At 46.3% G+C, this 57,671-nt stretch carries 54 protein-coding genes, 4 tRNA genes and 1 other RNA gene; 14 read left to right on the forward strand and 45 right to left on the reverse strand.

Features of this window, described 5'->3' with window-relative positions; genetic code table 11:
* Nucleotides 1–67: 67 nt before the first annotated feature.
* The 10 genes from KIO97_RS21030 to pncC form a co-directional block, all read right to left on the reverse strand.
* Nucleotides 68–144 (reverse strand) — tRNA-Arg (locus KIO97_RS21030).
* 85 nt (nucleotides 145–229) lie between these two features.
* Nucleotides 230–321 (reverse strand) — tRNA-Ser (locus KIO97_RS21035).
* Nucleotides 322–350: 29 nt separating this feature from the next.
* Nucleotides 351–427, reverse strand: a tRNA-Arg gene (locus KIO97_RS21040).
* A 31-nt stretch (nucleotides 428–458) separates the two neighbouring features.
* A tRNA-Ser gene (locus KIO97_RS21045) sits at nucleotides 459–550 on the reverse strand.
* A gap of 243 nt (nucleotides 551–793) precedes the next feature.
* On the reverse strand, nucleotides 794–991 hold the full coding sequence (gene csrA / locus KIO97_RS21050) for a carbon storage regulator CsrA (RefSeq protein ID WP_004415691.1): 198 nt from the start codon (nucleotides 989–991) through the stop codon (nucleotides 794–796).
* Nucleotides 992–1,083: 92 nt separating this feature from the next.
* A complete protein-coding gene (locus KIO97_RS21055) occupies nucleotides 1,084–2,271 on the reverse strand; it encodes an aspartate kinase (RefSeq protein ID WP_285383856.1) in 1,188 nt (395 codons plus the stop codon).
* Nucleotides 2,272–2,473: 202 nt separating this feature from the next.
* The gene (gene alaS, locus KIO97_RS21060) at nucleotides 2,474–5,056 is read right to left on the reverse strand and encodes an alanine--tRNA ligase (RefSeq protein ID WP_285383857.1); all 2,583 of its coding nucleotides are present in this window, start codon (nucleotides 5,054–5,056) and stop codon (nucleotides 2,474–2,476) included.
* A gap of 142 nt (nucleotides 5,057–5,198) precedes the next feature.
* The gene (gene recX / locus KIO97_RS21065) at nucleotides 5,199–5,666 is read right to left on the reverse strand and encodes a recombination regulator RecX (protein WP_005425358.1); all 468 of its coding nucleotides are present in this window, start codon (nucleotides 5,664–5,666) and stop codon (nucleotides 5,199–5,201) included.
* A 206-nt stretch (nucleotides 5,667–5,872) separates the two neighbouring features.
* Nucleotides 5,873–6,916: a recombinase RecA gene (gene recA, locus KIO97_RS21070; RefSeq protein ID WP_005425359.1), complete on the reverse strand. Its 1,044-nt coding sequence runs from the start codon at nucleotides 6,914–6,916 to the stop codon at nucleotides 5,873–5,875.
* 200 nt (nucleotides 6,917–7,116) lie between these two features.
* Nucleotides 7,117–7,599 carry a nicotinamide-nucleotide amidase gene (gene pncC, locus KIO97_RS21075; RefSeq protein WP_285383858.1) on the reverse strand — a complete coding sequence of 161 codons (483 nt, stop codon included), beginning with the start codon at nucleotides 7,597–7,599 and terminating at the stop codon, nucleotides 7,117–7,119.
* A gap of 85 nt (nucleotides 7,600–7,684) precedes the next feature.
* On the opposite strand from pncC, the gene mutS reads away from it, so the two are divergent.
* Complete coding sequence (gene mutS / locus KIO97_RS21080) at nucleotides 7,685–10,246, forward strand: DNA mismatch repair protein MutS (RefSeq protein ID WP_103412691.1); 2,562 nt, start codon at nucleotides 7,685–7,687, stop codon at nucleotides 10,244–10,246.
* Between the two features lie 76 nt (nucleotides 10,247–10,322).
* Here the strand turns inward: mutS and rpoS are convergent, their stop codons facing one another.
* The 13 genes from rpoS to rlmD all read right to left on the reverse strand — a co-directional run bounded on the left by rpoS (nucleotide 10,323) and on the right by rlmD (nucleotide 24,656).
* On the reverse strand, nucleotides 10,323–11,309 hold the full coding sequence (gene rpoS, locus KIO97_RS21085) for an RNA polymerase sigma factor RpoS (RefSeq protein WP_005425361.1): 987 nt from the start codon (nucleotides 11,307–11,309) through the stop codon (nucleotides 10,323–10,325).
* Between the two features lie 80 nt (nucleotides 11,310–11,389).
* Nucleotides 11,390–12,313: a peptidoglycan DD-metalloendopeptidase family protein gene (locus tag KIO97_RS21090; RefSeq protein ID WP_038891105.1), complete on the reverse strand. Its 924-nt coding sequence runs from the start codon at nucleotides 12,311–12,313 to the stop codon at nucleotides 11,390–11,392.
* Nucleotides 12,314–12,327: 14 nt separating this feature from the next.
* Nucleotides 12,328–12,954 (reverse strand): protein-L-isoaspartate(D-aspartate) O-methyltransferase, encoded by a 627-nt coding sequence (locus KIO97_RS21095; protein ID WP_134976379.1) that lies wholly within the window; start codon nucleotides 12,952–12,954, stop codon nucleotides 12,328–12,330.
* The gene (surE, locus tag KIO97_RS21100) at nucleotides 12,954–13,730 is read right to left on the reverse strand and encodes a 5'/3'-nucleotidase SurE (RefSeq protein WP_005531673.1); all 777 of its coding nucleotides are present in this window, start codon (nucleotides 13,728–13,730) and stop codon (nucleotides 12,954–12,956) included. Before surE ends, KIO97_RS21095 begins: the two co-directional genes overlap by 1 nt.
* Complete coding sequence (gene truD, locus KIO97_RS21105; protein WP_050909998.1) at nucleotides 13,730–14,773, reverse strand: tRNA pseudouridine(13) synthase TruD; 1,044 nt, start codon at nucleotides 14,771–14,773, stop codon at nucleotides 13,730–13,732. Before truD ends, surE begins: the two co-directional genes overlap by 1 nt.
* Before the next feature lie 45 nt (nucleotides 14,774–14,818).
* A complete protein-coding gene (gene ispF, locus KIO97_RS21110) occupies nucleotides 14,819–15,295 on the reverse strand; it encodes a 2-C-methyl-D-erythritol 2,4-cyclodiphosphate synthase (protein WP_005425365.1) in 477 nt (158 codons plus the stop codon).
* Between the two features lie 14 nt (nucleotides 15,296–15,309).
* Complete coding sequence (gene ispD / locus KIO97_RS21115; RefSeq protein WP_285383859.1) at nucleotides 15,310–16,020, reverse strand: 2-C-methyl-D-erythritol 4-phosphate cytidylyltransferase; 711 nt, start codon at nucleotides 16,018–16,020, stop codon at nucleotides 15,310–15,312.
* A 1-nt stretch (nucleotide 16,021) separates the two neighbouring features.
* Nucleotides 16,022–16,303: a cell division protein FtsB gene (gene ftsB, locus KIO97_RS21120; RefSeq protein ID WP_005452106.1), complete on the reverse strand. Its 282-nt coding sequence runs from the start codon at nucleotides 16,301–16,303 to the stop codon at nucleotides 16,022–16,024.
* 508 nt (nucleotides 16,304–16,811) lie between these two features.
* On the reverse strand, nucleotides 16,812–18,113 hold the full coding sequence (gene eno, locus KIO97_RS21125) for a phosphopyruvate hydratase (RefSeq protein ID WP_005425372.1): 1,302 nt from the start codon (nucleotides 18,111–18,113) through the stop codon (nucleotides 16,812–16,814).
* Nucleotides 18,114–18,191: 78 nt separating this feature from the next.
* Entirely contained in the window at nucleotides 18,192–19,832 is a 1,641-nt protein-coding gene (locus tag KIO97_RS21130; RefSeq protein ID WP_005531665.1) for a CTP synthase, read from the reverse strand.
* 151 nt (nucleotides 19,833–19,983) lie between these two features.
* Nucleotides 19,984–20,781 carry a nucleoside triphosphate pyrophosphohydrolase gene (gene mazG, locus KIO97_RS21135; RefSeq protein ID WP_038891109.1) on the reverse strand — a complete coding sequence of 266 codons (798 nt, stop codon included), beginning with the start codon at nucleotides 20,779–20,781 and terminating at the stop codon, nucleotides 19,984–19,986.
* Nucleotides 20,782–20,989: 208 nt separating this feature from the next.
* Nucleotides 20,990–23,209: a GTP diphosphokinase gene (gene relA, locus KIO97_RS21140; RefSeq protein ID WP_005426513.1), complete on the reverse strand. Its 2,220-nt coding sequence runs from the start codon at nucleotides 23,207–23,209 to the stop codon at nucleotides 20,990–20,992.
* Nucleotides 23,210–23,336: 127 nt separating this feature from the next.
* Nucleotides 23,337–24,656: a 23S rRNA (uracil(1939)-C(5))-methyltransferase RlmD gene (gene rlmD, locus KIO97_RS21145; RefSeq protein WP_233969080.1), complete on the reverse strand. Its 1,320-nt coding sequence runs from the start codon at nucleotides 24,654–24,656 to the stop codon at nucleotides 23,337–23,339.
* 192 nt (nucleotides 24,657–24,848) lie between these two features.
* Between rlmD and barA the strand changes: the two genes are divergently transcribed.
* Entirely contained in the window at nucleotides 24,849–27,647 is a 2,799-nt protein-coding gene (gene barA, locus KIO97_RS21150) for a two-component sensor histidine kinase BarA (RefSeq protein WP_233969078.1), read from the forward strand.
* Nucleotides 27,648–27,737: 90 nt separating this feature from the next.
* Here barA and acpS read toward each other — a convergent pair whose 3' ends face one another.
* From acpS to rpoE, 11 genes are all read right to left on the reverse strand, one after another.
* On the reverse strand, nucleotides 27,738–28,118 hold the full coding sequence (acpS, locus tag KIO97_RS21155) for a holo-ACP synthase (RefSeq protein WP_233969077.1): 381 nt from the start codon (nucleotides 28,116–28,118) through the stop codon (nucleotides 27,738–27,740).
* A 12-nt stretch (nucleotides 28,119–28,130) separates the two neighbouring features.
* Nucleotides 28,131–28,862 carry a pyridoxine 5'-phosphate synthase gene (gene pdxJ, locus KIO97_RS21160; RefSeq protein WP_005426507.1) on the reverse strand — a complete coding sequence of 244 codons (732 nt, stop codon included), beginning with the start codon at nucleotides 28,860–28,862 and terminating at the stop codon, nucleotides 28,131–28,133.
* Complete coding sequence (gene recO / locus KIO97_RS21165) at nucleotides 28,859–29,590, reverse strand: DNA repair protein RecO (protein ID WP_005426504.1); 732 nt, start codon at nucleotides 29,588–29,590, stop codon at nucleotides 28,859–28,861. Before recO ends, pdxJ begins: the two co-directional genes overlap by 4 nt.
* A gap of 128 nt (nucleotides 29,591–29,718) precedes the next feature.
* Nucleotides 29,719–30,681, reverse strand: coding sequence for a GTPase Era (gene era, locus KIO97_RS21170; RefSeq protein WP_005531651.1), 963 nt, complete (start codon nucleotides 30,679–30,681; stop codon nucleotides 29,719–29,721).
* Complete coding sequence (gene rnc / locus KIO97_RS21175) at nucleotides 30,674–31,351, reverse strand: ribonuclease III (protein WP_005449793.1); 678 nt, start codon at nucleotides 31,349–31,351, stop codon at nucleotides 30,674–30,676. Before rnc ends, era begins: the two co-directional genes overlap by 8 nt.
* 21 nt (nucleotides 31,352–31,372) lie before the next feature.
* On the reverse strand, nucleotides 31,373–32,272 hold the full coding sequence (lepB, locus tag KIO97_RS21180; protein WP_005426502.1) for a signal peptidase I: 900 nt from the start codon (nucleotides 32,270–32,272) through the stop codon (nucleotides 31,373–31,375).
* 104 nt (nucleotides 32,273–32,376) lie between these two features.
* A complete protein-coding gene (gene lepA / locus KIO97_RS21185) occupies nucleotides 32,377–34,170 on the reverse strand; it encodes a translation elongation factor 4 (protein WP_045395395.1) in 1,794 nt (597 codons plus the stop codon).
* 127 nt (nucleotides 34,171–34,297) lie between these two features.
* Nucleotides 34,298–34,768: a SoxR reducing system RseC family protein gene (locus KIO97_RS21190; protein ID WP_045384556.1), complete on the reverse strand. Its 471-nt coding sequence runs from the start codon at nucleotides 34,766–34,768 to the stop codon at nucleotides 34,298–34,300.
* Entirely contained in the window at nucleotides 34,765–35,730 is a 966-nt protein-coding gene (rseB, locus tag KIO97_RS21195; protein ID WP_005531641.1) for a sigma-E factor regulatory protein RseB, read from the reverse strand. The genes KIO97_RS21190 and rseB overlap by 4 nt, the downstream gene beginning before the upstream one ends.
* Nucleotides 35,727–36,353: a sigma-E factor negative regulatory protein gene (locus KIO97_RS21200; protein WP_005449785.1), complete on the reverse strand. Its 627-nt coding sequence runs from the start codon at nucleotides 36,351–36,353 to the stop codon at nucleotides 35,727–35,729. Before KIO97_RS21200 ends, rseB begins: the two co-directional genes overlap by 4 nt.
* Before the next feature lie 26 nt (nucleotides 36,354–36,379).
* On the reverse strand, nucleotides 36,380–36,958 hold the full coding sequence (rpoE, locus tag KIO97_RS21205; RefSeq protein ID WP_005449784.1) for an RNA polymerase sigma factor RpoE: 579 nt from the start codon (nucleotides 36,956–36,958) through the stop codon (nucleotides 36,380–36,382).
* Between the two features lie 558 nt (nucleotides 36,959–37,516).
* On the opposite strand from rpoE, the gene nadB reads away from it, so the two are divergent.
* The gene (gene nadB, locus KIO97_RS21210; protein ID WP_285383860.1) at nucleotides 37,517–39,124 is read left to right on the forward strand and encodes an L-aspartate oxidase; all 1,608 of its coding nucleotides are present in this window, start codon (nucleotides 37,517–37,519) and stop codon (nucleotides 39,122–39,124) included.
* A 34-nt stretch (nucleotides 39,125–39,158) separates the two neighbouring features.
* Here nadB and KIO97_RS27065 read toward each other — a convergent pair whose 3' ends face one another.
* Nucleotides 39,159–39,599: a protein YgfX gene (locus tag KIO97_RS27065; RefSeq protein ID WP_318010082.1), complete on the reverse strand. Its 441-nt coding sequence runs from the start codon at nucleotides 39,597–39,599 to the stop codon at nucleotides 39,159–39,161.
* Complete coding sequence (locus KIO97_RS21220) at nucleotides 39,547–39,807, reverse strand: succinate dehydrogenase assembly factor 2 (RefSeq protein WP_005429937.1); 261 nt, start codon at nucleotides 39,805–39,807, stop codon at nucleotides 39,547–39,549. Before KIO97_RS21220 ends, KIO97_RS27065 begins: the two co-directional genes overlap by 53 nt.
* Nucleotides 39,808–40,043: 236 nt before the next feature.
* On the opposite strand from KIO97_RS21220, the gene ygfZ reads away from it, so the two are divergent.
* The 3 genes from ygfZ (at nucleotide 40,044) to KIO97_RS21235 (ending at nucleotide 42,337) form a co-directional block, all read left to right on the forward strand.
* Nucleotides 40,044–41,012, forward strand: a complete 969-nt coding sequence (ygfZ, locus tag KIO97_RS21225) for a tRNA-modifying protein YgfZ (protein ID WP_285383861.1) — start codon at nucleotides 40,044–40,046, stop codon at nucleotides 41,010–41,012.
* On the forward strand, nucleotides 41,005–41,478 hold the full coding sequence (locus KIO97_RS21230; protein WP_045371788.1) for an aminoacyl-tRNA deacylase: 474 nt from the start codon (nucleotides 41,005–41,007) through the stop codon (nucleotides 41,476–41,478). Before ygfZ ends, KIO97_RS21230 begins: the two co-directional genes overlap by 8 nt.
* A 652-nt stretch (nucleotides 41,479–42,130) precedes the next feature.
* Nucleotides 42,131–42,337 (forward strand): DUF1107 domain-containing protein, encoded by a 207-nt coding sequence (locus KIO97_RS21235; protein WP_005531630.1) that lies wholly within the window; start codon nucleotides 42,131–42,133, stop codon nucleotides 42,335–42,337.
* A 79-nt stretch (nucleotides 42,338–42,416) separates the two neighbouring features.
* Here KIO97_RS21235 and KIO97_RS21240 read toward each other — a convergent pair whose 3' ends face one another.
* From KIO97_RS21240 to KIO97_RS21250, 3 genes are read right to left on the reverse strand one after another with little or no spacing between them, the layout of a single operon-like run.
* Nucleotides 42,417–43,625, reverse strand: coding sequence for an FAD-dependent 2-octaprenylphenol hydroxylase (locus KIO97_RS21240; RefSeq protein ID WP_012128926.1), 1,209 nt, complete (start codon nucleotides 43,623–43,625; stop codon nucleotides 42,417–42,419).
* Nucleotides 43,626–43,653: 28 nt separating this feature from the next.
* On the reverse strand, nucleotides 43,654–44,832 hold the full coding sequence (gene ubiH, locus KIO97_RS21245) for a 2-octaprenyl-6-methoxyphenyl hydroxylase (protein ID WP_285383862.1): 1,179 nt from the start codon (nucleotides 44,830–44,832) through the stop codon (nucleotides 43,654–43,656).
* A 40-nt stretch (nucleotides 44,833–44,872) separates the two neighbouring features.
* A complete protein-coding gene (locus tag KIO97_RS21250; RefSeq protein ID WP_010650321.1) occupies nucleotides 44,873–45,451 on the reverse strand; it encodes a YecA family protein in 579 nt (192 codons plus the stop codon).
* A gap of 250 nt (nucleotides 45,452–45,701) precedes the next feature.
* Here KIO97_RS21250 and KIO97_RS21255 point away from each other — a divergent pair, with 250 nt between their 5' ends.
* From KIO97_RS21255 to serA, 5 genes are all read left to right on the forward strand, one after another.
* Nucleotides 45,702–46,010 carry a cell division protein ZapA gene (locus KIO97_RS21255; protein WP_005531622.1) on the forward strand — a complete coding sequence of 103 codons (309 nt, stop codon included), beginning with the start codon at nucleotides 45,702–45,704 and terminating at the stop codon, nucleotides 46,008–46,010.
* Between the two features lie 8 nt (nucleotides 46,011–46,018).
* Nucleotides 46,019–46,203: non-coding RNA, 6S RNA (gene ssrS, locus KIO97_RS21260), on the forward strand.
* Nucleotides 46,204–46,208: 5 nt separating this feature from the next.
* A complete protein-coding gene (locus KIO97_RS21265; RefSeq protein WP_005531620.1) occupies nucleotides 46,209–46,802 on the forward strand; it encodes a 5-formyltetrahydrofolate cyclo-ligase in 594 nt (197 codons plus the stop codon).
* 58 nt (nucleotides 46,803–46,860) lie between these two features.
* Complete coding sequence (gene rpiA, locus KIO97_RS21270) at nucleotides 46,861–47,517, forward strand: ribose-5-phosphate isomerase RpiA (RefSeq protein WP_005436473.1); 657 nt, start codon at nucleotides 46,861–46,863, stop codon at nucleotides 47,515–47,517.
* Nucleotides 47,518–47,776: 259 nt separating this feature from the next.
* Nucleotides 47,777–49,006, forward strand: coding sequence for a phosphoglycerate dehydrogenase (gene serA, locus KIO97_RS21275; RefSeq protein ID WP_285383863.1), 1,230 nt, complete (start codon nucleotides 47,777–47,779; stop codon nucleotides 49,004–49,006).
* A gap of 76 nt (nucleotides 49,007–49,082) precedes the next feature.
* Here the strand turns inward: serA and KIO97_RS21280 are convergent, their stop codons facing one another.
* Together KIO97_RS21280 and KIO97_RS21285 are read right to left on the reverse strand one after the other, a co-directional pair.
* A complete protein-coding gene (locus KIO97_RS21280; protein ID WP_285383864.1) occupies nucleotides 49,083–49,778 on the reverse strand; it encodes an oxidative stress defense protein in 696 nt (231 codons plus the stop codon).
* Nucleotides 49,779–50,032: 254 nt separating this feature from the next.
* Nucleotides 50,033–50,929, reverse strand: a complete 897-nt coding sequence (locus KIO97_RS21285; RefSeq protein WP_005429925.1) for a LysR family transcriptional regulator ArgP — start codon at nucleotides 50,927–50,929, stop codon at nucleotides 50,033–50,035.
* A 166-nt stretch (nucleotides 50,930–51,095) separates the two neighbouring features.
* On the opposite strand from KIO97_RS21285, the gene KIO97_RS21290 reads away from it, so the two are divergent.
* Nucleotides 51,096–51,725, forward strand: coding sequence for a LysE/ArgO family amino acid transporter (locus KIO97_RS21290; protein WP_285383865.1), 630 nt, complete (start codon nucleotides 51,096–51,098; stop codon nucleotides 51,723–51,725).
* A gap of 24 nt (nucleotides 51,726–51,749) precedes the next feature.
* Nucleotides 51,750–52,232 carry a YbaK/EbsC family protein gene (locus KIO97_RS21295; protein WP_045421925.1) on the forward strand — a complete coding sequence of 161 codons (483 nt, stop codon included), beginning with the start codon at nucleotides 51,750–51,752 and terminating at the stop codon, nucleotides 52,230–52,232.
* 63 nt (nucleotides 52,233–52,295) lie between these two features.
* On the opposite strand, the gene mscS is transcribed toward KIO97_RS21295, so the two are convergent.
* The 4 genes from mscS to epd form a co-directional block, all read right to left on the reverse strand.
* Complete coding sequence (gene mscS, locus KIO97_RS21300) at nucleotides 52,296–53,162, reverse strand: small-conductance mechanosensitive channel MscS (RefSeq protein ID WP_005531607.1); 867 nt, start codon at nucleotides 53,160–53,162, stop codon at nucleotides 52,296–52,298.
* A gap of 458 nt (nucleotides 53,163–53,620) precedes the next feature.
* Nucleotides 53,621–54,697 (reverse strand): class II fructose-bisphosphate aldolase, encoded by a 1,077-nt coding sequence (gene fbaA, locus KIO97_RS21305; protein ID WP_005531604.1) that lies wholly within the window; start codon nucleotides 54,695–54,697, stop codon nucleotides 53,621–53,623.
* 152 nt (nucleotides 54,698–54,849) lie between these two features.
* A complete protein-coding gene (locus tag KIO97_RS21310; RefSeq protein WP_005436484.1) occupies nucleotides 54,850–56,010 on the reverse strand; it encodes a phosphoglycerate kinase in 1,161 nt (386 codons plus the stop codon).
* Between the two features lie 153 nt (nucleotides 56,011–56,163).
* Nucleotides 56,164–57,201 carry an erythrose-4-phosphate dehydrogenase gene (epd, locus tag KIO97_RS21315; protein ID WP_086368969.1) on the reverse strand — a complete coding sequence of 346 codons (1,038 nt, stop codon included), beginning with the start codon at nucleotides 57,199–57,201 and terminating at the stop codon, nucleotides 56,164–56,166.
* A 198-nt stretch (nucleotides 57,202–57,399) separates the two neighbouring features.
* Between epd and KIO97_RS21320 the strand changes: the two genes are divergently transcribed.
* The gene (locus KIO97_RS21320; RefSeq protein WP_010650303.1) at nucleotides 57,400–57,636 is read left to right on the forward strand and encodes a hypothetical protein; all 237 of its coding nucleotides are present in this window, start codon (nucleotides 57,400–57,402) and stop codon (nucleotides 57,634–57,636) included.
* Nucleotides 57,637–57,671: the final 35 nt, after the last annotated feature.

The raw sequence follows: 57,671 nt of genomic DNA on the forward strand, positions 1-57,671 counted from the left end.
GCTAAGGACGCGCAGTAATCTTTATTTTACTTTGTATAACCCGTTTATCAAACGAATTATTAAATAGTGGCGCGTCCTGGAGGATTCGAACCTCCGACCGCCTGGTTCGTAGCCAGGTACTCTATCCAGCTGAGCTAAGGACGCGCAGATCTTCTTGCTAAGAAGTTGTGAAGTAAATCACATTCATTTCTTACGAAACAAAAAAAAGGCCGTCGGGCCAGTCAATGAATGGCGGTGAAGGAGGGATTCGAACCCTCGATACGGGATAAACCGTATACTCCCTTAGCAGGGGAGCGCCTTCAGCCTCTCGGCCACCTCACCGTTTTCATTGTTATATCTCAAAAGAGATATGGCGCGTCCTGGAGGATTCGAACCTCCGACCGCCTGGTTCGTAGCCAGGTACTCTATCCAGCTGAGCTAAGGACGCACTTTTTGTTGATTTCTCAACGTTGCAAGAATGGCGGTGAAGGAGGGATTCGAACCCTCGATACGGGATAAACCGTATACTCCCTTAGCAGGGGAGCGCCTTCAGCCTCTCGGCCACCTCACCGTCTTGCGGAGGCACATATTACGTTTTACCGAAAATATGTCAAACACTTTCTTTGAAAAAAAACGCAAAAATCGCTTAACCGATGCGGATTTAATCAAAGTGACTATTAAACAAACTTTACCACCCTATTATGATGAAAAAAAGAGAGTCTTCTCTTAAAAAATGACATTAATCAGAAACTAAAAAGGCTAGCCCTTCGGCTAGCCTTTTTCATTCAAACTAAGCTCTGTAAACAGGAGCAGCTTAGTAGTTACCAGAAGCAACGTTACCATTGCCTTTTTCAGCTTGAATGCGCATGTAGATTTCTTCACGGTGAACAGAAACCTCTTTCGGAGCGTTAACGCCGATACGTACTTGGTTACCTTTAACACCTAGTACAGTTACAGTCACTTCATCACCAATCATCAGTGTTTCGCCTACGCGGCGAGTCAAAATTAGCATTCTTTGCTCCTTGAGTAATCTCTAAATATTCTTGCTACAAAGCTATTATCCAACAAAAGTTATATTTTCGTAAACTACCTTGTGACCGAAAATTAGCCCAAAAAGGCATGTTTTTGCTGAATGTTTACTGCTTCGCTAGATGTGACGTAAGCATCATGAAGAATGTTTGCTGCTGCATCCACACACTCAGGTGGTAAGACTAGCATCATAGTGAGTGCATTCGTTGAGCAGAAATTGATCGCAATATCTTGCTGTGCCAACAATTCGCAGGCGTGGTCAACCATTCCATTGGCTTCAAGCCCCACAGCGGTCAACAGGCTTACAGCTTCACTATTACGGATTTTATCGCTGAACACCAGATCCAACTTGGCACATGCATCTTGTTTTATCATGATACCTGTTCGATCTGTTTCCTCGATCACATTCCAAATGTCGATACCCAACATCTGACATTGCCTTGTAATGCTAGACAAATGTTCGTTGTCGACTTCAATCATGGCAAGGTCACGTTGAATGGCTATACCAGAGACAGCTTTTAAGCCTGCTTCTCCTTTTACCAAACTGCCTTCATTCACATCGAATGTAGAAAGCACGCGCAGCGGTACATTATTCTTCCATGCAAACTGCACAGAAGGGAGATGCAACACTTTCGCTCCGCGGCTAGCCATCGCTTCCATCGAAGGAAAATCAATAACTGCCATCTTTTGAGCGTTTTTTACTACACGTGGGTCACAAGTATAAATACCATCAACGTCGGTAAAGATTTGACACTCATCAGCGCTTAACGCGCCAGCCAGTGTCACTGCGCTCGTATCTGAGCCACCTCGACCTAATGTGGTGATATCCCCATTTTCATTCACACCTTGGAAGCCTGCTACGATGACGATTTGGTCTTGCTCAAGCAAATCCGTAACCGTAGAAGTATCAATGTGTTTAATCGTCGCGTCATTGTGTTGATTGTCCGTCACAATGTTCGCCTGTGCTCCGGTAAGTGAGCGTGCAGCATAACCCAATTTATTCAGAGTCATTGCCAGCAGTGCCATCGACACTTGCTCACCAGCAGAGAGCAAAACATCAAGTTCTCGAGCCGTAGGAACGCTATCTACTTGTTTAGCTAGGTCCATTAATCGGTTTGTTTCGCCTGACATTGCAGACACAACTACGACAACTTGATTACCATCATTTTTCGCCTTAATGATGTGTTCAGCTACCTGGTGGATTCTCTCAATTGAACCCACCGAGGTTCCGCCAAACTTTTGCACGATAAGGGGCTTTTTCACCAGTCTTCACCTTCCCAAGACCAAAGTCTCATTAGGACCACTCATATTCCACTAGTTGAAATTATATAAGCGGTAGTTACAACAAAAACCAAGCAGCGTAAATGACCTGGTTAAAATACGGTCAATTAAACCACTTGGTTATCATAAAAAAATTACGCCCAATCAAAGAACATTGATTGAGCGTAAGATGTGTTTTAAATAATTATAGGCGTTCTTCTAGCCAAGGCTGTACAGTCTGAATCGCCGCAGGTAGCGCCGCAACATCGGTACCACCTGCTTGAGCCATATCTGGACGACCACCACCTTTACCGCCAACTTGCTCAGCAACCATCTTAACTAGGTCGCCCGCTTTCACTTTGCCGATAAGGTCTTTGGTTACACCTGCAATTAGACCGATCTTGTCATCGTTCACGTTTGCAAGAAGGATAACGCCGCTACCTACTTGGTTTTTGATGTCATCAACCATAGTACGTAGGTTCTTGTTATCTGCGCCTTCTAGAGCTGCAATCAGTACTTTAGTACCGTTGATATCCTGTACTTTACCCATGATGTTCGCGCTTTCTGCCGCTGCCATCTTGTCTTTCAGTTTTTGGATTTCTTTCTCTAGAGATTTCGCTTTCTGTGCTGATTCAGCCAGTTTCTCTTCGTACTTAGCCGCTTGAGCTTCGATTGCGTCTAGCGCACCTTCACCCGTTACCGCTTCGATACGGCGGATACCTGCTGCGATACCACCTTCAGATGTGATCTTGAATAGACCGATGTCACCAGTGCTTGAAGCGTGGATACCACCACAAAGTTCAGTCGAGAAATCACCCATAGACAGCACGCGTACTTCGTCATCGTACTTCTCACCGAACAATGCCATTGCGCCTTTCTTCTTCGCAGACTCAATGTCCATCACGTTGGTTTCAATCACGTGGTTACGACGAATTTGCGCGTTGACTAGACGCTCAACTTCTTTCAATTCTGCTGCAGTTACTGCTTCTAGGTGTGAGAAGTCGAAACGTAGACCATCAGCTTTCACTAGTGAGCCTTTCTGAGTAACATGCTCACCAAGCAATTGGCGTAGCGCTGCGTGTAGCAAGTGCGTTGCTGAGTGGTTTAGAGAGATAGCTGCGCGACGCTCGGCGTCAACGATAGTTGCTACTTCCTCACCTTTTGCTAGCACGCCTTCTGCCATCACACCGTGGTGCGCGATTGCGTTACCTAGCTTCTGAGTGTCTTCAACACGGAATACACCAGACTCAGTGCGGATTTCACCAGCGTCACCACATTGACCGCCTGACTCAGCGTAGAATGGTGTTTCACCAAGTACGATGATTGCTTTATCGCCTGCAGATAGTGATTCTACTTCGTTACCTTCAACGAACATCGCTGCTACAGAGCTAGAGCCTTTAGTACCTGTGTAACCACAGAATTCTGTTTGCGTATCAACTTTGATTGCTGCGTTGTAGTCAGTGCCGAAGTTACCAGCTTCACGCGCACGTTGACGCTGCTCTTCCATCGCTTTCTCAAAACCTTCTTCGTCGATTGCGAACTCACGCTCACGTGCAACGTCGTTAGTTAAGTCAGCTGGGAAGCCGTAGGTATCGTAAAGTTTAAATACGGTTTCGCCGTCTAGTACTTTACCGTCTAGGTTATCTAATGCTTCGTTTAGAATCGCCATACCACGTTCAAGTGTACGACCGAAGTTTTCTTCTTCGATACGCAATACTTTTTCAACCACAGCTTGTTGACGCTTCAGCTCTTCGCCAGCCGTACCCATGATGTCAGCTAGTACACCAACCAATTTGTGGAAGAATGCACCTTGTGCGCCCAGCTTGTTACCGTGACGAACTGCACGACGGATGATGCGACGTAGAACGTAACCACGGCCTTCGTTTGAAGGCATCACGCCATCAACGATCAGGAATGAACATGAACGGATGTGGTCAGCAATAACGCGTAGCGATTGGTTTGATAGGTCTTCGTAACCGATCACTTCAGCAGCTGCTTTGATAAGAGCTTGGAATACATCGATTTCGTAGTTTGAGTGAACGCCCTGCATGATGGCAGAGATACGCTCGATACCCATCCCCGTATCTACCGATGGTTTTGGTAGCGGTTCCATAGTGCCGTTTGCTTGACGGTTGAACTGCATGAATACGTTGTTCCAGATCTCGATGAAACGGTCACCATCTTCTTCAGGCGTGCCAGGACGGCCACCCCAAATGTGCTCACCGTGATCGTAGAAGATTTCAGTACATGGACCACAAGGGCCAGTGTCACCCATTTGCCAGAAGTTGTCTGACTCAAATGGCTTACCACCTTTCTTGTCGCCAATACGGATAATGCGGTCTGCTGGAACGCCTACTTTCTTGTTCCAGATATCGAATGCTTCGTCATCTGTCTCGTAAACCGTTACTAGTAGACGGTCTGCTGGCAGCTTAAGAGTTTCAGTTAGAAATTCCCATGCGAAAGCAATCGCGTCTTCTTTGAAGTAATCGCCAAAGCTGAAGTTGCCTAGCATTTCAAAGAATGTGTGGTGACGAGCAGTGAAGCCAACGTTTTCCAGGTCGTTGTGTTTACCACCAGCACGTACACAACGTTGAGCCGTAGTCGCTCGAGTGTAGGCTCGCTTTTCTAAGCCTAAGAAACAATCTTTAAATTGGTTCATACCCGCGTTTGTGAACAGCAGGGTTGGGTCGTTATGTGGAACTAACGATGAACTTTCTACGATTTGGTGTCCTTTGCTCTCAAAGAACTTGAGGAACGCGTTACGAACCTCATCAGTGCTCATGTACATGCAGCTCTTCCTGAAAATAGTCGAGTTAGAATTTTGCCGTATTGTAGATCATGCAATCAGCTACGACTAGTTTTCTTACGGAAAAGAGGGGGTAGAAGAAAAAATTTGAAGCAAAACAAAAATCAGCGTGAACCATTCACCGCTAATCTTCGTCCTCAAAGCTCAGCGCATAGCTGATTTGGTCAAAACTGTAGCCACGATATTGCAGAAATCGCACCTGTTTAGCGTACTCTTTCTGGTCTTTGGCTTTTATTCCTTTGAATTTCTTCTCTGCAGCCATTCTTGCCAGTTCAAACCAGTCTTGTGGCTCTTCTGCCATCGCCATATCAATGATGGATTCTGCGACACGCTTTTGGTTCAATTCTTGACGAATGCGTCGCTCACCGTGACCTTTGTAAACATGCTGGCGCACTTGGCTTTTTGCATAACGCAGATCATCCAAATAATTATGGTCGAGACAAAAATTAATGGCCGCTTCGATGTCTGCTTCTTCATAACCTTTTAGAGCTAACTTTTGGTATAACTCGTATTGCCCATGATCTCGACGGCTTAATAATTGGATAGCCGCTTCTTTGCTGGATAAGGTCGGCGCTTGACGCTTTTGGTACATGGTGATCCTAAAACTATTTTTGCTGTACAGGCTCTATAACAATCGTAGTAAACAACCGCTCACTCTAGCTTACTAACACGCTAGTTCTGATCGCTTACCTACTCTAATTGATATTAATCTGCCCTTTGTTTTTTCGGTTTTGATTTCAGCAGATACAACAAAGCCCCGCATAGCAGGGCTTTGTTCAATATGATTCAATTAGAAGATTAAAACTCTTCTTCTTGCTCTGATTTTTCACCCGATTCTGGTGCTTCAGGTAGTGCTGGTGAAAGTAGCATTTCACGCAGTTTAGCATCGATAGTTTTACCGATTTCTGGGTTTTCGCGTAGGTAGTTACAAGCGTTTGCTTTACCTTGGCCGATCTTGTCGCCTTGGTAGCTGTACCATGCACCCGCTTTTTCAACTAGCTTGTGCTTCACGCCTAGGTCAATCAGTTCGCCTTCGCGGTTGAAACCTTGGCCGTACATGATTTGCGTGTTTGCTTCTTTAAACGGTGCAGCAATCTTGTTCTTAACAACTTTGATGCGCGTTTCGTTACCTACTACTTCGTCACCTTCTTTGATTGCGCCAGTACGACGGATATCTAGACGAACAGAAGCGTAGAACTTAAGTGCGTTACCACCAGTCGTTGTTTCTGGGTTACCGAACATCACACCAATCTTCATACGGATTTGGTTGATGAAGATACACATACAGTTAGACTGTTTTAGGTTACCCGTTAACTTACGCATTGCTTGAGAAAGCATACGAGCTTGAAGACCCATGTGGCTATCGCCCATTTCGCCTTCGATTTCTGCTTTTGGTGTTAGTGCTGCTACTGAGTCGACAACCATAACGTCGATAGCACCAGAACGTGCAAGTGCGTCACAGATCTCTAGCGCTTGCTCACCAGTGTCTGGCTGAGAAACCAATAGTGCATCGATATCAACGCCAAGTTTCTTCGCGTATACAGGGTCTAGCGCGTGCTCTGCGTCGATAAACGCACAAGTTTTGCCTTCACGTTGTGCAGCAGCAATCAGCTCAAGAGTTAGCGTTGTTTTACCTGAAGATTCTGGACCGTAGATTTCTACGATACGGCCCATTGGTAGACCACCAGCACCCAAAGCGATATCAAGAGAAAGAGAACCCGTTGAGATGGTTTCTACGTCCATTGCGCGGTTATCACCAAGGCGCATGATAGAGCCTTTACCGAATTGCTTTTCAATTTGACCTAGCGCAGCGGCGAGCGCTTTCTGTTTGTTCTCGTCCATTACTTTCTCCGATTTATTCATCTTCTTTGGGCGACGAATAGTAATTCATTTTTCTTGAGCAGAAGAACTGCTCAGCAATGAAAGTTATTATACTGTTGATTCATACAGTGTCTATACCTGTATGAAAAAAATTTGGCTGACCTAAAGCTGTGATTTGCTCTAGCCCTTATCAACGCTGGGCTAAGACAATTTCACAAATTCTAAATCAGATGTTGATGCAATTGAGTCAGTGCATGCTCGACCGCTTTTTTGCGAACTTGTGCACGGTCACCAGTGAAATGCATGGTTTCTACTTGCTGCCAACTTTGGTTATCAGCAAAAGCAAAACAGACTGTACCGACAGGTTTCTCCTCACTGCCTCCTCCCGGGCCTGCAATACCGCTGATGGACACGCCGATGGTGGCATTTGAGTTTCTAATTGCGCCCTGCACCATTTCAATCACAACTGGCTCACTCACTGCACCATGCGCATCTAATGTTGAAGCCTGTACGCCAAGCATCTCCATTTTAGCCTCGTTACTGTAAGTGACGAACGCGCGATCAAGCCACGCTGAACTACCAGCAATGTCAGTAATGACGGTTGCAACACCACCGCCTGTACATGATTCTGCCGTGGTTAAAACATGTCCGTACTTAGCCAATAATGCGCCTAAATCGGCACTCAATTTTGTTGCTCTTTCCATAGCCAAAAATGCCCTTTGTCTCTTTTTACTTGATAGGGATTCACGTATCCTAAGCCGCTACGGAAATAAACAAAAGTACTTACCTGTGAAAGCTGAACAAAAACACACTCCGATGATGCAGCAATATCTCAAGCTAAAGGCTGAGAATCCAGAAATCTTGCTGTTTTACCGCATGGGCGACTTCTACGAACTCTTCTACGACGATGCTAAACGCGCATCTCAATTGCTTGATATTTCGTTGACCAAACGTGGTGCATCGGCAGGTGAACCTATCCCGATGGCTGGTGTTCCATTCCATGCGGTAGAAGGTTATCTAGCTAAACTTGTTCAGCTTGGTGAGTCTGTCGCGATCTGTGAGCAGATTGGCGATCCAGCGACAAGTAAAGGCCCGGTTGAGCGTAAAGTAGTACGCATTGTTACGCCAGGTACTGTGACTGATGAAGCGCTATTGTCTGAGCGTATCGATAACCTGATTGCATCGATTTACCATCATAATGGTAAATTCGGTTACGCGACATTGGATGTAACTTCGGGTCGCTTCCAACTAGTCGAGCCGGAAACCGAAGAAGCGATGGCCGCTGAGCTGCAACGCACCGCACCTCGTGAGCTACTCTTCCCAGAAGATTTTGAACCCGTACATTTGATGTCGAACCGTAACGGTAACCGTCGTCGCCCGGTCTGGGAGTTCGAGTTAGATACCGCTAAGCAGCAGTTGAACCAACAATTTGGTACGCGCGATTTGGTAGGCTTTGGGGTTGAGCATGCTTCACTCGGTCTGTGTGCTGCGGGTTGTTTGATCCAATACGTAAAAGATACTCAGCGTACTGCCCTACCGCACATTCGTTCATTGACGTTTGATCGCCAAGATCACTCAGTCATTCTTGATGCCGCTACACGTCGCAACTTAGAGCTGACGCAAAACCTATCAGGCGGCACTGATAACACGCTAGCTGAAGTGCTCGATCACTGTGCGACCCCAATGGGCAGCCGTATGCTAAAACGTTGGTTGCACCAGCCAATGCGCTGTGTTGATACCCTTAATAACCGTCTTGATGCGATTGGTGAAATCAAAGATCAAAGCTTGTTCACCGACATTCAACCAATCTTCAAACAAATTGGTGATATTGAACGTATCCTCGCTCGTTTGGCACTTCGCTCGGCACGTCCGCGCGATATGGCTCGTCTGCGCCATGCGATGCAGCAACTGCCAGAGTTGGAAGCTGTCACTTCTTCTCTAGCTCACCCATACCTTAAAAAGCTGGCTCAGTTTGCTGCACCATTAGATGAGGTATGTGATTTACTCGAGCGCGCAATCAAAGAAAACCCGCCAGTGGTTATTCGTGAAGGAGGCGTGATTGCAGAGGGCTACAATGCTGAGCTTGATGAATGGCGCAAACTTGCAGACGGTGCAACCGAGTATCTAGAAAAACTCGAAGCTGACGAACGCGAACGTCATGGTATCGACACCCTAAAAGTTGGCTACAACGCTGTACACGGTTTCTTCATTCAGGTTAGTCGTGGGCAAAGCCACTTGGTTCCACCACATTATGTACGTCGCCAAACGCTGAAAAACGCAGAACGCTACATCATTCCTGAGTTGAAAGAGCACGAAGACAAGGTACTGAACTCCAAATCAAAAGCGCTAGCAGTTGAGAAAAAACTGTGGGAAGAGCTATTTGATTTGTTGATGCCAAACCTTGAGAAGATGCAAAACCTTGCTTCAGCGATTTCTCAGTTAGACGTACTACAAAACCTAGCCGAGCGTGCAGATTCACTTGATTACTGCCGCCCAACATTGGACAAAGAAGCGGGCATCAGCATTCAAGCCGGCCGTCACCCTGTCGTGGAGCAAGTAACAAGCGAACCATTTATCGCTAACCCTATTGAACTAAGCTCAAACCGTAAGATGCTGATCATCACTGGTCCAAACATGGGTGGTAAATCGACCTATATGCGCCAAACCGCGTTGATTGCTTTGATGGCTCACATTGGTTCATACGTACCTGCAGAATCGGCTCATATTGGCTCTCTAGACCGTATCTTTACTCGTATCGGTGCATCTGATGATTTGGCCTCTGGCCGCTCAACCTTCATGGTAGAAATGACTGAAACAGCCAACATTCTTCACAACGCTACTAAGAACAGCTTGGTGCTAATGGATGAGATCGGTCGCGGTACCAGTACTTATGATGGCCTGTCTTTGGCATGGGCAAGTGCAGAATGGCTTGCAACTCAAATTGGCGCAATGACCCTGTTCGCAACGCATTACTTCGAACTGACTGAGCTACCAAACCTACTGCCAAACTTAGCCAACGTTCACCTTGATGCGGTAGAACACGGAGACAGCATTGCCTTTATGCACGCAGTTCAAGAAGGCGCGGCAAGCAAATCTTACGGTCTAGCGGTTGCTGGTTTAGCGGGTGTTCCAAAGCCAGTGATTAAGAATGCGCGTAACAAGCTGTCGCAACTTGAGCAATTAGGTCAAGGCAATGATTCAGCTCGTCCTAGTACCGTCGATGTGGCAAATCAACTCAGCCTAATTCCTGAACCTAGTGATGTTGAACAAGCATTGTCGAACATCGATCCTGACGATCTAACGCCGCGTCAGGCATTGGAAGAGCTTTACCGCTTGAAGAAGATGCTCTAGTTTCTGAAGTGATCCTGTAAAAGCAAAAAGGCTATGGTCACCCATAGCCTTTTGTTTATTCTGAAGCGGTCTTTGTTTAGTCGTCTTCTACGTTGAACAGGTTTTCCATATTCAGACCTTGTTTGATCAAGATCTCGCGTAGTCGACGTAAACCTTCCACCTGGATCTGACGAACACGTTCGCGTGTTAGACCAATCTCACGTCCCACTTCTTCAAGTGTTGATGGCTCATAGCCAAGCAGACCAAAACGACGCGCTAGCACTTCTTTCTGTTTTGGATTCAGCTCTTCTAGCCAATGGATCAATGAAGATTTGATGTCATCGTCCTGAGTGGAAACTTCCGGATCCGAGTTGTTGGCATCAGGAATAATATCCAGTAGCGCTTTCTCGCCGTCACCACCAATCGGTGTATCGACAGAGCTAATGCGCTCATTAAGGCGAAGCATTTTGCTTACGTCTTCTACTGGGATATCTAGCTGTGCAGCAATCTCTTCTGCTGTTGGTTCATGGTCGAGCTTCTGAGAAAGTTCACGCGCAGTACGCAGATAAATGTTCAGCTCTTTAACCACATGAATTGGCAGACGGATTGTACGAGTTTGATTCATCAATGCACGTTCGATCGTTTGGCGAATCCACCACGTCGCGTAAGTTGAGAAACGGAAGCCTCTTTCTGGATCAAACTTCTCTACCGCACGAATCAGACCTAAATTACCTTCTTCAATGAGATCAAGAAGTGCTAGACCACGATTGCTGTATCGACGAGAGATCTTCACTACAAGACGCAAGTTACTTTCGATCATACGTTTGCGAGCAGCTTCATCGCCACGCAGCGCACGTCGAGCATAAAGTACTTCTTCTTCTGCCGTGAGTAGAGGTGAAAAACCAATTTCGCCTAAGTAAAGCTGAGTAGCGTCTAGGCTCTTGCTGCTCGCGTCGAATTCTTCGCGTGCTGCTGTTTTGGTTCGGTTGGATGTTTTTTCAAGCTCGTTGTTAGCAATGCCTTCCGTTGATGCATTGTCATATTCGAACTCTTCAACTTTGGTTACTGTGTTGCTGATACTCATAACGCCTCCCCCTGGCGAGTTAGCAAGACATGACAACTCAATATGTCGCTAAATGATGTCGCAAGTTGTTATTCAAAGTTTTAAGGTAAATAGCGCTTTGGATTCACTGACTTACCTTGGTAGCGAATTTCAAAGTGAAGTTTGACGGATTTAGAACCTGAACTACCCATGGTCGCAATTTTTTGTCCGCTCTTAACACTTTGTCCTTCTGAAACCAGCAATCTGTCATTGTGTGCGTATGCGCTTAAATAATTGTCGTTATGCTTCACTATAATTAGGTTGCCATAACCTCGTAGCGCATTACCTGAGTACACAACTGTGCCGGCTGCGGTTGAAACGATAGGCTGACCACGCTGTCCTGCGATGTCGATACCTTTATTTCCCTGTTCTCCCGCTGAGAAGTTCTTGATTACTCTCCCTTTTGTTGGCCATAACCACTTAGATACTTTGTCATTTTTCGCCGTAGTTACTGGTGGTTTTGGTTTAACATTTTGGTTACCTTTTGACCCAACATACTCCTTTGGTTTGGATTGTTCAACCTTCTTTGGCGGCTGTTTTTGTGCAACTTGAGTCGTAGTTGGCTTAGGTTGTTGAGTAGAGCTTTTACTTGAATTTGACGACTTTGACGCTGTTGATGTTTTAGTCACTGGAGCAGGTTTCGCCGCAACTACCGGAGCGACAACGGGTTCCACTTTATGGCCATATTTAGGTGCGACATATTTCGGGGCCCAAAGTTTTAGCTTCTGCCCCGGAAAAATCGTGTAAGGCGCAGACAATTCATTGTAACGAACAAGATCATTTACATTCTTATCTGTGACGTAGGCAATGAAATAAAGGGTATCACCTTTCTTTACTTCGTAATAACTCCCTCTATAGCTGCCACGTTCAACCGCTGAGTAATCTTTGTTTAAGCTAGAAACAGGTGCAGGTGAGTGAGCCGCGCAACCAACCAGTCCCGCAGCCAACAAACAGCTAATACCAAAACGATGTAATAACTTCTTCACCTAGTCTTTAACCCTTAAGCTAAATCACCTGCAACTAATGGCACAAATCTTACCATTTCTACCACGGTCGACAGGTATTGTTCACCCTGACGTTCAATTTTTAATAGTTGTTGCTCTTCTTCACCAACAGGAATGATCATCTTACCGCCCTCTCTCAGCTGGGATAAAAGTGCTTGGGGAACACTTTCCGCTGCCGCAGTGACGATAATCGCATCAAACGGGCCTTTCGCTTCCCATCCGAGCCAACCATCTCCGTGTTTAGTAGAGACGTTATAGATATCCAGTTGTTTCAGACGACGCTTAGCATCCCATTGCAGAGACTTAATGCGTTCAACTGAATAGACATGATCAACAATTTGAGCAAGGACTGCTGTTTGGTAGCCCGAGCCCGTGCCAATCTCTAAAACATTGCTGTCCGATTTCAAATCGAGCAGCTCTGTCATTTTTGCAACGATGTAAGGCTGAGAAATGGTTTGCCCCTGACCAATCGGCAACGCATTGTTGTCGTACGCTTGGTGCATCATTGCTTGTGAGACAAAGCTCTCACGCGGCAGTCGATAAATCGCATCCAACACTCGTTGATCACTGATGCCACTGGAGATAAGAAATGCTATCAACCTGTCAGCATGTGGGTTAGTCATTAATTCTCTTCCTTTAACCAACTGTCCATTGCGCGCAGCGACTCATGAGCAGTGAGATCGACTTGCAGTGGCGTGATTGAAACAAAGCCATGTTCAATCGCGTAAAAGTCCGTACCGATACCGGCATCTTGCTCTTTGCCCGGAGGACCGAGCCAATAGATATCATGTCCACGCGGATCTTTCTGCTTGATCATATTCTCTGCGTGATGACGCGCACCTAAGCGAGTCACTTCAATCTCACCAAGCTCTTCAAACGGAAGATCAGGGACGTTCACATTCAATAGACGGTTGGTTGGAATTGGGCGAATCAGATGCTGCTCAACCAACTGGCGAGCAATTTTAGCTGCCGATTCAAAATGTTGTTTACCGACTAGAGAAAAAGCGATCGCCTGCACGCCAAGGAAATGTCCTTCCATCGCAGCAGCCACCGTACCGGAGTACAACACGTCATCACCTAGGTTTGCGCCGTGATTGATGCCTGACAGTACGAGGTCTGGCAGGTCATCTTTCATCAACTCGTTCAGCGCAAAGTGCACGCAGTCTGTTGGTGTACCTTGCACAGAGAAGGTCTTCGGCGCTATCTCGGTAACACGCAGTGGTTGCTCTAATGTCAATGAGTTAGAAGCACCAGAGCGGTTTCTATCCGGCGCAACGATCGTCACTTCAGCAATGCTTCTTAGCTCATCAGCAAGCGCATGAATTCCCTGAGCATGAACACCGTCATCATTGCTGAGCAGTATTCTTAATGGCTTCGCGTTGTGTGAATCCATTTCCATTAATATTCTCTTTCTACCTTTTCTTCGATGACCAACTCACGCACGATTGAGGTCGCAAATGAACCCGCATCCAGCGAGAATGTCATCGTGATGTTATTGCCATCGACCGTCCAAGCTAGGTCTTGTGGCTTGAGTGCGATATCGCGGCGGTCGTGACGCATACGGTTACCACGAATCAGTGCCATCAAATCTGGTTCTTCATCTAAGAACGGTTGTTCTAAGGTTAGCGCATCCGCTTGAGTTGGTAGCGCGTTATCACCCGCCAGTGCAGCAGTAATCGCCACTTCGCCTTGGGCAAATTGCGCTTGTAGAGCAGCCATGTTGCTTGCGTCAACTAACTGAGTACCCGAAGCTGTCTGTGCCACATCACCATCGATGAACTTGTCAAACACACCATTCTCCAGGCGAGCGGAAACAATGCGGTTGAAGATCCATGAACGAGCTGCTGACAGGTACATACTGCGCTTGTTTTGATTACGGGTACGAACGTTCTCGCGCCCCCATCGACGTGCTTCTTCAAGGTTGTTGCCATCGTTACCAAAACGCTGACTACCAAAGTAGTTCGGCACACCCACTTGTTTCACTTTTTCAAGGCGTTGCTCAACATCCGCTACATCTGTCACTTCAGACAAAGTCACCACGAACTCGTTCCCTACTAGGTCCCCAGGACGCAGTTTTTTATTGTGACGATCCGTTGCAAGGATTTCGATGCTTGGGTGTTGCGCCAAAAATGCTGAAAAGTCTGGCGTTTCACCTTTTGGTAAATGCACACTTAGCCATTGTTCAGTCACAGCATGACGGTCTTTAAGGCCCGCCCAGCTAACGTCTTTCGACTTAACACCACAGGCTTTTGCTAGTTCGTTAGCAACAAAACTGGTGTTCTCTCCTGTTTTACGGATACGAACCATTAAGTGCTCGCCTTCACCCGTAAAGGCAAAACCTAAATCTTCGCGAACCTGAAAGTGCTCTGGTTGCGCTTTGATTTTTGCAGATGCAACTGGCTTACCTGTTAGGTAAGCCAATGAAGATAAAATGTCTGACATGATGTATTTCCGCTGATATCACAGCTTAGAGGAGCAAATTGCTAATTATTGCTTAAACAGAAGTACAACTGCTTCCGTTGCAATGCCTTCTTTGCGTCCAGTAAAACCAAGACGCTCTGTCGTCGTTGCTTTTACGTTAATGTTGCTAATGTCGGTTTCGAGGTCTTCGGCAATGGCAGCACACATTGCGTCAATGTGCGGTGCCATCTTCGGCGCTTGTGCCATGATAGTGACATCTGCATTCCCAAGACGGTAGCCTTGCTCTTTGACTCGACGGTAAACGTCTTTCAGTAGTTCACGACTATCTGCGCCTTTCCATTTGTCATCCGTATCAGGGAAGTGACGACCAATATCGCCTGCAGCAATCGCGCCAAGCAGGGCATCCGTTAACGCATGCAGCGCAACATCACCATCTGAGTGTGCAATCAAACCTTGTTCGTAAGGGATCGCTACGCCACCAATGATTACCGGACCTTCACCACCGAATTTATGTACGTCGAAACCATGACCAATTCGAATCATTTTTTATCCTTTCTTTATTCGCCGCGCTCACGGCTGAGATAAAACTCGGCTAGCGCAAGATCTTCTGGCTGAGTAATTTTTATATTATTCGCATTCCCTTGAACTAAAGCCGGCTTCTCGCCTAACCATTCCAAAGCCGAAGCTTCATCAGTAATGGTTGCACCTTGTTCTAATGCGTCAGCCAGTGCTTGAGTAAGCTGCTGAGTTTTAAACATTTGTGGAGTCAGTGCATGCCACAATGCTTCTCTATCTACCGTATGTTCGATATCTTGTGCCGCGTTTGCTCGCTTCATCGTGTCTCTCACTGGAGACGCGAGAATGCCACCCGTAGGATGAGCGCAACAAACATCAATCAAACGGTCAATGTCGGATGTTAATACACACGGTCTTGCCGCGTCGTGGACTAATACCCACTCGCTTTCCAGATGTGTACTTACATAGTTTAGCCCTGATAACACAGAGTCTGCCCTTTCTTTGCCACCAGCAACACGAATCACATCAGGATGTTGAGCAATGGACAGTTCAGGGTAGTATGGGTCGCCGTCGGTAATAGCCACGACAACCTTAGAAATCTTTGGGTGAGAAAGCAGTTTCTCTACGGTATGTTCCAGTACCGCTTTGCCGTCAATCAACAGGTATTGTTTTGGGCGATCTGCCTTCATGCGGCTGCCAACACCAGCTGCTGGCACAATGGCAATATGGGTTGGAGTGTTAGTATCCAACATATTAATGCTCTTCCTCATCGACAATTCGGTAGAAGGTTTCGCCATCTTTAACCAAACCAAGTTCATGACGCGCACGTTCTTCGATTGCATCAAGACCTTGTCGTAAGTCATCAATCTCAGCGAACATCTCGTTATTACGAGCTTGCAGCTTGCTGTTTACTTGTTGCTGCACTTCAATTTCATCTTCTACTGTGTAGTAGTCAGACACCCCGTTTTTGCCAAACCAGAGGGTATATTGAAGCCAGCCAAACAGTAACGTAAGGGCTATAACAAAGATTCGCATATCGTTGCTAACATTCTGTACCGGAAGGGATTAGATAAGGTGACATATATAGCATAAATGCGTGATTGGCTCTAGGGCATAAAAAGAGACTCACACGCTCCTTACAGGAAAAAAGCAGCAAAATGAAACAAAGAGATTCCCTACTCTCTCCTTCGTCGTTCTAGGGAATGACATATCAACGCAAGCGAAAGACATCCAAAAGCAAAGCCTGTTCTCATGTATCCAAGTGAAGTGCTCTCGAAGAGCCAAGTCCGCTCCTACCTTTCGAAGCGAAGCGTTCTCATATGTCAGATACAAAAACGCCCCGCAAGTGCGAGGCGTTTTCAAAAGCTTTAAGTTAAGCTGTTAATTCAGTTAAGAATTAAGCTTGACCTTTAACTTCTTTGAGACCGCTTCCTTGATACATGGAGGAACGCGCTCACCTAGAGCTTACGTTATATAAAAAAACACCCCGCCAAGGCAGGGTGTTTTTAAAAGCTTTAAGTTAAGCAGTTAACTCAGTTAAGAATTAAGCTTGACCTTTAACTTCTTTAAGACCGTTGAAAGGAGCGCGCTCACCTAGAGCTTCCTCGATACGGATAAGTTGGTTGTACTTAGCAACACGGTCAGAACGGCTCATAGAACCAGTCTTGATTTGACCTGCAGCTGTACCTACCGCTAGATCAGCGATAGTTGCATCTTCAGTTTCGCCAGAACGGTGAGAGATTACTGCTGTGTAACCTGCGTCTTTAGCCATCTTGATTGCAGCTAGAGTCTCAGTTAGAGAACCGATTTGGTTGAACTTGATAAGGATAGAGTTAGCTACGCCTTTCTCGATACCTTCAGCAAGGATCTTAGTGTTAGTAACGAATAGATCGTCACCTACTAGTTGAAGCTTGTCACCTAGTAGTTCAGTTTGGTGCTTGAAGCCAGCCCAATCAGACTCGTCTAGACCGTCTTCGATAGAAACGATTGGGAATTGGTTAGCTAGCTCAGCTAGGTAGTGGTTGAACTCTTCAGAAGTGAAAGTTTTACCTTCGCCTTTCATGTTGTAGATGCCAGCTTCTTTGTCGAAGAACTCAGATGCTGCACAGTCCATAGCTAGAGTAACGTCTTTACCTAGTTCGTAACCAGCAGCTGCAACAGCTTCTGCGATAACTTCTAGAGCTTCAGCGTTAGACTTAAGGTTTGGAGCGAAACCACCTTCGTCACCAACTGCAGTGCTATAGCCTTTAGACTTAAGAACTTTAGCTAGGTTGTGGAATACTTCTGCACCGATACGTAGACCTTCTTTAAGAGTCTTAGCGCCAACTGGTTGGATCATGAACTCTTGGATGTCAACGTTGTTGTCTGCGTGCTCACCACCGTTGATGATGTTCATCATTGGTAGAGGCATAGAGAACTGACCAGCTGTGCCGTTTAGCTCAGCGATGTGCTCGTATAGAGGCATGCCTTTAGCTGCTGCAGCAGCTTTAGCGTTTGCTAGAGAAACAGCTAGGATAGCGTTCGCACCGAACTTAGATTTGTTTTCAGTGCCGTCTAGTTCGATCATTACTGCGTCGATTGCAGCTTGGTCTTTAGCGTCTTTGCCAACTAGAGCTTCAGCGATTGCGCCGTTTACAGCTTCAACAGCTTTAAGAACACCTTTACCTAGGAAACGTGCTTTGTCACCGTCACGCAGCTCAAGAGCTTCGCGAGAACCAGTAGATGCGCCAGATGGAGCTGCTGCCATACCTACGAAACCGCCTTCTAGGTGTACTTCAGCTTCTACAGTTGGGTTACCACGTGAGTCGATGATTTCACGACCTAGAACTTTAACGATCTTAGACATTAATGTTTCCTCTCGTTTCAAATATAAATGTCAATTTTAAAGGGCAGCAGCACAACCTTCGCCGCTGCCCGTATCCTTTTACTTCTCGAATTCGCCGCGAGCGTTTTGGCCAGCAGCTTTAACGAAACCTGCGAATAGTGGGTGACCATCGCGAGGCGTCGAGGTGAATTCTGGGTGGAATTGAGCCGCTACAAACCATGGGTGAGCTGGGTTCTCAATCATTTCCACTAGTTTCTTATCCGCTGATAGGCCAGATACTTTCAGACCTGCTTTTTCGATTTGCGGACGAAGATTGTTGTTTACTTCGTAACGGTGACGGTGACGCTCATGAATTGTCGCGTTGCCGTATAGTTCACGAGCTTTCGTACCTTTTTCTAGGTGACATAGCTGTGAACCAAGACGCATCGTACCACCTAGGTCAGACGTTTCAGTACGTTCTTCAACTTTACCTTCGCCGTCTACCCATTCAGTGATCAAACCTACCACAGGGTACTTAGTGTCTTTGTTAAATTCTGTTGAATGTGCACCTTCCATACCCGCTACGTTACGCGCGTACTCGATAAGTGCTACTTGCATGCCTAGACAGATACCTAGGTAAGGTACTTTGTTTTCACGAGCGTATTGTGCTGCGCGAATCTTACCTTCGATACCACGGTCACCGAAGCCGCCAGGTACTAGGATTGCATCTAGACCTTCAAGTACTTCTACGCCTTTCGTCTCAACATCTTGAGAGTCTACGTATTTAATTGTGACGTTTAGACGGTTTTTCAAGCCTGCGTGTTTAAGTGCTTCGTTTACTGACTTGTAAGCATCTGGTAGTTCGATGTATTTACCGACCATACCGATAGTTACTTCACCAGTTGGGTTCGCTTCTTCGTAGATAACCTGTTCCCATTCAGACAGGTCAGCTTCTGGTGCGTTGATACCAAAGCGAGCACAAACTAGGTCATCTAGACCTTGAGACTTAACAAGTTGAGGGATCTTGTAGATAGAATCTACGTCCTTCATTGAGATAACTGCTTTTTCTTGTACGTTACAGAAAAGAGCGATTTTCTTACGCTCGTTCGCTGGGATCATACGATCAGAGCGACAAACTAGAATATCTGGTTGGATACCGATAGACAGCAGCTCTTTAACAGAGTGCTGAGTTGGCTTAGTTTTCACTTCACCTGCAGCTGCTAGGTAAGGAACTAGCGTTAGGTGCATGAACATTGCGCGTTCACGGCCTAGTTCTACAGCAAGCTGACGGATAGCTTCCATAAATGGTAGTGATTCGATATCACCTACCGTACCACCGACTTCAACGATAGCAACATCATGGCCTTCAGAACCTGCGATTACGCGGTCTTTGATAGCATTAGTGATGTGAGGGATAACCTGAATGGTTGCACCTAGGTAATCACCGCGACGTTCTTTACGTAGTACGTCTGCATAAACACGACCAGCAGTGAAGTTGTTACGCTTAGTCATCTTGGTGCGGATGAAACGCTCGTAATGACCAAGGTCAAGGTCAGTCTCTGCGCCATCTTCCGTAACGAACACTTCACCGTGTTGAGTTGGGCTCATTGTGCCTGGATCAACGTTGATGTAAGGGTCAAGCTTCATCATAGTCACTTTAAGACCACGAGCTTCTAGAATAGCGGCAAGAGATGCTGCTGCAATACCTTTACCTAGAGAGGATACAACCCCGCCAGTAACAAAAATGTAATTTGTCGTCATGTTTAACCTGAAATTGGTTGAATGAGGGAAATGGAGTGCTTCTGGACGGGACGTAAATATACCAGAAGCTCCTAACCGCCACAACGTGAAATCTATCACACCGTAATTTTTTATTTTTTGCTTCAAATCAAATTCGAGTATTCATGCAATTTCAGCTTCGCTCTTCCCGTTTCACTTCATCCCACATGGAATCGAGTTCATCTAGAGTAAAGTCTGTGAGCTGCTTACCGTGCGCTGCAACTTTAGTTTCCACGCCTTTAAAGCGTTTCGAGAACTTTAAGTTGGCTTTTGCCAGTGCTACTTCTGGGTCTTTCCCTAAGTGACGCGACAGGTTCACGGTAGCAAATAAAAGATCGCCTAATTCAAGTTCGACTTTTTCCTCATCCGGCGTAATTTGAAGCGCTTCTTCCATTACCTCTTCAATTTCTTCCTGCACTTTGCCTACAACCGGGCCAAGCGAATCCCAATCGAAGCCAAATTTTGCGCACTTTTTCTGGATCTTTGTAGCACGCGAAAGCGCAGGTAGAGAGTTTGGTATTGAGTCTAGAATACTTTCTTCAGCTTTGCCTACTTGTGCTTTCTCTTTCGCTTTTTCCGCTTCCCAGTTTGCGTTAATCGCTTCTTCAGAATCGAACTCTACTTCTGAAAAAACATGAGGATGGCGACGCGTCAGCTTCTCGTTAACGGTTTCCACCACATCAGAAAACTCGAACAATCCCTGCTCTTTCGCCATTTGGCTGTAGAAAATCACTTGGAACAATAAGTCACCCAACTCTTCTTGCAAGTTCGGCCAATCACGGTTTTGAATCGCATCCACCACTTCGTAGGTTTCTTCGATAGTGTGCGGAACAATGGTGTCGAAGGTCTGCTTTAAATCCCAAGGGCAACCGCTTTCAGGGTCACGCAGCTTCGCCATGATTTGTTCTAACTGTTCAATTGGATGACTCATTTTCTGTTCCTTTAAACCTTTCTATCTAAAGAAAAAGGTGAGCAGCCAAAACCACTCACCTTTAATTTGTTTTCTAACTGTTTTTACTAAGTAGTTGGTTCTTCTGGCAAGGCAGCAAACTTATGAGACCCATGAGCATAGCTTGTCTATGAGATTGGGCCACATAAGTGCAGCTAACGCCGCTAGAAAGCCAAATACGACGTAAAAATTAGCCTAAGCGTTTCACCGACATGACATCCTTGATCTGCTCAACACGTTTCGAGACGCGTGAGAACACTTCAAGGTTGGTCACTTCAAGATCAAAGTCCATGATCGACATTTGCGTGCGGTAATCGACACGGCTCTTCATGCTAGTGACTTTGATTTTCTCGTTCGCAAATAGCGTTGTAATGTCTTTTAGTAGACCGCCACGTTCCATCGCTTCAACACGAACCGTCAAGATGTAAGAGCCGACAAAACCGCTCCCCCAAACGGTATCAATGATACGTTCTGGAGCGTGATGGCGGAGTTCTTCCAGTTGCTCACAATCGCTGCGGTGCACCGAAATACCACGACCTTGAGTGATGTAACCTGAGATCTCATCACCTGGGATAGGCTGACAACAGCGCGCTAGGTGTGTCATTAGGTTATCAACACCTTCTACCACAACCGCATCTTTCTTCGGACGACTTTGTGCTGGCGCGCGATTTTCTGCTTCTTGCAGTTTTTCTAGCGCTTGTTGGTCTTCCTCTTCCGCGGTTGGTTTGTTTACCAACGCGTTGATGTGGTTGATGATCTGGTTGATGCGCAAGTCACCACTACCAATACCAACATACAATTCATCGGCGCTATTGACGTTAAAGCGTTTCAGCGCGTACTGGTCTGCGTCTTTCAGTGTCGCGCCAATTTTCGCCAGTTCGTGTTCTAGGATTTCACGACCCGCTTCTAAGTTCTTCTCACGACTTTGCTTGCGGAACCATGCGTTGATTTTTGCACGAGCTCGGCTCGACGTCACAAAGCCCAGCGTCGGGTTCAACCAATCACGTGAAGGGTTTGGCTCTTTCTGAGTGATGATTTCAACCTGATCGCCCATTTGCAGTTTATGAGTGAACGGGACGATACGACCCGCCACTTTGGCACCGATACAACGGTGACCCACTTCTGAGTGAATGTGGTAAGCGAAATCGAGCGGGGTTGCGCCCATTGGTAGGTCGACAACATCGCCACGTGGGGTAAAGGCATACACGCGGTCATCAAATACCTGACTACGCAGCTCGTCCAACATCTCGCCAGAGTCGGACATTTCTTCTTGCCAATCGAGTAGCTTACGTAGCCACGTGATCTTCTCATCGTAACCGCTGCGGCTGCTTGCACCTTCTTTATATTTCCAGTGCGCTGCAACACCGAGCTCAGAATCTTCGTGCATTTCTTTAGTACGAATCTGGATCTCGATGGTCTTACCTTCAGGACCAAGAATCACGGTATGAATAGACTGGTAGCCGTTTGGTTTCGGGTTTGCTACGTAATCGTCGAACTCGCTTGGTAGGTGTTTATATTTGGTGTGAACCACACCTAAAGCGGCATAACAGTCTTGAAGTTTGTCAGCGATGATACGTACCGCACGTACGTCAAACAATTCATCAAACGCCAGACTCTTCTTCTGCATTTTGCGCCAGATACTGTAGATGTGCTTTGGACGACCACTGACTTCTGCGTTGATGCCGCATACCGTCATTTCTTGTGTGAGGTCATCGACAAAGTCTTTGATGTACTGTTCACGGACAATACGACGCTCAGCCAATTGCTTCGCGATTTGCTTGTAGGTTTCTGGCTGTTGGTAGCGGAAAGCGTAATCTTCGATTTCCCATTTCAACTGACCAATGCCAAGGCGGTTTGCCAGAGGCGCGTAGATATTTGCACACTCTTTTGCCGCTGCACGACGAACTTCGTCCGGCGCTTTTTTTACTTCAATCAGGTTACAGATACGTTCCGCCAGCTTAATGACGACGCAACGGAAATCATCCACCATGGCCAACAGCATGCGACGAACGTTATCGACTTGAGACGAGGCAGCTCCACCATCCATTGTTACATTCAACTGGCCGATTGCCGCCATTTCGTCGACGCCATCAATCAGCTTAATGATTTCTTTGCTGTATTTTTCCTCAAGGAGTTCTCTATCAAAAGCACCACTTGAGACCAAAGGGAACAGCTGCGCAGCGACGAGTGTCGCTTTATCCATCGACAAGGTGATCAAGATTTCGATCATCTCTCGTCCACGCCACAACAAAAGCTCCGCCTGCTCGTTATCCGCCAACACAGATTGGCAGTCACGATACACTTCGGTTAAGCGTTTCGCTGTGTTCTTCTCTTGACCTAGGCTAGCCACCCAGTTTTCAAGTTCAAACTGTTCATCTTGGTTTAAATGCGCGCTTCTTACCGCAACCATCTCATCATCCTAATTATTATATTTGTGTGGTTTGACTAACACCATCCAGGTTAGTTCTTGTGCCAAGCTTTAAGCGTTGGCTTATTGACCACTCTCCACGAGTAAGTGATCAATAAAGTCCCAATTATCAGGACTTTTCAAACAGTGCCATCGACTCTAGATGGCTGGTATGAGGGAACATGTCCAGCATACCTAATTTGGTTAATTGGTAGCCTTGCTCCAGCAAGCTCTGACTATCCCTTGCAAGGGTAGCAGGATTACAAGAAACATAAACTATACGGCGTGCGCCAAGCACAGAAACTTGATCAATGATCCCACTCGCACCCGCACGTGCTGGATCGAGCAGCACTTTGTCGAATTGTTCAGCCGCCCAAACTTGCCCTTCAAAATCTTGCTCAAGGTTAGCGTGATAAAATCGAGCGTTATTGATTTGGTTCAAAGATGCATTGTTTGCTGCCTTTTCCACCATTTCTGCCACACCTTCTACGCCAACCACGTGTTTTGCACGTTTCGCGATAGGCAAACTGAAGTTACCTAAACCACAGAACAAATCTAACACTCGCTCGTCACTTTGTGGGTCTAACCACTCCACTGCCTGAGCAACCATTTTCTGGTTTACCGCTTGGTTCACTTGAATAAAGTTATTTGGCGTAAATGGCACGGTGACACCCGCTTCTTGATAGAAAGGCACTTCACCTTCAATCAAATCAAGCTGATCGGTTTCTGGCATCAAGTAGAGCGATGCATTGTGACGCTTCGCTAATTCCACCAACGAGTTGGTTTCTTTTTCCGTCAGTTTGCTCAGATGACGCAATGTGATGCATGGACCGTTGTCGCCTAGCACCAACTCTACGTGACCAAGTTGCTCTGGCCTCTTAAGCGCTTTTAACGTCGAGTAGATTTCTGGCAATAGCATATTCAACTCAGGGGCGAGCACAGGACAATCCGTCACCTGTGCGATTTGCTTACTCTGCTTTTTACGGAAACCAAAGTGCAACTGACGAGTCTTTTTATCTACGAACAAGCTCACACGAGCACGACGACGGTAGCCAAGAGACTCACCCAACACAGGCGCATCCAACTCGATATCACTGCCAGCAAACTTTCTCATCAGCTGACGAAGCGTTTGCTGCTTGTGCGTCAATTGTTGGTCATAGTTCAGATGCTGCAGGTCACAGCCACCGCATTCATGGTAATGCGGACAAAATGGCTCCACGCGAGCTTCACTCGGTTTAAGGATTTTAATCAACTTACCGCGAGCGAACTTGCTCTTTTCTTCCACCAATTGGGTTACCACTTCCTCACCCGGTAGCGCACCATCAATAAATAATGGTTTCTTCTTAAGGTAAGCAATGCCTGCGCCGTGGTGATCCAAACGCTCTACTTGCACCGCTTGGTGACGGGTATTCAATTGCGTTTTCTTTTTAGGTTGAAAGATACGTGCCATGCTCTGTGCCTGATTTGTGTCTAATTGCTCTACTGCTTCACTATTCTTGCTTGCAGCCGTTGTGTGATTCGAGTGACTTGATTATGCTTACCGTTTATCCGGTGACGTCACTTTTTTGCTCAAGGCTTTATCGTGCGCTTGAGAAATAATGCGTTATTTTCCCATATCCAGACTCCGATGTAATTAGATAACATGACCAGATATGGCTTAAGAGCACGTGTAATTACACTAACTCTCGCTCCCACTCTTATTATTGGTTTATTACTGAGCGGCTTTTTCTCATTCAACCGCTACCAAGACCTAGAGAAACAAGTTATCACCACAGGTAATAGCATTATCGAACCGCTTGCGATTGCCAGTGAAACTCACCTGCTTTCCGAAAGCCGCGAGGCCGTTCGTCGCCTTATCAGTTATGCCCACCGCAAAAACTCGAAACTGGTTCGTAGTATCGCGGTGTTCGATGAAAATCATGAGCTTTTCGTCACTTCTAACTTCCATCCCAATTTTGAAGCTCTGATGTTCCCGAAGGATAAACCGATCCCTCAGTTAGGAGACTCGGAAATCTTCGATAACTCGCTTATTCTTCGCGTGCCGATTCTATCTGAAGGTCACTATCTTTCGGAGCTCTCAAATGAGAATCAGGGTACAAAAGCCATCGGCTACATCGCCGTAGAAATGGACCTTTCATCACTTCGATTGCAGCAATACCAAGAAGTGTTCTCTGCGTTCTTGGTGTTGATCCTCGGTCTTGGTCTCGCGAGTGTGTTCGCCTCTCGCCTCATGCATGACGTTACTCAGCCGATCACCCACATGAAGAATGTTGTGGACCGCATTCGTCGTGGTCACCTTGATGTGCGTATCGAAGGCAAAATGCACGGTGAGTTGGACCAACTGAAAAACGGTATCAACGCCATGGCGGTCTCGCTTTCGGAATACCACGTTGAGATGCAGCACAGTATAGACCAAGCGACATCAGACTTGCGTGAGACTCTGGAACAGCTAGAGATTCAGAACGTGGAGTTGGACATCGCGAAGAAGCGTGCCCAAGAAGCAGCCCGTGTGAAGTCTGAATTCTTGGCGAACATGTCTCACGAGCTTCGTACCCCATTGAATGGCGTAATTGGCTTTACCCGCCAGATGCTGAAAACACAGCTATCGAACAGTCAAACGGATTACTTGCAGACGATTGAGAAGTCGGCGAACAACCTACTGAACATCATCAATGACATCCTCGACTTCTCGAAACTGGAAGCCGGTAAGCTAGCACTGGAAAACATTCCGTTTGAATTCCGTGAAAGCTTAGAAGAAGTAATCAACCTACAAGCCACCAGCGCGCATGAGAAAGGTTTGGAAATCACCTTGAAAGTGGATCCGAAGATCCCGCAAGGCTTGGTGGGTGACCCGCTTCGTATCCAACAAATCCTTACTAACTTGGTCGGCAACTCCATCAAATTTACTGAGCGCGGTAATATCGACATCAGCGTTGAGATGCGCTCACAATCTGGTGATTCGGTCGAACTGCAATTCATGGTGCGCGATACGGGGATTGGTATCTCCGAACGTCAGCAAGCGCAGTTGTTCCAAGCATTTAGCCAAGCGGATGCGAGTATCTCACGTCGCTATGGTGGTACAGGTCTGGGTCTGGTTATCACTCAGAAACTGGTAAGCCAGATGGGCGGCGAAATCAGTCTAACCAGTCGCCTACACCAAGGTTCTACCTTCTGGTTTACGGTTCGCTTGCACTCAACTGAAATGCCAATGAGCGATCTGATTGAAGTCGAACTACTAACTGGTAAGCAATTGCTGTTGGTTGAACCTAACATGCAAGCGGCGTCAGTGACACAGCAGATCCTGAGCCAAGAAGGCATTCTGGTGACCTACCGCTCTTCGTTGCCAGAAAACGACGAGAACTACGACTACGTATTGTTGAACTTGGCTGCCAACCAAACCTACGATGATCAATCAGTAGCAGCTTGGATTGAGCAAGCCAAACGCATGGCGCCGAGTGTGATCATGGGTACGCCGAGTACCGAACTGGCACTGGCAGATCAAGTGATGAACGACCATCAGATCCAATGTCTGACCAAGCCATTATCGCGTCGCAAGCTTCTACAAAGTCTGATCACAGATCATATCGAAACGCCTCAAGCAGTAATTGCACCAATTGAGCCAGTGGTGAACGAGCGCTTACCACTGACGGTGCTTGCGGTTGATGATAACCCTGCCAACTTGAAACTGATCTCTGCGCTACTTAAAGAGCGTGTAGAAACGGTAACGGCGTGCAGCAATGGTCAACAAGCAGTGAATCTCGCGACTGAGAAAAAATACGACCTGATCTTCATGGACATTCAAATGCCATTGATGGACGGCGTGACCGCTTGTCAGCATATTAAAGAGCTAGAGCTGAACAAAGACACCCCAGTGATTGCGGTGACCGCGCATGCCATGGCGGGCGAGCGTGACCGACTACTGGCAGCGGGTATGGATGACTACCTAACCAAACCAATTGAAGAGCATGTGCTGCAACAAGTTTTGGTTCATTGGAACCCAAATACTTGTACTGAAAGTGTCGACAAAATTGCGCCATCCTATGTCGAACCTGTTGTGGAAACTGCGCCATCAGCACCAGAAAAACCACAGCAAGATGTCATCATCGACTGGCAAGCGGCATTGAAGCAAAGTGCCAACAAGGAAGACTTGGCCAAAGACATGCTGCGCATGCTGATTGATTTTATTCCTGAAGTGGAAGAAGTGGTCGATCAAGCATTAGAACAAGAAGACTTCTCGCGTGATGACCTTATCCATGTGGTACATAAACTTCACGGCAGCAGCTCTTACTGTGGCGTACCGAGATTAAAGTCTCTGTGTGCAACTTTGGAACAAGCACTGCGTTCGGGCGCTGACATCGAAGACATCGAACCGGAAATGTTCGAACTGCAAGATGAGATGATTAAAGTCACCACGACGGCGAAACTCTATCTTGAGCAGTAGAGAATAACGTAGTAAATCATAGACATAAAAAAGCCAGAGCATCGACTCTGGCTTTTTTGTATTCGGTTGTTAATCCGTAATCAGGTTAAGTTAGGATTCAAAAATCACCGTCGCAACCGCGTAATGACGTTCATCCGAAATCGACAGATGAACATGATTAACGCCCATCGACTCGGCGATTTGCTTCGCCACACCGGATAAGGTCAATACCGGTTTACCAAACTCATCATTCGAAACTGTAAAATCATGAAAGGTCACGCCTTTTGCGATGCCAGTTCCTAACGCTTTTGAGGCCGCCTCTTTTACTGCGAAACGCTTCGCGAGGTAGCGCCCTTTTTGCTTCAGTTCGGCAAACTTTACCATTTCATCTTGCGACAAAATGCGCTTTGCGAAGGGTTCACCCGTACGACTGAGCGCTTTTTCAATGCGCTCAATCTCTGCGATGTCAGTACCTAATCCTAAAATTGCCATGCTTAAATCTGATTACTTACGAGCCGCAACCATGATGGCTTTCATTTCTGCCACAGATTTTTCTAGACCATCGAAAACCGCACGACCAATGATCGAGTGACCGATGTTTAGCTCGTAAATTTCTGGCAGAGCCGCGATAGGTGCAACGTTGTGGTAAGTCAGGCCATGACCTGCGTTTACGATGATACCTAGATCGTCAGCGTAGCTTGCGCCTGCTGCGATCTTCTTCAGCTCATCTTGCTGATCTTCTTCTGTTGTCGCGTCTGCATAGTGACCAGTGTGAAGCTCAATGTAAGGTGCGCCACAAGCTTTTGCCGCATCGATCTGTTGACGGTCTGCATCGATAAACAGAGATACTTTGATGCCCGCTTCGGTTAGCTTTTGCGTTGCCGCTTTCACTTTCTCAAGCTGACCAACAACATCCAGACCACCTTCTGTTGTCAACTCTTCACGTTTTTCAGGAACCAGACAAACGAACTCAGGCTTAGTTTGTAGCGCAATCTCAACCATCTCATCCGTTACTGCCATTTCAAGGTTCATACGAGTTTGAATGGTTTCACGTAGGATACGTACGTCACGATCTAAAATGTGGCGACGGTCTTCACGTAGGTGGATGGTAATACCGTCAGCACCGGCACGCTCTGCGATCTCAGCAGCATGAACTGGATCTGGGTATTTAGTACCACGTGCATTACGTAGAGTGGCAATATGGTCGATATTAACGCCTAAGTAGATTGAGCTCATTTTCCGTTACTCCGTGCTCGATATGTCTGAATGAATAATTCGCGACTTTTTAAAGGTTTGCCGCCAAGATACGGCTTTAATGCCATACGTGTAAAGCGTTTCGCCGCTTTTAATTGCTCTTTAGTGACGAATCGCCGCTCACTGATTGCAATCAATTCATTCCCTAGAAATGTTAGGTTGTCGCGCCTTACCGAAGCGATGAATCCCTTTTGTTCACGATAACGGTAAGTCATCTCAGGATCGACAGGCTCACCCGTTCCGGCACAATGCAAGAAATCGACGCCATAGCCCATTGAAGACAGGAGGGCTAATTCAAAGCGACGTAATCCCGGTTCAGGGTTATCACTCTGAGCCAATTCCGTTAGTGCATGCAGGTAATCATGAAACAGCGCAGGCATCGGCACTTCCGCCATTAACACGCGCCCGACTAATTCATTTACGTACATTGCGGAGTAAAGGTTTATCCCGAACAACGGCAAACCCAAACTGATTGGCTCAGCCTGACGTAAGGTTTTCATAGAACCTTTGCCAGACCATTTCAGCAACAGTGGCGTGAAGGGCTGTAATGCCCCTTTAAGATTAGAGCGTTTGCTGCGCGCGCCTTTCGCCATCAAAGTGATACGACCATACTCCTCGCTGAATACATCAAGGATCAAGCTCGATTCACTGTAAGGGCGTCGGTGCAATACAAAGCAGCGCTGGAAGCCTTCTGAAGACTGGTTGCTCATTTCAATCAGTGTGCCTAAGTCGGTAATAAAAAATAAGGAGCCAAGCGGCTCCTTATTTTAATCGATATTATATTTTAGTCGATGTTGGAACGAAGTGTCTTCGTTACCAAACTTACAAGCAACTAAACTTATAGGTCGTCGATGTAACCCAGTGAGCGCAGTGCACGTTCGTCGTCTGCCCAACCAGATTTCACTTTTACCCAAGTCTCTAGGTAAACCTTACGACCGAATAGCTCTTCCATATCTAGGCGCGCTTCACGACCAATCGTTTTGATCTTCTCGCCGCCTTTACCAATCACCATTTTCTTCTGACCATTACGTTCAACAAGAATTAGGGCGTTGATATGGAAACCGTCGGTTTCTGGGTTATAGTCGAAGCGCTCAATCTCAACTGTTACTGAGTATGGCAGCTCATCGCCCGTGAAGCGCATTAACTTCTCACGTACGATTTCTGATGCCATGAAACGCTGAGAGCGGTCCGTCACGTATTCTTCTGGGAAGTGATGCGTTGCTTTCGGTAGGTGATCGCGTACGTGCTTGCGCAGTACTTCAATGTTCTTACCGTGTTTTGCAGAGATTGGCACAACGTCAACGAAGTCCATCTTCTTCGACATGTCCATCATATGCAGCATCACTTCGTTACGATCTTGCACGTTGTCTACTTTGTTCACACAAAGCACAACTGGGAAGTTCGACTTCTGAAGCTTAGTCAAGACCATCTCGTCGTCGTTCGTCCAGTGCGTACCATCCACCAAGAAGAACACTAGGTTCACATCACTTAGAGATGAGTTTGCCGCACGGTTCATCAAACGGTTGATGGCACGTTTTTCTTCAATGTGAAGTCCCGGTGTATCTACGTAGATCGCTTGGTAATCGCCGTCTGTGTCCACACCCATGATGCGGTGACGAGTCGTTTGCGGTTTACGAGACGTGATCGAAATCTTCTGACCCAAGATTTTATTCAGAAGTGTCGACTTACCTACGTTTGGACGACCAACAATCGCAATGAAGCCACAGTGTTGGTTTTCTGGTGAACTTACTTCACCGTGTGATGCGAAAAACGCATCGATATCGAATTCGTTATCAGCCATTCGTTAATTGCTCAAGTGCCGTTTCTGCAGCCGCTTGTTCTGCCTTGCGGCGGCTGGTGCCTTTACCGATTACAGGCTTATCCACACCTGCTACGTCACACTCAACCGTGAACTCTTGGTTGTGCGCTTCACCTTTAATATTAGTCACTGTGTAGACAGGCAGCGGTTTTCTTCTGCCTTGCAGGAACTCTTGTAGGCGAGTTTTTGGATCTTTTTGTGATACGCCAGGCTTGATCGCCTCAAGACGCGAGTTGTACCAACTCAGTACAATACCGCGAACTTGTTCAATATCACTATCAAGGTAAATCGCACCAATAATGGCTTCTACCGCATCGGCTAGAATAGAGTCTCGGCGGAAACCGCCACTCTTCAATTCACCTGGACCTAATTTTAAATAATCTCCTAGATCGAATTCACGACCCAGTTCCGCCAATGTGTGCCCACGAACCAAGGTCGCGCGCATACGGCTCATGTCACCTTCGTTCACTTTCGGGAAACGATGGTACAGATCATCAGCGATGACAAAACTTAAAATTGAATCGCCCAGAAACTCAAGACGTTCATTGTGCTTACTGTTGGCGCTGCGGTGAGTCAGCGCCAAGTTGATAAGCCCAGCATCCTTAAATTGGTAGCCGAGCTTTCTCTCTAGTTTCTCAATTGGAGAATTCATACTCTCTCGATATTTGAATGGTTAGTGAATACCACCGATGCGGTTGAAACGCACACCAGTTGGAATCCATGAAGGTAGAACGCTGTCTGCGCCACGATCAAACTCGAAGCTGATCCAGATCGCAACAGCTTTACCGACTAAGTTTGCTTCTGGAACAAAGCCCCAGTAACGGCTGTCTGCACTGTTGTCACGGTTATCACCCATAACAAAGTACTGACCTTGTGGTACAACCCACTCGTTAACACCTGGACGTGGCTGGTAGTTCTGCACACGATCACGAGCGAGTGGATTCACCAGAATTTGGTGTTCAACCTCACCCAATTTTTCATTCATCTGAATCAGAGGAATGCCATTTTGGATGAATGGGCTTTCTTCAACATTGCTCAACTTAACTGGCTTACAAGTTGATTCACCTTTCGACTGAATACAAACTTGCTTATCCGCAGAGTAACGAACAGTATCACCTGGCAAACCAACCACACGCTTAATGTAGTCAATGTTTGGCTGAGGTGGGTATTTGAATACTACGATGTCGCCACGTTCTGGCTTGCCAGTTTCCACTAGCTGAGTGCGCCATACTGGATCTTTCAATCCGTACGCGTATTTCTCCACCAAAATGAAATCACCCACTAATAGGGTTGGCATCATTGAGCCTGAAGGGATTTGGAACGGTTCATAGATAAAAGAACGTAATACCAATACGAATGCAATCACTGGGAAGATAGACACACTGTTCTCTACCCACCACGGTTGGCTTTCTACTTTTTGTAGCGTCACCGCATCCAGACCATTTGCTGTTTGCGCTTGGATCTCCGCTACTTTCGCTTGACGTTTTTTCGCAAACACGAGCTTTTCTAGTAGCCAAACTACGCCAGTTACCAAAGTCACGATAACTAGAATCAGTGAGAATGTATTCGCCATTAAATTCCCTTATCTAAAAATACGAAAGTGAAAGAGCCGAAACCCTTTCACTTATTTTACTATCTAACGTCTTATGACAGACAAGAGTACGAGATAGTTCAACTCTAGTCTTTACCAACGTGAAGAATTGCTAGGAACGCTTCTTGAGGCAGCTCTACGTTACCGATCTGCTTCATACGTTTCTTACCTTCTTTCTGTTTCTTCAGAAGTTTCTTCTTACGGCTCACGTCACCACCGTAACATTTCGCGATTACGTTCTTACGTAGCTGTTTCACTGTAGAACGCGCGATGATGTGGTTACCGATAGCCGCTTGGATCGCGATGTCGAACATCTGACGAGGAATGAACTCTTTCATTTTCTCAACAAGCTGACGACCACGAGTCTGAGACTGATCTTTGTGCGTAATCAGCGCTAGCGCATCCACTTTGTCGCCGTTCAGTAGTACGTCTACACGTACCATGTTCGATGCTTCAAAGCGTTGGAAGTTGTAATCCAGAGACGCGTAGCCACGTGATGTCGACTTCAGACGGTCGAAGAAGTCCAGTACTACTTCTGCCATTGGGATGTCGTAAGTGATCGCAACTTGGTTACCGTGGTAAACCATGTCCACCTGAACGCCACGCTTCTCAACACATAGTGTGATTACGTTACCTAGGTAGTCCGCTGGTACTAGGATGTTACAGCGCGCGATAGGCTCACGGATCTCTTCAATGTCGTTAACCGCTGGCAGTTTTGCAGGGCTATCAACGTACATTGTCTCACCGTTAGTTTGCTCTACTTCGTAAACTACCGTTGGTGCCGTTGTAATTAGGTCGAGGTCGTATTCACGCTCTAGACGCTCTTGGATGATTTCCATGTGCAGCATGCCTAGGAAACCACAACGGAAACCAAAGCCCAGTGCTGCTGAGTTTTCTGGCTCGTAGAATAGCGATGCATCGTTTAGGCTAAGTTTACCTAGTGCGTCACGGAAGTTTTCATAATCATCAGAAGATACTGGGAATAGACCCGCGTATACCTGAGGTTTTACTTTCTTAAAGCCTGGAAGTGGCTTCTCGCTGCCGTTTTTCGCCAGTGTCAACGTATCACCTACTGGTGCGCCTAGGATGTCTTTGATACCACAAACTACCCAGCCTACTTCGCCAGTACGCAGAACATCAGTGTCCACTTGCTTAGGCGTGAAGATACCTAGACGGTCCACACCCCAAGTTTGACCTGTGCTCATTACTTTGATCTTGTCGTTTTTCTTCAGTGAGCCGTTTTTAATACGAACCAAAGAAACAACGCCAAGGTAGTTATCGAACCATGAGTCGATGATCAGCGCTTGAAGTGGCGCATCTGGATCACCTTCTGGTGCTGGAATTGCTGATACGATGTTTTCTAGAACATCATCTACACCGATACCTGTCTTTGCAGAACAGCGGGTAGCTTCCATTGCATCAATACCAACGATTTCTTCAATTTCTTCCGCTACACGCTCAGGATCAGCAGCTGGTAGGTCAATCTTGTTTAGGATTGGCACAACCTCAAGATCCATTTCGATCGCGGTGTAACAGTTAGCTAGCGTTTGAGCCTCTACACCCTGACCTGCGTCAACCACCAGTAGCGCACCTTCACAAGCGGCTAGAGAACGTGATACTTCGTACGCAAAGTCAACGTGTCCCGGAGTATCGATGAAGTTCAACTGGTACGTTTCGCCGTCTTTAGCGGTGTAGTTCAGCGTCACACTCTGAGATTTGATGGTGATACCGCGCTCACGTTCAAGATCCATTGAATCCAGAACCTGTGCGGCCATTTCACGATCGCTTAATCCACCACAAACTTGGATTAGACGGTCAGATAGGGTCGACTTACCATGGTCGATGTGGGCGATAATCGAAAAGTTACGAATGTGCTTCATAGATTTAGGGTGACTAACTCTTTACAAATAGGGACAGTAAGAAAGCCGTCAGTTGACGGCATTTCAATCAAGTTGGCAGATTCTACCCAATTTCGTTAACGGGCGCACCTTATTTAAAGTCTAGAACTTATTGAATAGGTTCACCGAGAACTCGAATAAGGGTGACTTGGCGCTTTGACTCATCTTCAAGCGGGCGTGACACACGTTTTGCGAGCCACATACCACCAGCCGCAAACAACACCGAGGATAGGATAGTAATACCCTCACCACCAGCCGTTAAAGGTGCAAGCAGGAAGTTGCCAATCACGGCACCGAGAATCAAACCAAACAGAGGAAGAAGGTAGACCGCCATAGCAGACTTGATCAGGCTTGATTCAGGAAAACCGATTTCCACGACTTGACCAACTTTGACGGATTTTGGAGTACGCAAATGCCACGACAGCGTTTTGTTACCAATCGCTTTAGTAACCACGCCTGTGCCGCAACTTTTTTGCGATGAACAGCTGCTGCAACTGGTTTGTTGCTCACAGCTGAGATCGACATCGTATTGCTGACCGTGACGGTGAACACCCGTCACGGTAGCCAATGCAGTCATCATTGCACTTCACTCTTTGTTACATTAAAAGTGACCGATTGTGCGATACGCTGAGCCGTTGCCGGTGGAATATCACCAACGACGGAAATTTCGTGATTGCCGCTTATAAAGCTATGCAATGTGCGACGACCTTGACGAACCAGCTGGCCTTTCAACGAGTGCTCGTCTTTGTTCGCTACGTACACAGAGAAACTAAATAGTCCATCAGAGTACAGTTGGCTTTCTACCATTTGGTCGGTCACTGCCATACGGTAGCGATTCAGTTCATTTGGATGGAAACCTTCAGGCGTCCACCCTACATTCCAGTTACTCGTTCCAATATCACCTTTTGGCATTGTCAGAACCGCCGGCAACTGAACTTCTTCTAAGCCACTCATCAACTCAGCAATTTTAGGGTTTACTGAGTAAGAGATAGTACGGTACTGCTCAAGCATTTCACCATCGCGGTCAACTAGGTCAGCACGCAGTGGCAAATGGCTCTTCTCATCAATCCACAACACATATGAATAACGCAAGCCATCTTTTGGCACAATGCGCAGTACTTGTGTTGGTACGCCAGCTTCACGCGCACGCCCCACTTTTACGTAGTCGTAGTACAAGTTTAGCTCGTCAATATTGGCATTCAGCATTGGCATGATGGGAGCGACCATTTTACCCGATTCAATGGTAAACGGTTCTGCGCCAGTTTCGATGTAGCTTACTTCAGTGCCGCGACGGATCACTTCACGTACGGGACCACTTAAGTACACAAGGTGTGCGTACTGGTCTTTGTCGTGAGTCGCATGACGATACAGCAAAGGTTCAATGCTGTTCTTTTTGATAAGGATATAAGAGAGCTCGTAGCTTAAATTCTTGCTCGCCTCGCTCATTTGATGCAATAAAGCCTCCGCTGGCTTATCACCAGCAAAGGCTTGCGAAGACATCAGACTGAACAGAGCGCAAGCGCTGATCAGAAATTTTTTCATTCAATATCCGGAGTCAGATGTGCATCTTGCTGAGACGCATCACTGTTAATTCTTAGCTGCAATTCGTAGTCACGAAGCATAGCATGCACGCGTTTGCGTTGCTCTTGCATATTTGCTTCACCAACTGAACGCTCTACGGATTCACGCGTCAAGCTTACTGGTTCAGCACTGCCCGCGAATGGCACAGTCTGAAGTACAGGAAGTTGGTCTGCTTGCGGCGACATTGGGTCGCTACCACCATACTGCTGTACGCCTAGTATCACAACAAGTGATACACACGCAGCAACGGCTACTTGACCAAATTGAGTCAACCATGCAGGCAACTGGCGTTTCGCTTTTTGTGGCTCTGGTTGCGACTCTTTTGGCGCGTCGTTAATTGAAATTACGTTAGCACTGCGCGAATCGATAGCACGATGCACAGGCTCGTCTTCTAACGCTAACGCTACGCTTTCAGCAATATTCCACTCAGGCTTTGCTGGCGCTTCGCCTCGCATCACATCACCAATTAGGTGATAGTTCTGCCAAGCATCACGGCTCTCTTGGTCTTGCTCTAATTCTTGAATTAAAGCCTTATCGACCAATTCTCCATCCATGAGAGCTGAAAGTTTTTCTTTGTCAGCCATTATTTTCACCATAGTTATCACTTGTACTAGCGCTGCAAAAGAGGTTTGATTTTCTTTTCCACCGCCTCACGAGCACGGAAGATACGCGATCGTACCGTTCCCACCGGGCAATCCATTACTTCAGCAATTTCCTCGTAGCTTAAGCCATCAAGCTCACGCAGAGTCATTGCGGTTTTTAAATCTTCAGGTAAGGCTTCGATTGCACTGAACACTACCCGTTGCAATTCTTTGGACAACGTTAAGTTCTCAGGGTTCGAAATTTCTTTAAGTGCATTACCTGTTTCGTAAAATTCAGCTTCTTCAGCATCCACGTCTGTTGCTGGCGGTCTACGACCTTGGGCAACGATGTGATTTTTCGCAGTATTCACAGCAATGCGATACAGCCACGTGTAAAACGCACTTTCCCCACGAAAACTAGGGATAGCTCGGTAAGCCTTGATAAACGCTTCTTGTGCTACATCTGGAACATCGCCAGGATTACTTACGTATCTGGAGATAAGGTTACATACCTTGTTCTGGTACTTTGTTACCAGCAGGTTGAATGCTTGCTTATCGCCATTCTGAACTCGCTCAATCAATACTTGATCGGTCAGCTGCTCGTTCATTCGAGCGGATACTCCTATTTGTTATGCCCCTACTCTTCTCAGATATGGGTACTAATTATGCAAAACGTAGTATTGACACCACTGCTTACTTGAGCACTATTGTGACTCCGACGTGAATGAGAAAGTTCCATGGTTTCTCAAATTTTTTGTCATTGTTTTTTCACAGTGTGATGTCATTAGCCAAATCCCGCTCCTCGTCCGACTTAAGTCTCGTTTTGACAAGCGAGCATACTGATGGGGAAATGGGTATAATGGATGATCTCTGTCCCAGATTGTGCTGGGTAGAGCATAGAAAAGCAATGGCATTGACAAACTATTACTTTTCATTTGCATGGCTAATGGCTATCAGAACATCGCGTTGCAAGCAAAACTCAGGAAGCATCCTCATGCCCAAAGCATGGAAAAACAAGAGTGGCTGAAGTCACCAAAGTAACGCCGATTTCGATACGTCTCCCAACTTAGCCCTTAGCGACGGATGTCGCGTTAATGGAATGCACATGGTGTGCAAAATATACACAAGGTAGCCTTGTTACCTTAGCTTGGGATTGTAAAAGTAATATGAACACAAATCGTGAACATGAATGTGATGTGTTAGTGGTAGGGAGTGGCGCCGCAGGCTTGTCGTTAGCTTTGCGTGTCTCAAACCACTGTAAGGTGATGGTTCTAAGTAAAGGACCACGCAGCGAAGGCGCGACGTTTTACGCGCAAGGTGGTATCGCTGCTGTATTTGATGAGTCGGACACCATTGAGTCTCACGTTGAAGATACGCAAATTGCCGGGGATGGTATCTGTGATGAAGAGACCGTTAAATTCATCGCGGAAAACTCAAAAGAGTGCGTGCAATGGTTGATTGATGGCGGTGTACCATTTGATCGTGAAGACGATGATTCTGACGATGAACCACGCTATCACTTAACTCGCGAAGGCGGTCATAGCCGTCGCCGTATATTGCACGCTGCCGATGCAACTGGCATGGCAATGCAAACCTCTCTACAAGACAACGCACACAGCCACCCAAACATTCATGTTCTTGAACGTCATAATGCTCTGGATTTGATCACCGAAGATAAAATCGGCGGCGACAAAAACAAGATCATTGGTGCTTATATTTGGAACCGCAACGAAGAGCAGGTAGAAACTGTTCGCGCTAAATTTGTTGTACTGGCAACGGGCGGCGCTTCCAAAGTTTACCAATACACGTCTAATCCAGACGTATCATCCGGCGATGGTATTGCAATTGCCTGGCGCGCAGGTTGTCGTGTTGCGAATATGGAATTCAACCAATTCCACCCGACCTGTCTGTTCCACCCAGAAGCGCGCAACTTCTTACTGACAGAAGCATTGCGTGGAGAAGGCGCGTATTTACGTCGTCCTGATGGCTCACGTTTTATGCCGGATTTCGACGAGCGTAAAGAGCTTGCTCCACGTGACGTCGTGGCTCGCGCGATCGACTTCGAAATGAAGCGCTTAGGTGCTGACTGCATGTACCTCGACATCAGCCATAAGCCAGCGGATTTCATTACTAAGCATTTCCCAACCATCTACTCTCGTTTGATGGATTTGGGTATCGACATGACTAAAGAACCGATCCCAATTGTACCAGCAGCGCACTACACGTGCGGTGGCGTCATGGTCGATCAAAACGGTCATACCGACCTGAAGAACCTCTACGCGATTGGTGAAGTGAGCTACACCGGCTTGCACGGTGCGAACCGTATGGCATCGAACTCACTACTTGAGTGTGTGGTTTACGCATGGTCGGCAGCCAAAGACATTCTTAAACATCACAACGAAGTAGAACTAGCACCGCAGGTTCCCTGTTGGGATGAAAGCCAAGTGACCAACAGCGATGAAGAAGTGATCATTCAACATAACTGGCATGAGCTGCGCCTGTTTATGTGGGATTACATGGGCATCGTTCGTACTGATAAGCGCCTTGAACGTGCACTGCGTCGTATCCAGATGCTGCAACAAGAAACGCACGAGTACTACAGCCACTTCCGCGTATCGAACAACTTGCTAGAGCTACGTAACCTGCTGCAAGTCGCTGAGCTGATGGTGCGTTGCGCGATGCAGCGTAAAGAAAGTCGTGGTCTGCACTACACCTTGGATTATCCAAACCAGCTAGAAAATAGTGGTCCAACAATTCTTACACCAAACAAATAGCTCTGGCACTAAACAGTAACCGTCAGATACAAGATCAAATGGGGGCTTCGGCTCCCATTTTCCATTGACGTAATATCAAACACAGTTGGCGATAAGCCACATCCTCACAACTGTCTCGCCAAATTGTCGCACTTTCCCCCGACGTTAATTCAAACGTCACTTTGAACGCCGTAGCCGAAACATCAACGCTAGATAATGTCGAGGTTTGCTTGTCATTACGTACCGTGCCATCACGATGTAAATACCAGCGACCATAAGCAGAAGGCACGACAAAGCCGCCTTGCATTTGGCTGCGGAGAATCAGTAATAACAGATAAGTTGATAAGACGAGTGGGATGTCAGAACAGATAAGCGCCCAAACGCAACCTAGGAGAAGAAGTTGGTTGGCAATTTGGGCGTATAGAGACGTGTTAACCTTGAGATTAACGAACCTTGCTGAGGTTGTGCGCGACAATTTTATCAACCATCGATGCATGACCTAGGTTTTCGCTGCGACCGTGTCCCATTACCCAGGTAAACAGATCTGGATCATCACATTCTAATAGTGAGACAAAATCACGCTGCTCTTGCTCATTCAGTGCATCAAAGCACTCTTCAAAAAACGGCATAATCACCACGTCAAGCTCAAGCATGCCACGACGACAAGCCCATTTAATACGCGCCTTTTCTTCCGCAGTGTACATTCAGTATTCCTTCATAGATGTCTTGTTCTTAGTGCGGAGTGTAACAAGGGATGTGCAACGTCACTAGTGTGCGGGTCACAATATGTAGCCAAGTCGCTGCAAATCCTGAACGCATTTAATAAACAAACGTTCAGCTGCGCTAAACACCTCAAAATCGCGTGGATATATTGAGTGCTGACAAATACCGATTCTGCATTTAACATAGCTGAAAAATATCTTCAAAAGGCATTGTAATCATGGAATGGCAAACTCGCTTTTCACCACTGAACCTATCGACACAAGACGCACTACCTGAGCTGTCTATCTCGCTATTGGATAACCTAGGCATGATCACCATGGTCGGGGATGACAAAAAGTCATACCTACACGGTCAAGTTACTTGTGATGTGGTTTCTCTTGAGAAAGACCAATCAATGTTGGGTGCCCATTGTGATGCGAAAGGTAAAGTGTGGAGCGTCTTCCGCCTATTCCACCATAACGATGGCTACGCAATGGTTCAGCCGAAATCAGCGATTGAAGTGGAACTGAAAGAAATCAAAAAGTACGCGGTGTTCTCTAAAGTGACCATCGAAGAGTCTAGCGACGTTGTGCTAGGTGTCGCTGGTGAGAATGCCGATGCGTTCATCTCAACATTAAATGCTGATTCTGGCGAAGTGCGTACTGTTGAAGGTGGCACTGCAGTCAAAGTGGCTTCAAACCGCTGGTTACTTGCGCTTACAGCTGAAGCAGCACAATCGTTATTAGAAGACAGCCAAGCAACGCTGACTACTCATGAGCTTTGGACTCGTTTCGATATTGAAGCAGCACTACCATACGTGGCAGCAGACGCGCAAAACGAGCACATTCCACAAGCACTAAACGTCCAAGCACTCGGCGGCATCAGCTTTACGAAAGGTTGCTACACAGGTCAAGAAACCGTAGCACGCGCGAAATACCGCGGCACCAACAAACGTGCAATGTACATTGTTAAAGGTGCAACCGCTGAAGCCTTAGGTGAAGGTGCGATTGAACTGGAGCGTAGCGTTGGTGAAAACTGGCGTTCAGTAGGCACATTGCTCACGCATTACCAATTCAGCGACAACCAAGCGATAGGACTCATTGTATTGCCAAACAACCTGGACGATGACACTCGTCTGCGCTTGGTTGCTCAACCAGAGTGTGAATGGGAAATCGCAGCACTGCCGTACAGCCTTGACGATGAGTAATAGCATTCATACTCCTTTGATGCAGTTTTTGGCGGACCAGAACATCGAGTTCCGTCTTCTTCCTCATCAAAGACCAGCAACAACTATTGAGGATGCCGCGCAACAACGCGGCATTCGCCCTTCTCAAATGGTCAAAGCGATTCTTTTGCGCGATATGGGGAACCAATATGCGCTTGCCTGTGCTCCAGGTGATCGTAGCGTTGATCCAAAGAAGGTACGCGCACTACTGCAATGCCGTCGCATGACCTGTGTTGATCAAGCGGACGTAGAAGCGATTACCGGATACAAGATTGGTACTGTCACGCCACTACTTTTAAAACGCTACATGCCGATCGTATTTGACCCAAGTTTGCTTGAAGAAAAAGAAATCACCATTAGCAGCGGAGATCGTATGGCTGGCTTAGCGCTATCCATCGATGATCTCATCCAATTATGCCAACCGACCATGGCTGATATCTGCCGCTAACATGTAATCAAGCGCAGGATTCTCACTCCTGCGTGATCTCACTCATATCTCGCCGATTACATCAAAGAATTTTTAATCATTTTAAAAACATAAATAGTCACACATAAAAAACTCGTATATGCTGAATTTGTTGGTTAAGTTTTCAACAACGACTTAATCAACATAAAGTGAATCAGCTGACTTGTATGACAGCGTTCATTAAGTCAGTCGTCCACTTTTGTGTAATGCATCTGTGACTATTCGCCCGCCGAAGCGGGCTTTTTTTTGCGTGGAACTTTTTCCTTTTTACTTCCTCTAACTCAATGAAAGCAATGCATTTGAGGTTTCAACCTCATCAAAACGAACAAAATGCAATCAATTGAGTAAAAACATTTCGCAAACAATTATTTTCCTTCTATTCTTAATTCTGTAACAAAGCTGTTGCTTAATGCACCAAATAAGAACAGGAGGACTCAAGGACAGGTTCCTTCGACAATGATTTTTTGAGGTAATCCTCACGCTATTTGAGATATGACTCTGTCAATTTGTCTAAGGCAGCACAAATCTCTAAAGCAAAGGAGCTCAACTGCACTTAATACTATTGCTGTCACAATAATTTTTACGTGAGAAACGTAGAATGACTGGGCTAGGTAAGAGATAAGGAAGAGTAAATATGAGACTGTTTAAGCGCTATACACCAGGTATGATTGCTAAACACATAAGTCGTCTTTTTAAGGGAAGAATCTATATTTACGGAGTCGGTAAGTTCGAGTTTGATAACGGAAAATTGATACTGCCAGAGAAAGCTGAGAAGCGTCACTTTCAGGCAGTAAAAGAGATTAACCAAGAGATTATGAAGCTCAGATGCGCATACGCTTAGCTTAAAACATCGATGTAATAAGAAAGGCTGGATTAACCAGCCTTTTTTGTGTCTTTTATTCGCCAAGCGAGAGAGGCGTTTATTGACGCGCCAGTTCCGGCAAGTTGCCTTTCAAACCTAATGCACGTTTCATGATTTCGTCTTTTGCCCCCGGCAACTGTCCTGCTAGGCTCAAACCAATACCACGGACCAGCTTCTTGGCAGGATTCTCCCCAGAGAACAGATCACGGAAGCCTTGCATTGCTGCGATCATCTTCGCCGCTTCAGCTTTACGCCAACGCTCGTAACCACGTAGGTTACGTTTGGTGCCAATGTCCTGCCCTTGTTTCCACAGCGCCAACACTTCTTGCGCTAAGCTCGCGGCATCTAGTAAGCCAAGGTTGACACCCTGCCCCGCCAGCGGATGAATGGTATGGGCAGCATCGCCAACTAACGCCACGCGTTCGACTACAAAGTCTCGCGCATAACGCATCTTAAGTGGGAATGCAGCACGTTCACCAACCACTTCACACAAACCTAAGCGCACATCAAATTCGCTAGTCAGTGATTTATTGAACTCTTGCTCGTTCATCGCCAGCAGTTGCTCTGCACGATTTGGTTCGGTAGACCAAACAATCGAACACATGTGTGGATCAGACATTGGCAGGAAAGCCAATGGACCTTGAGGTGTAAAGATCTGACGAGCAACGCTATTGTGTGGGTCTGCGGTTTTCACGTTCGCAACAAGGGCACTATGACCGTAATCCCAATGCGTTAGTGGGATATCCATTTGGTTACGCAGCCAAGAATTTGCACCATCCGCACCAACAACCAACTTCGCTGTCATAGCTTGACCATTATCGAGCGTTAGCCAGCTTTCTTGCTCACCCACGGCAAGTGTTGCACAACGAGCAGGCATAAACAGCGTCACGTTATCGAGCTTTTGTACTTGCTCTAACAGCGCTAATTGAATCACACGGTTTTCAACGATATGACCGAGATCAGGCTGAGCCATGCTCTGTGCATCAAATGCGATATTAGCGAAGCTGTCTTGCTCCCATACTTCCATCGCATAGTATGGTGAGGCACGACGCTGCTCGACACCTTGCCACGCACCAAGGTTGCGAAGGATGGTTTCACTTGAACGACTTAACGCCGATACGCGAACATCTGGTAGTTCGTTGAGTGTGTCGTTTGGTACTGCACCTTCAATAACGGCCACACGCAGGTCACTGTCCTTAAAAGCGGCAGCTAATGCTAAACCGACCATTCCACCGCCGATGATGGCGATATCTACACTTTGCATCATTGCTATTTGTTACCTAATTCGTTGCCGTTTATCGTTTCACTAAACCAAGTGTATGGCGTAGCAGCGGCTGCTTAAAAGTAGAAAGGTTATCCATCGTTGCGAGGGCAAGATTACGCCCAATTCGCATCGCCGGTAAATCATTTGAGAAAATATGCACGAGAGAGCTGGTTAGCCAAATCGTTTCGCTGCGATCGTCTTCACGGCGTTGGCTAAATCGCATCAGGCCTTGATAACGACCCACGTCTTCAGCTTGCTTAACAACCTCTTCCGCTAAAGATGCCACATCACGAATACCAAGATTGAAGCCTTGCCCTGCAATCGGGTGAAGCGTCTGTGCGGCATTGCCAACAATAGCAAAACGGTGTGAAATGTTTTGCTTACGATGACGAAGAAGAAGCGGATAGCTCGCGCGTTGTCCAACTTTCTGCATCGCACCTAGTCGCCAGCCAAAATCGTTCTGCAAGCGCTCAAGAAACTCTGCATCGGACAAGTTCACCACTGTTTGCGCTTCTTCAGGACGAAGGCACCATACTAACGACATACGGTTGTCACTCATCGGCAGCAGTGCGACTGGACCATTTTCAGTAAAACGTTCAAAAGCACGACCTTGATGAGGCTCTTGCGTCACAATGTTCGCAATCACTGCCACTTGGTCGAAATCATGTTCAGACAACTCTGGGCCGATTTGCTGACAACATTGCGATACTGCCCCATCGGCAGCCACCAGCAATTTAGCTTCAAGCTTTTCACCGCTGCTCAGTTCAATGTGTGCTTTGTCTTGCTCACGCTCGATGTTCGCAACCGAATCAGGGCAAAACAGGGTGATCGCCTCACTCTTATCCAAAAGCTCTTGGTAGACACGGCCAACATCGGCAAGTTCCACTACGTAACCAAGCGCTTCAACGCCAACTTCATGCTTGGTAATTTCGGTCATGCCTGCATGAGAGCGGTCAGAAACATGAATATGTTCAATTGGGGTAGCACAAGGCTCGATGGCAGACCACAACTGTAAGTGACGCAGGATGTTGACCGTGCCGTAGGACAGAGCAATCGAGCGAGAGTCAAACCCAGGATGTTGATCCGATTGGGCTTTAAAAGGCTCGACAACCGCAATTTGCAGTGCGCCTTTGGATAAACGGTCGATTGCCAACGCCAGTGTGGCCCCTGCCATGGCACCACCAGCAATTACAACATCATATTGCCTCATGCTAACCTCTAGAAGCTATTCGATAATGGAGAACGAGTGATTAATGAATCGTTGGTTTGTTTTCGTTGCTTTCAGGACGAGCACCAAACTCTGCATGAATAGTTAATACGCAGGCTTTTACGTGTTCGATTACTTGCTCTAGCAATAGTGCTTGCTCGCCTAGGTCATCATCTTCATCAATGCCCAGCTTGGCGATTTCTTCTAGATCAGTTAATGCTTCTTTCGCATCGTCTGAGGCTTTATCAATTGCAATCCCCGCTAACCCCATACCAGAAATAAAGTGGTTCACAAAGTCAGACACGCCATCAGCTAGAGCAAACAAACCTTCTTCACCCGCTTCATCAGGAAGCAGCAGCGACAATTCCATAGAAGTGCCAGTTAGCTCGTTTACCGTTACTTGGAACACACTTTGTGCCAACCCTAATGCACTTGATGGCCAGCCCATGCCTTCGTTGGTGTAATCAAACAGAATCGGTTGCCAGGTTTGGTCGTTAATCGCCAATCCACCACTTAGCATGCCAACAAGTAGACCGTGCAACTCTGCTGGTGTCACAGCAAGACTTGCGGATTTCAGTTCGGCAGCAATAGATTGGTATTCAGGAAGGGTGATTTCACTCATAATCTTGGCTCATTCTTGCGTAATAATGTATCGACATATCCTACCATCAAGCCTAGTCGGCTGAAACGGCTATCAAATTCAATTTTGGACAGCATTTAGACAATTTGCCCAATTCCTGTGTGATCACTTCACCATTTTTCTTTCTGTGATGGGAAATGCTTGAATCTTAATAGCGCTTTTCCTATAGTTTCCTCCTCGGTAGTTGTATAACGCAACGCCTTAGATAGCGCGAATATAGAGTTTATTCATCATGAGCAATCAAGCGATCGACGTTGAAATCCTTGGCAAAATGACACGAGTCAATTGTCCAGCAGGGCAAGAAGAGTCACTAATTACAGCGGCTAAAGATCTTGATCGTCGATTGAAAGAGATGAGCGAGCGTACTAAGGTAACCAATGAAATTCAGCTACTGACTTTTGCTGCGTTGAACATTTGTTATGAATTGCACACCAAGTCATACGAATCTAACGGTCAGCAACAAGAAATGACTGAGCGAATGGAAAAGCTCACCGCGTCTTTAGAAAGCGCGCTTAGTAAAGTTACGCAAGGACAGCAGTAGATACCAAATTTACCCTGGGGTGTGCGTCAGTTGGATTTAAGTCCCTGAGCCGATAAGCAATACCTAAGGGTTAGTACTTGATAGCTATTGAGCAAGCTTGGCATGCACCGAGAAGCCTACGGTTATCATTGCTGATCCGCCTTGAACCAGCTGGTTCAAGGGCCACAATCCTCAACGGCACCCTGGGGTATCCTCTCTATGTCAGACCTATCTCGACAAGAATTCCGTAAACTTATCCGTGAAAAACGCAATGCGCTGTGTAGTGACACTCAGTTTCAAGCAGGGCTCGATCTGATTCACCAATTTTCACAATTACCGGAAATCAAAACCGCACAACACATTGCCATCTACCTCTCCGCCGATGGCGAGTTAGACACCAAACCTCTAATAGAGTCACTATGGCAGCAAGGTAAGTCGATTTACCTGCCCGTCATCCACCCTTTCTCGAAAGGTCAGTTACTCTTTTTGCAGTATCTCAATGATGATCAGTTGGTGTACAACAAATACGGAATCTTAGAACCTGCGCTGGATATTCGTCACCTCAAACCAGTGCGTGACCTTGATGTTATCTGTACGCCGCTAGTAGGATTCGACAGCGTTGGCCATCGCCTTGGTATGGGCGGAGGCTACTACGACCGGACACTCTCACGCTGGTTTAGTACTGGCGAAGGCGCCAAACCTATCGGTATTGCCCACGATTGTCAGCACGTTGAACGCCTACCTGTTGAAAATTGGGATATTCCATTGCCTAAGATCGTGACTCCAAGCCAAATCTGGCAATGGGAAAAGTAACACTTACCCGCTATAATCACGCCGCAAACGTTAACGAACATCTATTCAGGAGATTGGCATGACTCAAGATGAAATGAAGAAAGCGGCTGGTTGGGCAGCACTTAAGTATGTTGAGAAAGGCAGCATTGTCGGTGTTGGTACTGGCTCTACCGTGAATCACTTCATCGATGCCCTAGGCAGTATCAAAGATGATATCAAGGGTGCAGTGTCTAGCTCTGTAGCTTCAACTGAGCGTCTAAAAGAGCTTGGTATTGAGGTTTATGAGTGTAACGACGTAGCAATGCTAGATATCTACGTTGATGGTGCAGATGAAATCAACGCAGCACGTGAAATGATCAAAGGCGGCGGTGCTGCACTGACTCGTGAAAAGATCGTTGCGGCTATTTCAGAAAAATTCGTATGTATCGTTGACGGCACAAAAGCAGTTGACGTACTTGGCCAGTTCCCACTTCCTGTAGAAGTTATCCCAATGGCGCGTTCTTACGTGGCTCGTGAATTGGTTAAACTGGGCGGTGACCCTGCATACCGTGAAGGCGTAACAACGGACAACGGTAACGTAATCCTAGACGTACACAACATGCAAATCACTAACCCCAAAGAGCTTGAAGACAAGATCAACGGCATTGCAGGTGTGGTAACTGTGGGTCTATTCGCTCACCGTGGTGCTGACGTGGTTATCACTGGCACACCAGAAGGTGCGAAAATAGAAGAATAAATCATTAGATGATTTAAATTTTCTGTTATTTCATTACAGACGGCGCCCTAGGGCGCCGTTTTTTCTTCCTTTTTCTAAGAAAAGCATGCCTTATTCCGTAATTTTCTTACCCAAAGCAAAAATTTTTTGTTACTTTATTGAGCAGAAGACGCACAGGGAAACGTTTGTCTTCCGACAAAACTGTTAATTATCCCCTTTTTAATGGTTTTGCTTTATGTGCGCCACATTAGCCCACCTTTCCATTTTAAGGACGAGAAAAATGGCCAAAGTTTCACTGGAAAAAGAAAAGATTAAGATCCTCTTGCTCGAGGGACTTCACCCTTCTTCAGTTGAAGTTCTTCAAGCAGCTGGCTACAGCAACATTGAATATCACAAAGGTTCCCTTCCAGAAGAAGAGCTGATTGAAGCAGTAAAAGACGTACACTTCATCGGAATCCGCTCCCGAACGAACCTATCAGAAGAAGTGATCAATGCGGCAAACAAGCTGGTCGCGATTGGCTGTTTTTGTATCGGTACCAACCAAGTAGACCTAGACGCAGCAGCGCGACGCGGTGTCCCTGTATTTAATGCACCATTCTCAAACACGCGCAGTGTTGCCGAGTTGGTGTTAGGCCAAGTTCTACTGCTTCTTCGTGGTATCCCTGAGAAAAACGCACTCGCACACCGTGGTATTTGGAAGAAGAGCGCAGACAGCTCTTACGAAGCACGTGGTAAGCGTCTGGGTATCATCGGTTACGGCCACATCGGTACTCAGCTGGGTATCATCGCAGAAAACTTAGGCATGCGCGTTTACTACTACGACATTGAAAACAAACTGTCGCTAGGTAACGCAACGCAAGTGTTCACCATGAGCGAACTACTGAACAAGTGTGACGTCATTTCTCTGCACGTTCCTGAAACGCCAGAGACCAAGAACATGATGGGTGCAGAAGAGTTCGCTCGCATGAAGCCAGGCGCAATCTTTATCAACGCTGCGCGCGGTACTGTCGTAGACATCCCTGCTCTGTGCCACAGTCTAGAGTCTGGTCACATCTCAGGCGCTGCGGTTGACGTATTCCCAGTAGAACCAAAAACCAATGCTGATGCATTTGAGTCTCCACTGCAGAAGTTCGACAACGTCATCCTAACTCCACACGTCGGTGGTTCAACGCAAGAAGCGCAAGAAAACATTGGCGTTGAAGTTGCTGGTAAACTGGCGAAATACTCTGACAACGGTTCAACCCTATCAAGTGTGAACTTCCCAGAGGTATCACTGCCTGAGCATCGTGAATGTTCACGTTTGTTGCACATCCACAAAAACCGCCCTGGTATCCTGACGCAAATCAACACCATCTTTGCGGAAGACGGCATTAACATCGCAGGTCAGTACCTACAAACGGCAGCTGAGATCGGTTACGTAGTTATCGACGTAGAGACTTCTCGCGCAGAAGAAGCACTAGTGAAACTAAAAGGCATCGAAGGCACAATCCGTGCTCGTATCCTTCATTAATCGCTGATTACTAGACATAAAAAAGGCAGGGACTCCCCTGCCTTTTCTGTTTCTATTCGTCGTAATATTCTTATTACTATTTCAGCTTATAAACCACATCCACTTGGTCACGAATAACAAGCGTAGAGTCTTGGTAGCTATTCGAACTCTCTCTTGCATCCATAGCCATTGAACGTAAAAGCACTGGACGAGCGTGCATTTGGTTGTAGTTAATCTGCCAAACATCACCCAACTTTTTGTCAAAACCAGTCGCTAGAGATGCCGCCTTGCTTTGCGCATCTTTGATTGCTTCCATACGCGCTTTTTGCTGATACTCAGACTGGTTACTCACTTTAAGCTGAATATTATCGACTTGATTAATGCCAGCTTTTAACGCCATGTCCAAGTATTCATTCAAATTCGCTAAATCACTGACGGTTACATCAATGCTGCGTGACGCTCGGTAACCAACCAGTTCCGCTTTCCCAGATTTCGGGTAGTGGTACTGAGGCGCTAAGTACAAGTTTGAGCTGGTAATATTGTCTTTCGATAAACCAGCATCGGCTAGGCTCTTCAGAAACTCATCAACCGTATTATCGACCGATTGTTTCGCCTGCTCAGCTGTCATTGTCGTATCAACAACCTTTACAGAGAAGGTTGCCATATCTGGTGTTGCAACCACTTCACCGTAACCCGTGGTTGATACATGGGCAAAATTCGGCACATCATTCGCAAAAACAGAAATGCTGGTAAGGCTGAGTGCTGAGGCCAATAAACATGAAGACAGTTTCATTCGATAAATCCATCCGTTTTGAAAGATTGAAGTCACTCCACATGCCGGAGTTCAGGCGAGATACTCGACGAATGCCTTGGCGAATGAATTGGCGTCTAAACTCGAACAATAAGAGACACCAATGAACTGGAGTGTATATAGAATCATCATAGAAACTTCTGCCAATTATCCAAGCGCCCTACGCGACTTCTAACACAACTTTGACTGTGTTACTTCGCAGTGATTTCAGTTTAAAACGCGAGTCAGTTGGGAACTTATTGCGGAAGGTGCTGTTGCGCGTAGCCTACAATCGCTTGTGAAATCTCTTGAAGCACACCCGTTTCTAACTGCCAGTGATGCCAGTAAATTCGATACGACATCAAAAAGCCCGGCGTAATATCGATTAACTCGCCATTCTCTAATTCATCAGTGATCTGCAATCGAGGAATCAAACAATAAGCGACTCCCGCTAATGCCATTTTAAGAAAAGCTTCAGAACTACTGATGTTGTGATGAATCACGCTGTCTGGCCTAACGTTGAAGTGTTCAGTCAAAAACTTCTTATGTAAATCATCGTATTGGTCATAAGAGACTGCTGGCGCTTTAGCCAGTGTTTGATTATTCACGCCTTCTGTAAAATATCGCTGATAAAACTCAGGGTTGGCGACACAAACATAATCAATGCGACCAAGGTAATCCGCTCGACAGCCCGGGATGGCTTGAGATTCCAAACTGATTGCCCCAGCGACCTCACCACTTCTGAGTTTTTCAATTGAGCGCGACTCACCGTAGATGGTTAACTTAAGCTCTACTTGACGATGCTTCATTACGTCCTGCAGCGCAGGTAGCAGCCATGTAGCAAGACTATCTGCATTGGTTGCTAATGAAAGCTGTACAGGCCGTGTTGTGGTGTCGTTTTTGAGTTCTGGTAGGATTTCATGTTCAAGGAGCCTAACACGACGATAAAGCCCGAGCAGCTTCTTACCAATAGGCGTCGGCTTTGGGGGTTGCTCACGAATAAGAACCGGCTGAGCGAGATATTTCTCGAGTTGCTTGATACGCTGGGAAATAGCTGATTGCGAAACAAAAAGGTGCTCCGCTGCTCGGTCAAAACTGCCTTGGTGTACCACCGCATCCAAAGCCTCTATCCACTTATAATCCAATCCTCGCACGTGTTTTTCCTCCCTAATAAACGCCAAAGCCAAAGCCAAAGCCAAAGCCAAAGCCAAAAGATAAGCAAAGCTAATAATATATTAAAATCATTAATTATACTTATTTCAATAAAAGCTTTATCTTCCACTCCTCTGTTGTTCTATTGCTAAATTTTTGAGGTGTGTTGTGAGCTTTTGGGTGTTATTACAAGGATTCGGTTTAGGTGCGACGATGATCATTCCGATCGGTGCGCAGAATGCGTATGTCCTTAACCAAGGTATTAAGCGTCAACATCACCTGACGACCGCGACCATCTGTAGCATCCTAGATATGCTCTTCATTTCGCTCGGCATTTTCGGTGGCGGTGCAATTCTGTCGCAAAATGAAATCCTACTGACATCGGTAACATTAGGTGGCATTGCTTTCTTGAGCGTTTACGGCTTACTGTCATTAAAGAGTGCATTCAAACCCGCAGACGCTTCAGAGTCGAAAGGTGAAGTGGTTGCGCGCGGGCGCCGCACCGTGATTCTCGGTGCACTGGCGGTTACCGTTTTGAACCCGCACCTCTACTTGGATACTGTGGTGATCTTAGGTTCTATCGGTGGTCAGTTCGAAGGCAACGATCGTATCGCATTTGCAATGGGCACCATCATGGCGTCATTTGTATGGTTCTACACGTTGTCATTAGGCGCAGCGAAGTTGGGCCCGACACTCTCAAAACCGAAAGTGAAGAAAGGCATCGATATTGCGGTTGCCGCTATGATGTTTACTATCACTTTTGTACTTGCGAATGAGTTAGTCACCAAATACTGGTAAAGACAAATAGGAAAGAAACACGACATGGAGTCACTGGAAAAAATCTATCAACTCAATCGAGAGCGATTTAATGCGCTCTCCATCCCCTTTCGAGAGTGGCAACATGAAGCCATTCTCGACTTCGAAACCGACCTCAAAGTCGCCGCACAACTCGGTTGGACCGGCACGCATACTAAGAGTCTTTTTCTCAAGCTAAAAGGGCAAGGTTATGCCGTATACCTAACCGACAAGGACTCACGTTTAGACTCCAAGCAAATCAAAGCCATGACTGGTAAACGACCTTCAATTTGCAGCGACGATGAAATGGTTGAACAGCTAGGCTGTGTACCCGGTGCAGTTTGTCCTATTGGCTTACCTGAGCATGTCACTATTATCGTCGATACGGCACTCTACCAACACGATGAGCTGCTCTATACACCTGGTTTACCCGAGTTCACCTTTGGCTTCGCAGGTAGCGAACTTAAACGTCTGCTCCTTGCTGGCAGCAACACTCTGCTAGAACTTTAGAACATTGGGATATAAAAAAAGCGAGGCCATTGCCTCGCTTTTTCATGTTCTCAATCGAAGTGATTAAGCTTCTACTTTGTTCAAGTGAACGTCCATTTGTGGGAATGGAATTTCGATACCAGCTGCATCCAACGCTTCTTTGATTGCTAGAGTAGAATCGAAGTAAACGTCCCAGTAGTCAGCTGTTTTACACCATGGACGAACCACGAAGTTAACTGAAGAATCTGCTAGTGCTAACACACCAATCGTCATGTCTGGATCTTTCAGGATACGAGGGTCTTTTTCTAGCGTTTCACGAATCACTTGTTTAGTTTGCTTAAGATCCGCTTTGTAAGAAACACCAATCACTAGATCTACACGACGCGTCGCGTGGCGAGAGTAGTTAGTGATTGCGCCGCCAATAACTGACGAGTTAGGTACAACAACCATTTTGTTGTCTGGTGTTTTTAGTACTGTTTGGAAGATTTGAATTGCTTCAACGCTACCTGCCACACCGCCGATTTCTACATAGTCGCCAGACTTAAATGGACGGAATGCAACAATCAATACACCCGCAGCGAAGTTAGATAGTGAGCCTTGCAGAGCAAGACCAACAGCAAGACCTGCCGCACCGATTACCGCAACTACAGATGCAGTTTGAACACCTACACGACCTAGTGCCGCGATAAGTACGATAACAAATAGAAGGTAACGAACTAGACCGTTGACGAATTCAACAACCGCTTTGTCCATCTTTTTCTTTTCAAGCACTTTTGAAACGCTGTTTGCTACCGCTTTAACGATAATGTTACCGATAAATAGGATCAGCAGTGCAGAGATGATGTTTACACCGTACTGAATAAGAAGATCTGAGTTGTTATTTAGCCATGTTTCAGCTTTGCTCAAACCATCCGTTAAAGAGGTATCGATACCCATCGATTCACCTGCCATATTCGTATCCTCAAAATAAAGATATATAAATCTAATTGCCGTTAACTTATGAACCGTGTTTTTTATAGGTTCTTATTCACAACAACATCCCTATTGTTTTCCTGAACACTGTCAGATTTTTGGCACAATATCTCAAAACTGAAATTTTGCAAAGTCAGAGTTTCGCAAAGACCAACAAAACAAAGTGTTATCAGAGTTTTCTGATATCGGCATATTACAGAGTACGCAATGGATTTACATTTCGCCACATTTTTTACTTGGTTTTATGCCACTTGGTGCTGAAATGCGCTTGGTTTCGAAATTTGCGCCAAAAACAGAAGGGATATGAAGTGAGGTGATCATATAGCAGTTGACCGAGTTATCAATTGCCACAAGAGAGAGAATCCGAATTGTCTCATTGTCTAGACATAAAAAAACCCGCTCTAAGAGCGGGTTTTTAGAAACTCAGGTAAGACGAATTATAGTACGTCTACTGCGTTTAGGTCAGCAAATGCTTTCTCTAGACGAGCTACCATTGAAGCTTGACCAGCACGTAGCCATACGCGTGGATCGTAGTACTTCTTGTTTGGCGCGTCTTCGCCAGTTGGGTTACCGATTTGACCTTGTAGGTAATCACGGTTGTCAGCTTCGTACTGACGGATACCATCCCAAGTTGCCCACTGTGTATCAGTATCGATGTTCATTTTGATAACACCGTAACCGATAGACTCTTGGATTTCCGCTTCAGTAGAACCAGAACCACCGTGGAATACGAAGTTTAGAGCGTTTGGTGCAATACCGAACTTCTCTGCACAGTATGCTTGAGAGTCACGCAGGATAGTTGGAGTTAGAACAACGTTACCTGGCTTGTAAACGCCGTGTACGTTACCGAAAGATGCTGCGATAGTGAAGCGGTGTGAAACAGCGCTTAGTTTCTCGTATGCGTAAGCAACGTCTTCTGGAGAAGTGTAAAGCTCAGATGCGTCCATATCAGAGTTATCAACGCCGTCTTCTTCACCACCAGTACAACCAAGTTCGATCTCGATTGTCATGTTCATTTTAGCCATGCGCTCTAGGTACTTAGCACATGTTTCGATGTTCTCTTCTAGAGACTCTTCAGAAAGGTCTAGCATGTGAGAAGAGAATAGAGGCTTACCAGTTTGAGCGAAGAACTCTTCACCAGCGTCTAGTAGACCGTCGATCCATGGTAGAAGTTTCTTAGCAGCGTGGTCAGTGTGTAGGATTACTGGCACACCGTAAGCTTCAGCTACAGCGTGAACGTATTTAGCACCAGCTACAGCGCCAAGGATTTGAGCACCTTGACCTTCAAGTTTAACGCCTTTACCAGCGAAGAAAGCTGCGCCGCCGTTAGAGAACTGAACAACAACTGGAGCTTTAACTTTTGCAGCTGCTTCAAGTACTGCGTTTACAGAATCAGTACCAACAACGTTTACTGCTGGAAGTGCAAAGTTGTTCTCTTTTGCTACTTCAAATACTTTCTGAACGTCATCGCCAGAGATAACACCTGGTTTTACGAAGTCGAAGATCTTAGACATGGATGTAATCCTATTTATCTGTCGTTTTATAAACAAAACTTGTTAAATTGAAAATCTTGCAAACGTTTGCTCACAACTGAGGCTATTTTAGCAGAGTTCCACTCTCGTTGCAGCAAACAAGAAAGCGGGAGAGGACTCCCGCTTTACTAATATTACTTAGCGCGTGCTTCTAGCATTTCAACTGCTGGAAGTACTTTACCTTCTACGAACTCAAGGAAAGCGCCGCCGCCAGTAGAGATGTAAGATACGTCAGCTTTGATACCGAACTTGTCGATAGCTGCTAGCGTGTCACCACCACCTGCAACAGAGAAGCCTTCAGAAGCTGCGATAGCTTCAGAGATACCTTTAGTACCAGCTTCGAAGTTCTTGAATTCGAATACGCCTACTGGACCGTTCCAAAGGATAGTCTTAGCATTCTTAAGGATTTCTGCTAGCTCAGCAGTTGAATCTGGACCAAGGTCGAAGATCATGTCGTCGTCTTGTACTTCAGAAACGTGCTTGATTTCAGCTTCTGCATTCTCGTCGAATGCTTTCGCACATGCAACGTCAGTTGCTACTGGAATTGCACACTCGTCCATTAGCTTCTTAGCTGTTTCAACTAGGTCTGCTTCGTATAGAGACTTACCTACGTTGTGGCCAGCAGCTGCGATGAATGTGTTAGCAATACCACCGCCAACAACTAGTTGGTCAGCGATTTTAGATAGAGACTCAAGAACAGTTAGCTTAGTAGAAACTTTTGAACCACCTACGATAGCAACCATTGGACGAGCTGGCTTGTCCATTGCTTTGCCTAGTGCTTCTAGTTCGTTTGCTAGTAGAGGACCAGCACATGCTACGTCTGCGTGCATGCCTACACCGTGAGTAGATGCTTGTGCGCGGTGAGCTGTACCGAATGCGTCCATTACGAAGATGTCACATAGAGAAGCGTATTGCTTAGACAGTTCTTCTTCGTTTTTCTTCTCGCCTTTGTTGAAGCGAACGTTTTCTAGAACAACGAGTTCACCAGCGTTTAGTTCTAGACCGTTTAGGTAGTCTTTCGCTAGTTTAACTTCGCAATCTAGTGCGTCGTTTAGGTAGTTAACTACTGGTTGTAGAGAGAACTCTTCAGCGTATTCACCTTCAGTTGGGCGACCTAGGTGAGAAGTAACCATAACTTTAGCGCCTGCTTCTAGACAGTGCTTGATAGTTGGAAGAGATGCGATGATACGTGCATCTGAAGTTACTTTACCGTCTTTTACTGGCACGTTTAGGTCAGCACGGATAAATACACGTTTACCTGCAAGATCCAGGTCAGTCATCTTGATTACAGACATGATGTGTCCTCTCAAATATTAAATAATTAAAGTTTTTAAAAACTCGGCAATCCTGCCAAGCCCGTTAATTCTTCAAACTGGTTACTGATATGGAGATACGTCAGATTTATTTCAAGGCTTAAAATAAAAATTTTCTCCATCGCCTCTTCACCATTATTGCTCCACTTGTGAAGAAGCTTGCATTGCTAAGGCGGTATCCAGCATCCGGTTAGCAAAGCCCCATTCGTTATCGCACCAAACGAGCATTTTTACGAGTTGCCCGTTACTCACTCTTGTCTGAGTTCCATCCACAATTGCACTATGGGGATCGTGGTTAAAGTCGATGGAAACGAGCGGCGATTCAGTATAGTCAACAATGTCACGTAATGTACACTGAGATGCGTTAACAATGGTTTGATTTACGTCATTAACTTTCACATTTGTACTAATTGTGACACTTAAATCCATCGCAGTGACGTTAACTGTCGGAACTCGAACCGAAATCGCTTCAAATTTGTTAGAAAATTTCGGGAAGATTCTTTCAATACCTTTATGCAACTTGGTATCAACTGGAATGATGGATTGACTGGCCGCACGCGTACGACGTAAATCATTGTGGTAAGCGTCGATAACTTGCTGATCGTTCATTGAAGAGTGAATCGTGGTGATGGTGCCAGACTCAATGCCAAAGGCTTCATCTAAGACTTTGATGATAGGAACGATACAGTTGGTGGTGCATGAACCATTGGACACCACGCGGTGTTCATCTTTGAGAGTTTCGTGGTTCACACCGTAGATGATGGTGTTATCGAGATCGCTTGCGCCAGGGTGTGAAAACAGAACTTTATGGGCGCCAGCTTCAATATGAGCTTGGCCATCTGCTTGCGAGCCGAAGACACCTGTACAATCGAGTACAATGTCGACTTCTAAGTCACGCCATGGCAAGAGTTCAATTTCAGCAAGGTGAAGGATTCTAATGGGATCGTATTCGCTACTGTCGTGGTGAACATAGAGGTGCTCTTGATCGTGCGAGATTTTCTTTCCGAAGCGGCCATGACTGGTGTCATATTGAAGAAGATGTGCCATCGCTTCGGGTTGTGCGAGTTCATTGACCGCCACAACTTTTATCTGTTGATGCTTACCGCTCTCATATACTGCTCGCAGTACATTACGACCGATACGTCCAAATCCATTGATCGCAACTTTTAGCATTTATCCTTCGCCTCACCAAAAATTCGTGTCACAGATAGTACCTGATACGGAGGCTGAGCGCATTAAGTAAGTGATCTACCTCGCGGTAAACTATCTTTTCACTTCACAATACATTCACACCAGAAATATATTAATTTCTGACCTCGCATATTTCACTTGGCACTTTAGCTCCTTGTTTGACCACCAAAGGAAATGCGTATGTCAGGTTTTCCCGCAGCTCACTTTTGTAAGCGATGCAATAGAGAAACACCACACTCTGAAGTGCTAGTCCGTAAACCAAGCAGTTATGATACGGATAAATCGATTCTTGGAACGTTAAAGCTTTGGGCTCACACCCTGATAAATGGCGGTCACTATTACGATATGGATCGCTATGTCACCTGCAAGGAATGTGGACACAAAGAGAAAGACAATTGGGGAAAAGAATTTGAGTAGGCACAAAAAAACCGAGCATTAACGCTCGGTTTTTC

This window comes from Vibrio sp. B181a (genome assembly GCF_030248375.1).
GTDB classification, from domain to species: domain Bacteria; phylum Pseudomonadota; class Gammaproteobacteria; order Enterobacterales; family Vibrionaceae; genus Vibrio; species Vibrio campbellii.

Coding starts and splice junctions, on each gene's coding strand:
- csrA (WP_004415691.1), bottom strand. CDS start 991: ATGCTAATTTTGACTCGCCGCGTAGGCGAAACACTGATGATTGGTGAT.
- alaS (WP_285383857.1), bottom strand. CDS start 5,056: ATGTACATGAGCACTGATGAGGTTCGTAACGCGTTCCTCAAGTTCTTT.
- recX (WP_005425358.1), bottom strand. CDS start 5,666: ATGTACCAAAAGCGTCAAGCGCCGACCTTATCCAGCAAAGAAGCGGCT.
- recA (WP_005425359.1), bottom strand. CDS start 6,916: ATGGACGAGAACAAACAGAAAGCGCTCGCCGCTGCGCTAGGTCAAATT.
- pncC (WP_285383858.1), bottom strand. CDS start 7,599: ATGGAAAGAGCAACAAAATTGAGTGCCGATTTAGGCGCATTATTGGCT.
- rpoS (WP_005425361.1), bottom strand. CDS start 11,309: ATGAGTATCAGCAACACAGTAACCAAAGTTGAAGAGTTCGAATATGAC.
- KIO97_RS21095 (WP_134976379.1), bottom strand. CDS start 12,954: ATGACTAACCCACATGCTGACAGGTTGATAGCATTTCTTATCTCCAGT.
- surE (WP_005531673.1), bottom strand. CDS start 13,730: ATGGAAATGGATTCACACAACGCGAAGCCATTAAGAATACTGCTCAGC.
- truD (WP_050909998.1), bottom strand. CDS start 14,773: ATGTCAGACATTTTATCTTCATTGGCTTACCTAACAGGTAAGCCAGTT.
- ispF (WP_005425365.1), bottom strand. CDS start 15,295: ATGATTCGAATTGGTCATGGTTTCGACGTACATAAATTCGGTGGTGAA.
- ispD (WP_285383859.1), bottom strand. CDS start 16,020: ATGTTGGATACTAACACTCCAACCCATATTGCCATTGTGCCAGCAGCT.
- ftsB (WP_005452106.1), bottom strand. CDS start 16,303: ATGCGAATCTTTGTTATAGCCCTTACGTTACTGTTTGGCTGGCTTCAA.
- eno (WP_005425372.1), bottom strand. CDS start 18,113: ATGTCTAAGATCGTTAAAGTTCTAGGTCGTGAAATCATCGACTCACGT.
- KIO97_RS21130 (WP_005531665.1), bottom strand. CDS start 19,832: ATGACGACAAATTACATTTTTGTTACTGGCGGGGTTGTATCCTCTCTA.
- mazG (WP_038891109.1), bottom strand. CDS start 20,781: ATGAGTCATCCAATTGAACAGTTAGAACAAATCATGGCGAAGCTGCGT.
- relA (WP_005426513.1), bottom strand. CDS start 23,209: ATGGTTGCGGTAAGAAGCGCGCATTTAAACCAAGATGAACAGTTTGAA.
- rlmD (WP_233969080.1), bottom strand. CDS start 24,656: ATGGCACGTATCTTTCAACCTAAAAAGAAAACGCAATTGAATACCCGT.
- barA (WP_233969078.1), top strand. CDS start 24,849: ATGACCAGATATGGCTTAAGAGCACGTGTAATTACACTAACTCTCGCT.
- acpS (WP_233969077.1), bottom strand. CDS start 28,118: ATGGCAATTTTAGGATTAGGTACTGACATCGCAGAGATTGAGCGCATT.
- pdxJ (WP_005426507.1), bottom strand. CDS start 28,862: ATGAGCTCAATCTACTTAGGCGTTAATATCGACCATATTGCCACTCTA.
- recO (WP_005426504.1), bottom strand. CDS start 29,590: ATGAGCAACCAGTCTTCAGAAGGCTTCCAGCGCTGCTTTGTATTGCAC.
- era (WP_005531651.1), bottom strand. CDS start 30,681: ATGGCTGATAACGAATTCGATATCGATGCGTTTTTCGCATCACACGGT.
- rnc (WP_005449793.1), bottom strand. CDS start 31,351: ATGAATTCTCCAATTGAGAAACTAGAGAGAAAGCTCGGCTACCAATTT.
- lepB (WP_005426502.1), bottom strand. CDS start 32,272: ATGGCGAATACATTCTCACTGATTCTAGTTATCGTGACTTTGGTAACT.
- lepA (WP_045395395.1), bottom strand. CDS start 34,170: ATGAAGCACATTCGTAACTTTTCGATTATCGCCCACATCGACCATGGT.
- KIO97_RS21190 (WP_045384556.1), bottom strand. CDS start 34,768: ATGATGACTGCATTGGCTACCGTGACGGGTGTTCACCGTCACGGTCAG.
- rseB (WP_005531641.1), bottom strand. CDS start 35,730: ATGAAAAAATTTCTGATCAGCGCTTGCGCTCTGTTCAGTCTGATGTCT.
- KIO97_RS21200 (WP_005449785.1), bottom strand. CDS start 36,353: ATGGCTGACAAAGAAAAACTTTCAGCTCTCATGGATGGAGAATTGGTC.
- rpoE (WP_005449784.1), bottom strand. CDS start 36,958: ATGAACGAGCAGCTGACCGATCAAGTATTGATTGAGCGAGTTCAGAAT.
- nadB (WP_285383860.1), top strand. CDS start 37,517: ATGAACACAAATCGTGAACATGAATGTGATGTGTTAGTGGTAGGGAGT.
- KIO97_RS27065 (WP_318010082.1), bottom strand. CDS start 39,599: ATGCATCGATGGTTGATAAAATTGTCGCGCACAACCTCAGCAAGGTTC.
- KIO97_RS21220 (WP_005429937.1), bottom strand. CDS start 39,807: ATGTACACTGCGGAAGAAAAGGCGCGTATTAAATGGGCTTGTCGTCGT.
- ygfZ (WP_285383861.1), top strand. CDS start 40,044: ATGGAATGGCAAACTCGCTTTTCACCACTGAACCTATCGACACAAGAC.
- KIO97_RS21230 (WP_045371788.1), top strand. CDS start 41,005: ATGAGTAATAGCATTCATACTCCTTTGATGCAGTTTTTGGCGGACCAG.
- KIO97_RS21235 (WP_005531630.1), top strand. CDS start 42,131: ATGAGACTGTTTAAGCGCTATACACCAGGTATGATTGCTAAACACATA.
- KIO97_RS21240 (WP_012128926.1), bottom strand. CDS start 43,625: ATGATGCAAAGTGTAGATATCGCCATCATCGGCGGTGGAATGGTCGGT.
- ubiH (WP_285383862.1), bottom strand. CDS start 44,832: ATGAGGCAATATGATGTTGTAATTGCTGGTGGTGCCATGGCAGGGGCC.
- KIO97_RS21250 (WP_010650321.1), bottom strand. CDS start 45,451: ATGAGTGAAATCACCCTTCCTGAATACCAATCTATTGCTGCCGAACTG.
- KIO97_RS21255 (WP_005531622.1), top strand. CDS start 45,702: ATGAGCAATCAAGCGATCGACGTTGAAATCCTTGGCAAAATGACACGA.
- KIO97_RS21265 (WP_005531620.1), top strand. CDS start 46,209: ATGTCAGACCTATCTCGACAAGAATTCCGTAAACTTATCCGTGAAAAA.
- rpiA (WP_005436473.1), top strand. CDS start 46,861: ATGACTCAAGATGAAATGAAGAAAGCGGCTGGTTGGGCAGCACTTAAG.
- serA (WP_285383863.1), top strand. CDS start 47,777: ATGGCCAAAGTTTCACTGGAAAAAGAAAAGATTAAGATCCTCTTGCTC.
- KIO97_RS21280 (WP_285383864.1), bottom strand. CDS start 49,778: ATGAAACTGTCTTCATGTTTATTGGCCTCAGCACTCAGCCTTACCAGC.
- KIO97_RS21295 (WP_045421925.1), top strand. CDS start 51,750: ATGGAGTCACTGGAAAAAATCTATCAACTCAATCGAGAGCGATTTAAT.
- mscS (WP_005531607.1), bottom strand. CDS start 53,162: ATGGCAGGTGAATCGATGGGTATCGATACCTCTTTAACGGATGGTTTG.
- fbaA (WP_005531604.1), bottom strand. CDS start 54,697: ATGTCTAAGATCTTCGACTTCGTAAAACCAGGTGTTATCTCTGGCGAT.
- KIO97_RS21310 (WP_005436484.1), bottom strand. CDS start 56,010: ATGTCTGTAATCAAGATGACTGACCTGGATCTTGCAGGTAAACGTGTA.
- epd (WP_086368969.1), bottom strand. CDS start 57,201: ATGCTAAAAGTTGCGATCAATGGATTTGGACGTATCGGTCGTAATGTA.
- KIO97_RS21320 (WP_010650303.1), top strand. CDS start 57,400: ATGTCAGGTTTTCCCGCAGCTCACTTTTGTAAGCGATGCAATAGAGAA.